The following is a 57,671-nucleotide window of genomic DNA, read 5'->3' as shown; positions in this document are numbered from 1 at the left end:
CGAGAACATGCTGCGCCGCGCCTTGGCCGGCACCGGTTCGTGTTCGTATTCCTCGCCGAGCGCGTGATCGACTTCTTCTTCGAGATGTTCGAGCCCTTCCGGCTCAAGATGCTTTTCCGTGGTGGACATGATGTACCTCGCTGTTGGGTTGCGGGAGTTCCGGTTTCTTGGAAGCGGCACGAGTCGATGGGTCGCCTGCCGGGAGGGCAGGCGGGCAGAAGACCGTTGCGGGTGGCGACGGGAATCGTGGTCGGGTGGCTGGCCGGTGTGGCGACATTGGGTCGCCGGGGGTCGTGGCCGGTGATTTGGGCCTAGCCGGGGTTCGTGCGCTTCAGGTGGTCAGGTTTCTCTGGTTGGAATCCCCCTGCAGGGCGAAAAACGCCCATTAGAAATAAGAAAAGCCCCTTACCAGCCGCCGAATAAGGGGCTGTGTAAGAGGCTTTCCTTGCCGAAAACGCGCTCATCGTTGAACGCGACGCAGCCGACGTTGGCGTGATTCGGAAATAATTGCAAATGTTTTGATTCGCGTTTTGAAATTGCCTGTCCTTCCGGTGCGGGGTAGGTAATTGCCCTCAAGCACGTCGCGTACCGGTCGTTTCCGCGGTCGCTTGCCCGGCAGTTTCTCATTTGCTATGCATGATACCTGTGACCGGTAACATTGAGCCTCCGCTGTGCGGTGGCTGTGAACAAGCAATGGAACCAGTTTTATGGCTTCTCTGAACGAGCCGGTCACAATCGGCCTCCTCTTTTCCCAGACCGGCGTCACCTCGGTGATCGAGCGCACCCAGCGTCAGGCTGCGATGTTGGCGGTGGACGAGGTGAACCGGGCGGGCGGCATCGACGGGCGCGAGTTGCTGATCGAGGACAGTGATCCGGCCTCGGACGCGGTGAAATTCCGCACCGAGGCGGAAAGGCTGCTCGACGCCGGCGTCGCGACGATTTTCGGCTGCTACATGTCCTCGACCCGCAAAGCGGTGCTGCCGGTGGTCGAGCAGCGGCGCAAATTGCTTTTTTACCCAACCCTTTACGAGGGGTTCGAGTTTTCCAGCTGCTGCGTCTATTCCGGGGCCGCGCCGAACCAGAATTCGCGCTGGCTGGCCGATTATCTGACCGAGACCTACGGCCTGCGGTATTTCTTCGTCGGTTCGAACTACGTGTTTCCCTATGAATCCAACCGGATCATGCGCGACCTGCTGCATCATCGCGGGGCGAAGGTCGTCGACGAGGTCTATATCCCGTTGCGGCCGCATGACGATGACATCGACCGGGTGATGGAGCGGATCAAGGCGGGCGGGCCGATGGTGATTTTCTCGACCGTCGTCGGTGAGGGCTCGGTCAAGTTCTACCAGGCCTATGACCGGGCCGGATTCGACCGGACGAAATACCCGATCGCGAGCCTGACTTCGGGAGAGCCGGAGCTGCTGGCGGTGGGCAAGGACGCTTCCATCGGAAATGTCACGGCCGCGCCCTATTTCAGCGTGCTGGAAACCGAGGCGAATCGCCGGTTCACCACCGCCTACAGAGAGCGCTTCGGAGCCGATATGCCGATCTCCGCCGGGACGGAGGCGGCCTATTTTCAGGTTCATCTCTTTGCAGAGGCGGTGCGCCGCTCTGGCGCCACGGACCGCGAAAGTCTGTTGCGGGTGCTGCCGACCTTCAGTTTCGAGGCGCCGCAAGGGCCGGTCCAGGTGGAGGAGAGCACCCATCACACCTATCTCTGGCCCCGGGTTGCGGTGGTCGGTGAAAGCGGCCGGTTCGAGATCGTCCGCGAGGCATCGGCCCAGGTCAAACCCGATCCCTACCTGATCGAGTATGATGACGAGTTCGAGATGAGTGCTTCCCGCGTCGCCAAAGGGGGAGGCACGGTCTGATGCCACGGCTCCGGCTCAAGGATCTGCGTGATCTGACCGTGGTGGTGGTCCACCCGCCGGACAGCGATGGCAAGGCCCTGATGGACCAGCTCAAACGGATCGGCTGCCGGGCGGAGCTGATGTGGCCCCCGGCCAAGGCCCTGCCGGCGGGCACCGATGTCATTTTCGCCGGTGTCTTCTTCGAAACCCATGAGGCGCTGCGGAACATGCTGCGACGCTCAGAGAAACCCGGCCCGACGGTGCTGGGCGTGGTCAGCTACGAGAACCCGGCGATGATCGAACTGGTGCTGGACATCGGTGTTTTCTCGGTCATCTCCAAGCCGGTGCGCACCTTCGGGATGCTGACCAATCTGGTGGTCGCGCGTTCGAACTGGCTGCAGTCTGCCGACCTGCAGGACAAGATCGGCAAGCTGGAAAAGAAGGTCTCTGGCCAGAAGAAAATCGCCAAGGCGAAGTCTATCCTCATGGAAATGCACCAGATTTCCGAGCGCGAGGCCTATGGCACGATCCGCGCCCAGGCGATGGTCAAGCGGATTTCGATCGAGGAAATGGCGGTCGCGATCATCAACGCAAACGAACTGTTGTCATCACGCCCGGGTGATGTATAGTCGAATCAGCCAAGCTGACAATGGCGTCTGCTAGGCTCGGCAAAGAAAGCCCGCTCTAGGCACCTATCGTGCCTCGGCGGGCTTTTTCTATTTCGGACTGACGCAAGGATGCGTCAGGGTCGCTCACCCCTCCGGGGTCGGGCTGCCTCGCCCCTCGGGGCGGCCCCGAACGGCAACGCAGCCATCCGGCCCTGCGCCCGCGCAGTGGCCTCCAGCCCGCGCGCTTCGGTCTTCTGACCGCTCCGCCCGGGCATCCGAACCATCGGTCACACACCCAATAATCAAAATACACACCGGCCACGGGGGCATTCCCGTGCCGACAGTCCAACAGCCAATCCAATCTGGAGGTTTCCCCATGACGACCAGTCGCCGCAATTTCCTCAAGCAGTCCTCGGCCTTCGGTGCCGCCGCCGCGCTGGGCCCGGGTCTTTATGCCGGCGCCGCGCAGGCGGCCAGCAGCATCGATGTCGGCGTGCTCTTCTCGCTGACCGGCGGTCTGTCGATCATCGAGAAGTCGCTCGCCGATGCCACCATGATGGCGATCGAAGAGATCAATGCCAGCGGCGGCGTCGACGGCATGATGATCAACCCGATCATGGAGGACGGGGCATCCGACCCGAAGACCTATAACGAGAAGGCCTCCAAACTGGTCATCCGCGACCGGATGCAGACCGTCTTCGGGTCCTATACCTCGGCCAGCCGCAAGGCGGTGCTGCCGGTCTTCGAAAAGCGCAACAGCCTGTATTTCTACCCGACCTATTACGAGGGCTTCGAGTGTTCGAAGAACGTGGTCTACACCGGCGCGGTTCCGAACCAGCAGCTGTCGAACTTCATCCCCTGGATCATCAACACGCTGGGCAAGAAGAAGTTCTTCATCGTTGGCTCGAACTACATCTACCCGCGTGAGATGGCCAAGGTCTCGAAAATCCTGATCGAGCAGCATGGCGGCGAATGGATCGCCGACGAATATCTCGAACTCGGCCATTCCGAATGGGGTGCGATGGTCAAGAAGATCAAGGACAGCGGCTGTGATGTGGTGCTGTCCAACGTCGTCGGCGACTCGGTCGTCGCCTTTTATCGCGAGTTCAAGAACCAGGGCCTGACCCACGACAAGCTGCCGATCTGCGCCACCGTGACCTCGGAGATCGAGATCGCCGCGATGGGCGCCGAATTTGCCCAGGGCAGCTTCACCTCCTTCCCCTATTTCCAGGCGATCGACACCGACCGCAACCATGCCTTCATCGAGCGCTATCGGAAATACGTCAACGATCCCAAGGCGGTGACCCACCACGCGCTGGAGAGCAGCTATTTCCAGGTCTACCTCTGGAAACAGGCGGTGGAGAAAGCGAAATCGACCAAGGCCGACGCCGTGCGAGAGGGCGTCAGGGGCCAGGTCTTCGAGGCCGCCAACGGCACGGTGACGGTCGATCCGGAGAACCTGCACACCTATCTGACCCCGCGCATCGCGCAATGGGGCGCGGACGGGCAGGGCACCATCATCGACGAATACAAGGCGCCGGTCGAGCCGCTGCCCTACGTCGCCTATGGCGAGACGGCAGAGAACCTCTTCTGCACCGCCAAGGGGCTTGATTCCAGCAAGCTGTAACGCGACCCGGGTGCCGGGCCGCAACGCCCGGTGCCCGCCTGAACAAGGCGGAGAGCCTTCATGTCGGACATCATCTTCATCGGACTTTCGCTGTCGTCGATCCTGTTGCTGATCGCGCTCGGCCTGTCGATCACCTACGGGGCGATGGGCGTGATCAACATGGCCCATGGCGAACTGGTCATGATCGGTGCCTACACCGCCGTGCTGGCCGGGCTGCACCTCAATCTCAATCTGTTTTTCGCGCTGCCGCTGGCCTTCGTCACCTCCGGCCTGGCCGGGTTGGTGATCGAGCGGCTGGTGATCCGAAGGCTCTATGGCCGGATCATCGACACGCTGCTGGCGACCTGGGGCGTGGCGATCCTGTTGCAGCAACTGGTGCGGCTGGAATTCGGGCTCAGCTTTCTCGGGATCCATGTCGAGGGGCTGGGGCCGGGGCTGCAGAACATGACCGTCCCGGGGTTCCTGACCCAGCCCTTCGATATCGCCGGGATCACCATCCAGCCCTATCGCAGCTTCATCATCGTGGTGACGCTGGCGCTGACCGCGCTGACCTGGTGGCTGATGTACCGTACACCGACGGGGGTGCAGGTGCGCGCCATCATGCGCAACCCGCAGATCGCCGCCGCCTGTGGCATCGACGTGCGCCGCGTCTCGGCGCTGACCTTCGCCTATGGCTCCGGTCTGGCCGGTGTCGCCGGTGTGCTGCTGGCGGGGTTCAAGACGGTGATGCCCGAGATGGGCGCTGCCGTGGTTATCGACGGTTTCCTCGTCGTCGTGGTCGGCGGTGTCGGCAGCCTGCTGGGCACTTTGCTCTCGGCGGCGGTGCTGGGGCAGATCAACGGCGTCTTCGCCATCCTCACCAATGACATCCTTGCGCGGGCCGTGGTCTTCGGCGTGGTCATCGCGCTGATCCTGTGGCGCCCGCGCGGGCTGTTCTCGTTCAAGTCGAGGTAACCCATGTCCGACACGACCGCGTCCTCCGCGACCCCGAACCGCCTGAACCGCATCGCCGACTGGGGCATCTATGCCCTGTTCATCGCGGTTGTCCTCGGCCTGCCGATGCTGATGGATGATGTCTTCTGGCTGAACCGGATCGCCAAATATCTGGTCTACGGCATGCTGGGCATCGCCATCGCCCTGTCCTGGGGCTACGCCGGCATCCTCAACCTTGGACAGGGGCTGTTCTTCGGCCTCGGCGCCTACATGACGGCGATGTCGCTCAAGCTGATGAGCAGTACCAGCCTGCAGCAGGGCTCGGACAAGCCGGTGCCGGACTTCATGCTGTGGAATGCCGAGCCGGGCGCGATGACTGATCTCTGTTGTATCAACAAGGGCTCGTTTCTGTGGATCCCGTTCCAGCACCAGTGGTTCGGCCTGGCCATGGCCATCGTCCTGCCGCTGATCGTCGCCTTCATCCTGTCTTCCTCGATCTTCCGGCTGCGGGTGTCGGGCGTCTATGTCGCCATCATCACGCTGGCGCTGGTGCTGCTGGTGCGGCTCTTGATCATCGATGCGCAGCCGGTGACCAACGGGTTCAACGGGCTGACCGATCTCGGTTGGCTGACCATCGGCGGCTTCGAATTCGACCCCTACATGGTGCAGACCTATTACGTCGTCGCCGGTTCTCTCTGCCTGGTGCTGCTGCTGGCGCGCTGGCTGGTCTCGACCCGCGCCGGGCTGATCCTGCAGTCGACCCGGGACGATCCGACGCGGGCGCGCTATCTCGGCTATGACGTGGCTGCGTTTCAGGTGTTCTTCTTCACCGTCTCCGCCGGGATCGCCGGGTTTGCCGGCATGCTCTACGTGGTTGCCGCCGAATTCGCCTCGCCCAGCTTCATGGATATCACCTTCTCGATCTCGATGGTGGTCTGGGCCGCGGTCGGCGGGCGCAATTCCCTGATCGGGGCATGCCTCGGCGCGATCCTGATCAACACGATCGAGGCGACGGTGAGCGAAACCGAGGTCTTCAAGGAGGCCTGGAAGCTGATCATCGGTCTGATCTTCGTCCTGGTGGTTCTTTACATGCCCCGCGGCCTGGCCGGGCTGGCGCGCGATCTGACGGGCTGGCTGGGTCAGCGCCGCCGCGGCGCCGACCCCATGCCCAAGGCGGCGGAATAGGAGGCGGCAATGGCAGTAGCACTCAGCATCGACGGGCTGACGGTGGATTTCGGCGGCTTCAGGGCGGTCGACGACTTCACCACCGTGGTGGAGGACGGCGAATTGCGGGTTATCCTTGGCCCGAACGGTGCCGGCAAGACCACTCTGATGGATCTGATCAGCGGCAAGACCGCCTCGACCGGTGGCCATGTTCACCTCTACGGCACCGAGATCACCAACCGGCCCGAGCATATCATCGCCCGGCACGGGGTGGGTCGGAAGTTCCAGATTCCCAGCGTTTTCCGTGACCTGACCGTGCGCCAGAACCTGGAGGTCGCGGCCTCGGGCGAACCGGGCGTGTTCCGCAACCTGCGCCTGCACATGGTGGCGCAGGACCGTGAGCGGATCGACCGGGTGATCGAACTGACCAACCTCGGCCCGGTGCTGGGGACCATCGCCGGCGAGCTGTCGCACGGGCAGATGCAATGGCTCGAACTGGGGATGCTGATCACCCAGCAGGCCAAGGTCGTGCTGCTGGACGAGCCGACCGCCGGCATGACCCAGGCCGAGACCTTCAAGACGGCCGAGATCATCAACGCGCTGAAGGGCAGTCACACCATCCTGGTGGTCGAACACGACATGGCCTTTGTGCGCGAGATCGCGGAACGGATTTCGGTCATGCACATGGGTCGGCTGCTGGCGGAAGGGCCGATGGCCCAGATCGAGGCCGATCCCGCGGTGCGCGAGGCCTATCTCGGCTCGGGAGGGATTCACTGATGCTGACGCTTTCCAAGGTCGACAGCTTCTACGGCCGCAGCCAGGCGCTGCACGGGGTTTCGGCGGCGGCCCGGGACGGCACGATCATGGCGGTGCTGGGGCGGAACGGCGTGGGCAAGACGACGCTGCTGCGCACCATTCTCGGGCTGACCGACCGGTCGCAGGGCGCCATCGCGCTGGATGGCGAGGAGATCGGCGGCCTGGCGACCCACGCCCGGGCGCGGGCCGGCATCGCCTATGTGCCGCAGGGCCGCATGATCATCCCGGATTTTACCATTCGCGAGAACATCCTGATGGGCGGTTTCGCGGCTGGCGGCGCACGCAGGATCCCCGAGATCGTGCCGGTGCTGTTTCCCTATCTGATGGAGAATCTCGACCGTCCCGGCGGTGTGCTGTCCGGGGGCCAGCAGCAGCAGCTTGCCATCGCCCGGGCGCTGGCCTGCGAGCCGAAGGTCCTGCTGATGGATGAGCCGACCGAGGGGATACAGCCCAATATCGTCGAGCAGATCGAGAACAGCATCATCCGGCTGAACACCGAACTGGGCCTGACCATCCTGCTGGTCGAGCAGAACGTCGGCTTTGCCCGGCGCGCCGCGCAGGACTTCGTCATGCTGGAAAACGGCCGCTCCGTCGCCAGCGGCCCGATCGACACCCTGACCGACGACACGGTCGCCAAGCATATGGCGATCTGACCCGAAGCAACCCCGCAACCATCCCTGAAAACTCAACCACCAACAGAGGTAACCCCATGTACCACGGAGATATTTCGAGCAGCAACGACACAGTCGGCGTTGCCGTCGTCAACTACAAGATGCCCCGGCTGCATACCAAGGCCGAGGTGATCGAGAACTGCCACAAGATCGCCGACATGCTGAAGGGCATGAAGAAGGGTCTGCCGGGCATGGATCTGGTGATCTTCCCGGAATACTCGACCCACGGCATCATGTACGACGAGACCGAGATGTACGAGACCGCCTCGTCCATCCCCGGGGCGGAGACCGAGATCTTCGCCGCCGCCTGCCGCGAGGCCAATGTCTGGGGGGTGTTCTCGCTGACCGGCGAACGTCATGAGGAACATCCGAACAAGGCGCCCTACAACACGTTGATCCTGATGAACAACGAGGGCGAGATCGTCCAGAAGTACCGCAAGATCATGCCCTGGGTGCCGATCGAGGGCTGGTATCCCGGCAACTGCACCTATGTGTCCGAAGGTCCCAAGGGCATGAAGATGAGCCTGATCATCTGCGATGACGGCAACTACCCCGAGATCTGGCGCGACTGCGCGATGAAGGGCGCAGAGCTGATCATCCGTTGCCAGGGCTACATGTACCCGGCCAAGGATCAGCAGGTGATCATGGCCAAGGCGATGGCCTGGGCCAACAACTCCTATGTTGCGGTGGCCAATGCCGCCGGTTTCGACGGCGTCTATTCCTATTTCGGTCACTCGGCCATTGTCGGCTTCGACGGCCGTACGCTGGGGGAATGCGGCGAAGAGGAATACGGCATCCAGTATGCTCAGCTCTCGGTCTCGGGGATCCGCGACGCGCGCAAGAACATGCAGAGCCAGAACCACCTCTTCAAGCTCGTCCACCGCGGCTATACCGGCAAGATCAACTCGGGCGAGGATGCCAAGGGCGTCGCCGAATGCCCCTATGAGTTCTACACCAAATGGGCCGAAGACCCGGAAGGCACCCGCGAGATGGTCGAGGCGATGACCCGCTCCACCGTGGGTACCGAGGAATGCCCGATGGACGGCATCCCCAACGAAAAGACCGAAGCGAGCCATCGCTGAACGGGCCAGCGGACCGGCGGGAGACCCTCCCGCCGGTCCCTGTTCTTGCGGGCTGACATTACCAGGGAACCAGGATGAAACTCGACCAGTACCGGCTGACGGAAGAGCCGGCCTATCACGCCAGCGGCAACGAAGTCGCATTCTACGAGGCCGCCTATGAGGCCAGGCTGCCGGTGATGCTGAAGGGCCCGACCGGTTGCGGCAAGACCCGTTTCGTCGAGCATATGGCCTGGAAGCTGGGCAAGCCGCTGATCACCGTGTCGTGCCATGAGGACATGACGGCCTCGGATCTCGTCGGCCGCTTCCTGCTGGGGCCCGAGGGCACCCATTGGCAGGACGGGCCGCTGACGCTGGCGGTGCGCTACGGGGCGATCTGCTATCTCGACGAGATCGTCGAGGCGCGACAGGACACCACGGTGGTGATCCACTCTCTCACCGACGATCGCCGGATCCTGCCACTGGAGAAGAAGGGCGAACTGGTGCACGCCCATCCCGACTTCCAGCTCGTGATCTCGTATAACCCGGGCTATCAGAGCGTGCTCAAGGACCTCAAGGAAAGCACCAAGCAACGCTTTTGCGCGATGGATTTCACCTATCCCGCCGCCGGGATAGAGACCGCGATCGTCGCCTCGGAATCCGGTGTCGCGCCGGATGTCGCCGGCCGCCTGGTCCGGATCGCCGAGAAGTCGCGCCATCTGCGCGGCCAGGGGCTGGAGGAGGGGGCCTCGACCCGGATGCTGATCCATGCCGGCCGGCTGATGCGGTCCGGCATGTCGCTGACCGATGCCTGCCGGCTGGCGCTGATCCTGCCGATCACCGACGATCCCGATATGCGCGACGCGCTGGAGGCGGCCGTGGATGCCTGTGCCTGAGACGATGGCCAGGGACAGGTCCGCAGATCTTCCGGCTGCGGTGCTTGCCGGGTTTCCGGGCGACGCCCTGACCGGCTGGCTGCGGGCCCGCGACCGGCTGCGCGGCGCGGGCTATGGCAGCGCCGTGCCGCGCGCCTTTGAGCGCAGCTCGGTCGCGCTCGCGCCCCTCACCGGGGCGGAGGCGGCGACGGCGTTGGCCGATGCCGTCTCAACCGTCGCGATCCGGGCGACACCGCGGATCGCCGAACGGCTGTGCGCCGTGGCCGAGATCGCCGGGCGGCGCATGCCCGAGGCGTTCGGCGACTGGCTGGCGCTGATCCGCCGTCTCGCGGCGCTGGCGCCGGAGTCGGTGGCGCCGTTGCTCGACAACATGGAGATGCTGACCGCGCGGCTCGATCTGCCGGGCCTCGAGGCCTGGATCATGACGGGGCTGCGTCTGGGGGGGCGCGATGCCGACAAGCGCCAAAGCTATTTCCGGCTCGAAACGCCCGAGGCGCTGCGCCTGCTGGAGCTGGAGGCGGGCGGCGACAGCTTTGTCAGTATGGAACGGCGGCTGCGCGCCTATCTCACCGCGCTCTACGATATCACGCCACCGCTGCGGATCGCCCCGCCGGCCGGGCGCCAGGGGGCGGCGCGGCGGACCAGTTTCGCCGGGGGCGTGTTATTGGTGCCGCCGAGCCTGCCGGGGTATCGCGGTGCCGCCGAACCGCTCTATCGCGCCGCGCTGGCGCATATCGGTGCCCATCTGCGCTACTCCGGCCGTTTCCCCGTCGGGCAGCTCAAACCGTTGCAGATCGCCGTCGTCTCGCTGATCGAAGATGCAAGGGTCGAGCTTCTGGCCGCCCGGGAGATGCCGGGTCTGCTGCGTCTGTGGCGCACGTTCCATGTCGCCCGGCCCGGCGGGCTCGCCACCGCGCCCAGCCTCTTTGCCCGTCTGGCGCGGGCGCTGATCGACCCGGACTTCGACGATCCGGACGGCTGGATCCGCAAGGGCCGGGCGATGTTTCTGGAACGGCGGGAGCGCTGGAGCGATCCGGCGATAAGCCGTGAAATCGGCAACCTGCTGGGCAACGATCTGGGCCAGTTGCGGGTCCAGTTCAATGCCAAGGACTATGTCGTCCAGCCCGCCTATCGCGACGACAATCTGGGCCTGTGGGACCTCGGGGAGGACCCGCCGCAGGATGCTGAGGCGCTGGAGGTGATGGTCGATACCGTGAAGCTGCGCCGCTCCGACCCCGCCCCGGGCGAGGCCGAGCGGCAGGAACAGCAGGCCCCGGCGGAGGAGACCGTCGAGAAGGTCGCGCCGATGGCGGGCGACACCGAGGAGGGGAGGGTATTGGCCTCCTACCCGGAATACGATTATGCCACCGGCCGCGAGCGCGCCGACTGGGCGACGGTGAAGGCCTATCCCGCCGCGCCCGGCAATCCGCGTTTCTGGGAGGAGCTGCGGGAGGCGCGCGGTCCGCTGCTGTCGCGTGTCGCGGGGCTGATCCGCTCGGCCGAGGTCGGTCAGGCCAGACGGCAGAAGCGCCAGGCCGAGGGAGAGGTGCTCGATCTCGATGCCTGTATCGATGCCGCGACGGCGCTGCGGTCGGGGCAGTTTCCCGACCACCGGGTCTATGAGCGGCAGGCGCCGCCGCAGCGCAACCTCGCCGTCAGCCTGCTGCTCGATATCTCGCAATCCACCGCCGACCCGGTGCCGGGAACGGATCGGACCGTGCTGGACATCGAGCGCGACGCGGCGGCGGTGCTGGCGCACGCAATGGACGAGATGGGCGATCCCTTTGCCATCAACGCCTTCAGTTCGGACGGGCGCGAAGAGGTGCGGCTGACGCCGATCAAGTCTTTCGACGCGCCTCTGGACGCGGCGGTCGGCGCGGCCCTGTCGGGGCTCAGGCCGGGCTATTCGACCCGACTGGGGGCGGCGCTGCGCCATGCCGGTGCGGAGCTGGCGCGGGTGCCGCGGCACCGGCGGTTGCTGCTGCTGATTACCGATGGCGAGCCGTCCGATATCGACTGCCCCGATCCGGTCTATCTGGTGCAGGATGCGCGCCGGGCCGTTCAGGGGCTGGCGGCGCTGGGGATCGATGTGTTCTGCGTCGGCCTCGGGCCGCGCAACAAGGAGCAGGAGGCGGCGATCTTCGGCGGCAACGGGTTCATCCAGATCGATCGGGTCAGCGCGCTGCCCGACAAGCTTCCGGCGCTCTATCTGCGGATGGTGCGCTAGCCGGGGGCGCCCCCCGGCGAGGGGGCGGCGTACGGTCGGTCAGTTCGACGACCCGGTTTCCGGAACCTCGTCGAAGGAGACCTTGCAGCGGTGGCCGGCCGGGATCTTCAGATCGGGGTTGTCGAGCTTGAGGTGCAGGCCGAAGGTGCCGCTGGCGACGTCGAACACCCGGTCGACGCGGAGCGTTTCGGCCGGGTAGACGCCGTCGACCGGCGCCGCCGGGCGCACCTGGGCCACGTCGCCCTCGTGCACTGAGCCGTATTTCTGTACTGGCAGGAAGGCGACCACCTCCAGCGGATCGAGCTGAACGATCGTGGCGATGCGGCCTTCGAGCGGCAGGTATTCGCCATCGTCGAAATACCGCTCCAGCACGATGCCGTCGATCGGGCTGCGGATTTCCAGCAGCGACAGCACCGCCTCGGCGCGCTTCAGCTCCGCCATCGCGACGCGGCGGGCAAGTTCCACCCGCACCAGCATGGAGCGGGCGGAGTCGACCGCCGTCTGGGCTTCTTCCAGCACCTCGCGGCTGGCGACGCCGCGGGACGACAGTTCCTGCGTCCGTTTCAGCCGGGCCTCGAGAAAGGTGAGCTGGGCTTTCTGTGCCTCGATCTCCGACATGTCGTCGGCGCGCAGGCGCAGCATCTCGACAGTGGCGCGCTGCACGGTCGAGTCGAGCTCGGCCAGCAGCTGCCCGCGTTTGACCTGATCGCCGGGCTCGGCGTGAATATGCGCCACAACGCCGCCCGAGGCCGCCGCAACGTCGACGGTCTCGGACGGGTCGATGACGCAGTCATAGACGTCGGCCCGGGCTGCGGCGGCGAACAGGGCCGCCGCAAGGATCGCTGCTGCGCGCATGGCCGGCGTCAGGCGTTTGCCATCGGCTCGGCGGCGTCTTCCGGTGCAGCGGCCGGGGTCGGCTCGACCGCGCTGGCGGCTTCGCTGTTGGCCCGGCCCAGCATGTCGCGGAAATGGCGCATCGACGACAGGTGGAGATAGATGCACTCCAGTTCGTCCTTGCGGCAGAGATCGGCCAGGGTCTCGCCAGAGAGCGCCTTCAGCCGTTCGCGGTCGACGACCTGGAAGCCGCCCAGCGTGCGCTTCTGCCCGGCGGCGAGCGAGAATTCGGCCTGCATCGGCACCAGCAGGTCCAGCTCCTTCATCCGTTTGCAGAAGGCCTGGGTGCGGGCGAAGCTGGCCTGATAGTCCTGCAGGAATTTCAGCACGGATTTCAGGTAGCCGGTCTGCTCGCCCTCGGAATCGAACAGCCGTTCGCCGCGGCCCTCGCGGTTGGCACCGTCGAATTCCTCGTCCACCAGCAGGGTGAAGCGGTTCTTCTCGTTATCCAGGGCGAAGATGAAGGGATAGCGGCGCACGAAGGCGGGAATATAGGTTTCGCGCCACTGACCCTCTGCGTCCACAGCGAGGTTCTCGTCATCGCGGGTACCGAGGATCACTGCCGGCACCACCTCATCGCCGGAGCCGGCGAAGACGATCGGATGATGGGCGGCGGCGGGGGCGAATTCAGCGGCGGTGACGGGAATCGAATTCGCGGTTTTCGCGAAGGCGTAGCTCTTCCCGGCGCTGACGGACAGGTCACCGTGTCGGTCTGCGCTTACGGGAACGGCGGTCTTGTAAAAGAGCTGTTGCACCGGCATGGACAATATTCTCCCATTGAAAGTGATTGTTTTTAGACACCGAGGATTCTTGCTGGATCGGCTTAAGGAAGTAGTAGCCAGAAGGTCCTTAACTGTCTAAGCTTTATATCCATAACGTGATTTATTCTTCCCGATATTTGGGAAAAGATTGTTGTCGTCAAGGGGGGCTAGCAAGTGTCATTCCCGTTCTTTCCGGGCCGAGGCGCCTCGCGAGTTCGCCGTTCTTTTTTCACCCGCAGATCGGGCGGAAGTGGCCGCAAGGTCCATATCGAGCCGCTTGAACCGAGGCTGCTGCTCGCCGCCGATTTCGCGGTCTCCATGGCTGATGCGATGCAGGGCGACGCGTCTTTCCTCCGGATCGAGGGGATCCAGTCCGAGGCCGGCTCGGCGCTGCGGGCGCTGAATTCGAGCGGGGCGCAGATCGCCCAGGCCTTCAGCGGCGCCGACACCGCGCCGCTCAGCGCGCAGATCCGGGTGAAGTCCTCGGAAAAGGACGACCGGATCGAAATCGACGCGGTTTCCTTCTTCGAGACCTCGAAGAATTCGGGCGATCTGCCGGTCTTCGAAATCTATGGCGGCGACGGAACCGATACGCTGCTGATCGAAGGCGGCGAACTGGCCGACGGCTTCAGCACCTCGACCGACTGGGGGATCGACGCGGTGACGGAGAAGGGCGCCAGGGGCGTCGCGACCGTCACGCTTCAGGATGCCGAGGGGGAGGATGTCGCGTCCTTCATCGTCTCCTACAGCGGTATGGAGACGCTGGCTGGCGGCGAGGGGGACGATACCTTCACCCTCTCGGCGAGTACGCTTGGAAAGTCGATCGAGATCGACGGCGGCGACGGGGTCTTCGACAGCCTGGTCATCGATGGCAGCTTCTCCAGCGTGTCCTACGAGGCGGAGAACGCCCACGACGGGCAGATCGTGCTGGATGGAACGGCGCTGGTCTACAAGGGACTGGAGCCGATCACCCAGAACAATGCCGCTGACGATCTGGTCATCGACCTGTCGGGCTTTGATGACGACGCGGTGCTGCACGCCGTGGGGACCGATACGATGTTTATCGGCACCACGGGCGGGCTGATCCCGACCTTCGAGAATATCACCTTTGTCAATCCGACCTCGTCGCTGACGATCAACCTGCGCTCCGGTTCGGACACCTTCGAGGTTCAGAGCCTGTCGGCGAACTGGGATGCGTCGCTCTATATCTACGGCGAGTACGAGGGCGCCGAGACCTTTGGCGCGGATGGCGGCGAGGACGATGTGATTTTCTCCGGCGACATCGACCTGGGGGCCAGCGGGTCGATGCAGGTCATCGCCGAGACCATCACGGTGAATGATAATGTCACCATCACCGGCGATACCTCGGACGACGGGTATATCGAGTTCCGCAGCCGGCGCATCGGAACGGCGGAGCTGGAGAACCTGGCGCCGGTGTTCCCGGGCGTCGCGAAATACGCTTCGGTCGACATCGGCGACAATGTGACGATGGAGGCGGGCGGAGTCTATCTGATCGCCCAGGCCGAGGAACGCACCTTTGCCGAACAGCTCGAAATCTCCTCGACGCTGAACAACAACCTGGTCGGGCCGCTGCTGGATCAGATCGGATCGGTCCTGACCTTCCCGTTCCAGGTGCTGGTCAAGAAGACCGATGCCAGCGTCACGGTGGGCGACAATACCAACATCACCGGCCATCTCGGCGTCGGCATCTATGCCAATGCAGTCACCGATGCCTCGGGCGCGGCGGGCTTTGCGATCGCCAGCCTGGGCTGGGCGGATTCCACCGCCAATGCCACCGTCGATATCGGCGCCGCGAATATCGAATCCGACGGTTTTGTCGTCATCACCTCGGATGCGTCCTCCACTGCCAACATGTCGGCGGAAACCGATACCGGCCTTGGCGATGTGCCCACCGATTCCGGGTCGCAGGTCTCGCTGTCGCTGGCGGTCGCACGCTCGACCCTGTCGTCGACCCTGACGCTGGCCGAAGACGCCGTGGTCGAGGCCGGTCTGACCGCCAACCTGCTGGCCAGCGGCGCGGTGGATTCGCAGGCCTCGGCCTCCTCCGGCCTGTTCTCCTCCGGTGCCGCCGGTGCCGCGCTTTCGATCGAGCTGTCCAACGCCGATGTCCACACCGATATCTACGGCACCGTGATCAGCCGGAACGAGCCTGGCGCCGTGGTCAAGCTGGAGTTCGATCCGCTGGCCGGGCCGGGAGAGCGTGGCTACGTCGACCTGGAAAACGACAAAATCTACGTCGGTCCCAACGCGCTGGTGACCGAGGACATGGTCACCTACACCTCCAGCCGCGGGCAGAACATCGGCGGTCTGGTCGATGGCGCCAGCTATTACGTCATCAAGGATCCGGCCGACCCGAATTACATCCAGCTGGCCGGGTTTGAAGACAGCGTGTTCCGCGGTGATGTGATCGATCTGGTCGCCTTCAACGGCACCCCCACCGATCCGCTCTACCCGCAGACCAACGACAAGACCTTTGGCGGCAGCGATGTCGACAGCGACAGCGACGAAATCAAGCTGCCGAACGGGGCGCTGACCGGGACGGGAACGGCCTTCACCCTGGTCGATCAGACCTACCCGCTGGGCCAGGCGGTGATCTACGAGGCCGCCCCAGGCTCCGAGATCGAGGGGCTGGTCGACGGTCAGACCTATTACGTCATCACCGGCACCAACGAATTCAACCTCGACGGCGGCGCGCGCTCCGGCTTTGGTGCGGACGGCCAGACAATCCAGCTCGCCGAGACCGAGAACGAGGCCTACGCGGGCATCGCGATCGACCTGGGCGATGTCACCGGCGACGACTTCACGCTGCGGGCGGCGCATATTCTCGATGCCGGTTTCGCCACCGGCGTCGGCATCGGCTCCAGCCTCTCGGTTGAAACCACCACCGAGGCGGGGGCGGGGCTCAGCTCTGCCGATTCCGACGGCTCGGATTCGCCGGACGGCTATAACGTCAATTCCTCGATTCTGGGCAATGCCTTCTCCGCCCTGATGGGGCGGCTGTCGAGCGCATCCTCGGGGAACTCGGCGATGCAGGCTGCCGGCGCCAGCCCCAACAGCCTCAACGCCGCCGTGGCGCTGGCCTTCGCCTACAACGACCATGACGTGACCACCGACGTGCATCCCACCGCAGTGGTGACTTCGGGCGAGGATCTCGAGGTCACCGCCGAGATCGAGCATCTGAACAAGGGCTTCGCGCAGTCCAGCACGGAGCCGCAGGAGGAAAACGAGACCGGCGAGAAGAGCGCCCCCAACACCGTCAGCGCCGCGGTCATCGTGACCATCACCGAAAACGACGCCGAGGCGACGATTCACAGCGGCGCCGAACTGAACGCCAAACGGGCGACGCGGGTGATCGCCGGTGTCACCTATCCCTTTGCCCAGACGCTGGACCAGTTCCTGCCGACCACGGCGGGCGAGGTCGTCGATCTGTTCAAGACCGAGGGCTACGGCGCGATCACGCAATATGTCGACAGCACCCTGGGTCTCTCTGGCTTCCTGAATTCCTGGGCGGCCTCGACCTCCAAGGGCAGCAACGTGTCGGTTGCCGGCTCGATCAACTTCCAGGTCCAGGATACCGTGTCCAAGGCGACGGTGCAGGACGGGGCGCTGATCAACCAGGACGAAAGCTTCAACGCTGACGAGATCGATCCCTACTACGGGCAGGAGACCGTCTCGGTCGAGGCGACCTCGTATATGCAGCAGATCGACATGGCCGGCATCTTCGGCTGGTCGCTCGGTTCGCTCGGGCTCAACGATCTCTATGTCTCGCGGGGCGGGGCCAGCTTCGACGGTGGCGCGGCCTTCGACATCGAAAAGCCCAGCGTCGCCGGCAACAGCGGCGGCAAGGGCGGCATTGGCGCCACGCTTTACGTCAAGCTGGTGGACAATACGACCCAGGCCATTGTCGAGGATAACGCGCGTATCTTCACAGGCCGGTCCGGCGGCTTCAACATGAAGGCCGAAGAGGCGCTGTTCAACCTGGGCTTCGCCCAGTCCGGCGCGTCCTCCTCCTCCGGCTTCGCGGTCGGTGGCACGGTTTCGGTGATCAAGCAGGACAGTGACACGCTGGTTCAACTGGGCAACCGCGCCCGGGTGACCGGTGAGGATGCGCGGCTTTACGCCGGGTCTCTCGATACTCATGTCGGCATCACCGGCGGCCTGTTCCTGGGCGAATCCCTCGGCGTCGGGGTCTCGGTCGCGGTCAATGACGTGACCCGCAACACCCGCGCCGTGATCGGTCCCGAGGATCCCGATCCCGAGGACACCTATACCGCCGCGGCGGACAGCTATCTCGATCTCGACGGCCAGCTTTCGGTTCGGGCGATCAACGATGGCGCGATCTGGGGCTTTTCGATCGCCGGGGCGATCCAGTCCAACGAACAGCATCCCGACCGCTCCGAAGAGGCGTTGGACGGCGAATCGCTCAACATCCTGTTCGGCGACACGCCGGTTGAAAATCCGGTCAAGACCGGCGTCGGCGTCTCCGGCTCGGTGGCGCTCAACTTCGTGGACGATACCACCCGTGCGGCGATCACCGACGCGGGCACGGTCAATGCCGGCTCGCTCGAAGTCACGTCGAACAACGAAACCCAGATCGTCTCCGTTTCCGGCGCCTTCGCGATTGCCGTGTCGCGCGGCCAGACCGGCGGATCCGGCACCCAGACCGGGGTCGGCGTGGCCGGTGCCGTCAGCGTCAACGATCTGTCCGGGGATACCGACGCGCTGGTTCTCGGCACCGATTTCTCCATCGCCGCCGATCCGGACCCGCTCGATCCCAGTGTCGAGGCCACGGGCGATGGCGGCATGATCATCGACGCCTATCGCGTCGGCGATATCTTCTCGCTCGCCGGCAGCCTGGGCGGCGCGGTCACCACCTCGCAGAGCAACTCGACGATCTCCGCCGGCGTGGCCATTTCGGTCGGCGTCAACCTGCTGTCGGGCAAGGTCCGGTCCTATGTCTCGGATTCCGATGCCACCGTCTACAAGGGTTCGTCCGAGGTGCTGGCCACCGCCGAGCCCGATATCCTGTCGATCTCCGGCGCGCTGGCTTTTTCCTATGCCGGCGGCATGCAGAGCAGCACCGCAGCCGCGGTCGGCGTGGCCATCAGCGTCAACGAGATCGGCACCGAGGATCACCCGTTCGAAGTGGTCGCCCGCGTGCGCGACGGCGCGATCGAGGTGATGGACGGAGATATCACGATCAAGGCCGACGATCTGTCGGAGATCGAGAATTACACCTATGGCGTCGCCCTCTCGGTGGCGAACAGCTCCGGCGGCAGCGGCTATGCCTTCAGCGGGGTCGGGTCGGTCTCGGTCAACAACCTGCACACGGTGGTCTATGCCGAGGCGACCGAGGACGACGGCGTGACCGAACTGACCGCGACGAAGGGCGCGGTCTCGGTCATTGCGCAGGAACATGCGACGATCGATGCCGATGCGGGTGGCTTTGCCCTGGCGCTGGCGCTCGCCGGTTCCAGCGGCGGCGGGTTCGCCGGCGGCCTGGGCCTCTCCCTCGCGATCAACAATCTCAGCTCCGACACCATGGCGGTCGTCAACGATGCCGAGATCACCGCCGGCACGGTCTCCAACGACGGCGATGACGATGTCGTCATCCTGGCGGATCTGACTCCGGAGATCGCTGCGCTGACCATCGCCGGCGCCGGCAGCGCCTCTCAGGGGGATGCGGCCATCGCGCTTGCGGGCACCGGTTCCGGCAACCGGATGCGGATCCGGGCGCTGGCCTCGGTCGACGGCGCCACAATCACCGGCGGCGACAAGGGGATCCGCATCGCGGGCGGCCTGGGCGAGGGGTCGAAGATCAAGGCCGATGCTGGCGGTGTCGCCATCGCGCTCGGTCTCAGCTCGACCGCCTCCGTCTCTCTCGGCATCGCCGTGGCGGTCAACGAGATCGAGGGGCTGGAGGGTGTCTCCACCCCCGCGGTCGGTGCGGTCGTCGCAGCCTCCGAGCTCGTGACCGGCGACGGTGCGTTGTCCATCGGGGCCATTTCCGGCGCCGATATCGACACCTTCGTCCTAGGCGTCGCGGTGACCGCGAACGTCGGCATGTCCGGCAGCAACGCCATCGGGTTCTCCGGGTCGGGCAGTGTCGCCATCAGCCGTATCGAGTTCGATACCGAAGCCTCGCTGACAGCCTCGTCCTTCTCCAGTTCGGGCGGCGGCGACGCGACGCTTCTGGCACAGGACGGCTCGACCATCGACACGTTTGCGCTGGCGGGCTCCTTCGTGCTGTCGCTGGCCAGCGGCGGCACCTCCGTCGCGGCGAGCCTTGGGGCCGCCGTCTCGGTCAACGAGATCGGCAATGGTATCATCGCCCGGGTCGAAGGCTCTGAAATCTACACTGGCGGCGACGTCACGGTCAGCGCCAGCACGCTGCCCTCGACCACGCAGAACGCGCAGGATCAGCTCGCCGGGATCGCCGATTTCGATTACACCGCGACCGAGGACGCGACGATCAACGCCATCGCCATCGGTGTCGCCGGAGCCGTGGCCTTCGGCGGCGACAGCACGGCCATCGCCGCGACCGTCGCCGGCGGTTTCGCCTTCAACGATATAGAGAACAGCGTCGTCGCGGAGATCACTTCGGACAGCATCGTCGCGGGTGTGGCAGATGGCGACAAGGCCGGCGCGGTCAGCGTCCTGGCCTACGATCAGGCGAATATCTTCGCCAGTGCCGACGGCGGCGCGATCAGCCTGTCCTTCGGCGATCCGGCGGTCTCGATCGCGCTGGCCGCCTTCGTGTCGATCAACGATATCGACAATGAGGTTACCGCGCGGATTTCCGATTCCACGGTTCAGGCCGAAGACACCATCAGCGTCTATGCCAACGGTACCGCGTCGATCGAGACGATCTCTGTCGGGGCTGCGCTGGCGCTGTCCATCGGCACCAATACCAGCGTGTCGATCAGCGGTGCGGGCGGCTATGTCGAAAACGCCATCGACAAGACCATCACCGCCGAAATCGTCGATTCCACCGACGGCACCGATATCCCGCGCATCTCCGGCGGGGCGGTCGATGTCTATGCCGAGGACAGCTCCAGCATGGAGGGAACCGCGGTCGCGGCCTCCATCGCCCTGAGCATCGCGCTGAACGTCAAGGACGGTGTTGCCATCGCCGGCTCCGGCGCCGGGGCAGGGGTCTATAATACCCTCGACACCACGCTGAACGCCAATATCCGCAATTCCTCGGTCGAGGCCACCGGCGCCGATGAGGACACCTCGATCACCGACAGGCTGTCCGGCGACGTGCGGGTAAGGGCGCATTCCGATGTCGATTTCAGCGACACCACCGTCGCGGTGTCGATCGCGAGCGCGGTGGCGCTGCTGTCGCTCACCGTCAATGCCGCCGTCGTCGTGGTGGAGAACCATGCGCTCGGCTCGGTCTCCGCGACGATCAGCGACAGCGATATCGAGGCCACCGGTGATGTGACCGTCGAGGCCAAGGATTTCACCTCGCTCGAGAGCGAGGCGGTCGGTGTGACCATTTCGGTCAGCATGGGCGGGCTTGCCGGGGCGGGCGTGGTGATCGAGAACAAGATCGACCGCGACGTGACCGCCGGGATCACCGGCGCCAGCAGCGTCACCGCCGCCGATGACGTGACGGTGAAGGCCTATGCCGATCAGGATGTGCTGAAGGCGACGGGCACCGCCGCCTCCATCGCCGTCGTGCCGCTGTCGATCTCCGGCGCGGGCGTCTCGGCCGAGGCGCTGGTGAACAGCGATGTCACCGCCAAGATCGTGGATGCCACCGTGACGGCGACCGGCGGCGATGTCGTCGTTGATGCGCAGATCGACTCGGTCGCCTATGCCACCGCGCAGGGTGGCGCCTTCGGGGCGATCTCGATCTCGGTCATGCTGGCCAGTGCCGAGATCACCGGCCGGGTGCGCGGGACCATCCACGGCAGCGCCATCGTCACCGGCCGCAATGTCCGGGTCATCTCGGAAAGCAACGCCACCGCCGACGGGCAGTTGATCTCCGTCGGGGTGGGGCTGCTGACCGGCGCCGGAATCGGCCCGGCACCCGACGCCGAGGAAGGTGCCAACGGCAACGTGCTGATCAGCCGCGATGTCGAGGCGCGGATCGGTCGTGAGCAGAACAGCGACCGCCAGACCGTCACCGCCACCGGCAGCACGGACGGCTCCGGCGAGGTCGAGGTCGCTGCCGATGCGACCCATTACGCCACCGTCGATGCGACCGCCGTCACCGTTGGCGGCGGCGCGATTTCCGCCTCGGTCTCCGGCGTGCAGATTTCCGGCGATATCCTCGCCCTGGTGGACGAGGGCGCGATCATCGACGCCCGCGCCCTGATCGTTGATGCCGATTCCTATCTGGACGCCTATGCCGAGATCACCGGCGCGGCGGTCGGCCTGCTGGCCGGCGCCGGGTCCAACGCGGTGGCCACGATCACCGGCACCACCCGCGCCACCGTGGGTTCGGATCGTGACCGCGGTGCCTCCACCCTTCCGACCAGCCTGACCATCGGCGCCGGCGGCACCACCGTGCGCGCCCAGTCGGAGGCCATTGCGGAAAGCCTGTCGGACGGCGGTTCGGGGGGCGGGCTGTCGATCACCGCGCTGCTCGCCAGCACGACCATCGACACCGATGTCATCGCCAACCTGGGGCAGAGCACCCAGATCGACGGCGGCGATCTGACCGTGACCGCAGACGCCTATCGCGACGCCGACAGCGAAGTGCTCGCCGCCGGGGTGGCCGCGATCACCGGGACCGGCGGCTCCGCCGAAAGTTCGATCTCCGGCGAAACCTCGGCCAGCTTCGGCCTGGGCGCCGGCACCGCGCTGGACAGCGGCGCGGCGGCGACCTCCATGGTCAATGGCGGCGATGTGACCATCACGGCGATCGAGGACAGCGACAGCTATGCCTATACCCACGGCGGTTCGGGCGGGGCCATCGCCATCGCGGCGCTGATCCCCACCGCCTCCGTCACCACCACGATGGAGGCCTATGTCGGCGCCGGCACCGAGATCGGGGCCGACAACGTCACGGTCTGGGCCGACGCGCAGCAGCGGACCGCCTCGGTCGATCTTCTGGTCGTCGCCGTCAGCATCGCCGGCGGCGCCGGCAGCACCGGCACGGCCTATGTGGGCTCGTCCGACAATTCCACCTATGCAACGGCCGACGCCTGGATCGGCGACGGTGCGGTGATCACCCTGTCCGGCGATCTCGTGGTCAAGAGCACGACCGCCTATGACTATGCTTCGGTCGATGGCGACGTGGGCTCGGGCGGCGGTCTGGCGATTTCGGTCCTGCTTTCGGATTCCGATCTCAGCGCCACCTCCTTCGCCTGGATCGGCGATGGGGTCGAGGTCACCGGGCGCAATGTGACCGTCGAGGCGACCAGCCAGGCCGGAACCTTCTCCGACGTGCTGGTCGGTACCGGCGCGCTGATCGCCGGCGGCGGCTCGGAAAGCAGCTCCTATACCTATACTAAGACGGCCGCCTATACCGGCGACGGCGCGTCCCTGGACCTGACCGGGGATGTCAACGTCACCGCCTCCAACATCGTCGGCGAGGCCAAGAGCAAGGCCAGCGCCTATGGCGGCGGCGGCATCTCGGTGGGGGCATCGGTGTCGGACGCCTATGCCAAGAACAATGTCGAGGCCTTCCTGGGCGACAACGGCGAGGTGATCGCCGATGATGTCACCGTCGGGGCGGTGGTCGATGATGGCGACACCACGCCGCCATCGGACACGCTGACGATGGACGGCAGCGACGACACCATCAATTTCGAACGCCATGGCCTGCAGGAGGGCGATGGCGTCGTCCTGACCGGCGCGGGATCGGCGAACGGCACCTATACGGTGATGGAGATCGCCGGCAATTCGCCCGATCCCACCGATAATTTCCGCTTTGGCGCGGCGCTGTCGGTGGATGCGTCGCAGAGCTTCTCCGGCGCCGCGGCAGAGCTGCCGCTGATCGGTGTCGCGGCGGGGATCGCCGGGATCGACAGCACCACGGATCAGATCAGCTTCACCTCGGCCCACGGGCTGGCGACGGGGGATGCGGTCTCCAGCGATGCGGCCAGCGGCGGCACCGCCTATGTCCGTGCCATCAACGATTTCGTCATCGAGCTTTACGAAACCGCGGCGCAGGCTGCGGATACCGCCTCTCAGAACGGGCTGCTCGACGTGTCCGCCCCGGTGGGCGTCGATGCCAGCGCCGACCGCATCTATCTGGACGATGCGTCGGATCTCTACACCGGCCAGCTGGTGGGCTACGATCCGGGCGCAGAGACGCCGATCCTGTCGGCGGGCCAGCTCTATTACGTCCGCGTCGTCGATGCGAACCTGAATGCGATCGAGCTTTATGCCGAACTGTCCCATGCCGAGGACGGCAGCGGCACGCCTGTCGATCTGACCGCCTCCTCCGGGACGCATCTGATCTACCAGGCCGCACCCGACGGGGCGGCGCAGGTGGACGCGATCAGCGACACCATCCGCTTTGCCTATGCGCATAATTTCCAGGACGACATGGAGGTCGTCTATCAGCCCAGTGGCACGCCGATTTCGGGGCTGACCGCCGGGGCCACCTACAAGGTGCGCGTGGTGGACGATTTCACCATCCGTCTTGCCACCTCGGACTTCAGCGCCAGCACCGACCGGCTGACCTTCTCGGGCAATGCGGTCTCTTCGGGCGGGGTGATCGATCCCGCCACCATGCCGTTTGCCGCCGGCGATCTGGTGACCTATTCGAACACCGGCTCGGCGCGCACCTTCGAGGCCTCTTTCGTCGATCTGCGTGGCAGCGGCGCCACCCCTGATACCGACTCCAGCGGCGATCTCATCGTCGAGGACAACGACACGATCTACCTGGGCACCGATGTCGATCAGGATGGCGTGTTCGAAGGGCATGGCTTCCAGTCCGGGGATCTTGTCCTTTATGAAGTCGAGCCGGATGGCACCGCCGTCGGCGGGCTGACCTCGGGCCGCGGCTATTACGTCATCAAGGTCGACGATTACCGCATCAAGCTGGCCCGGACCTATTACGAGGCGGTCGGCTACACCGATCCGGATGACGCCAGCAACAACATCCCGATCACGCCGATCGCGCTGACCCGTTCGAGCAGCAATGACTCGCTGCAGTCGCTGACCAAGGCGGCGGATCTGCCGATCATCGGGCTGGAGCAGGGGCCGACCTATACCGTGACCAGCACCGGCGGCGCGCTGGCCGATGGTTTCACGCTGACCGATGGCTCGGGCAATACGGCCAGCTTCTCGGGCACCGTGGCGATCGTCCTGTCGGACGGCACCGTCGTGAACCAGACCCTGTCCAATGCGCAGCGTCTTGAGCGGGTCGAGGTGAACCTGGGCGCCCCGGCAGAGGGCCGGCATGAGTTCCGCGTGAACCTGGAGGCGCTGCCCGGCGATCCGACCGATGCCGCCGGCATGGGGCTGGAGACCACCGAGGGCCGGGATATCCGCGATGCGGTCTTCGTGGCGCTGGACGGGCAGACCAAATCCGAGGCCCGTGGCGGCGGCGGCGGTCTGGGGTCGTTCCAGTTCCCCAATGCCGATTCCGCGGCCGATGTGAAGGCGCAGGCCTATATCAACGCCGATCTGGTGCGGGCCGGCGGCGATGTCACGCTCTATTCGCTGACCGATACCAATCTCGACCTCGTCGTCAACAACGTGTCGGGCGGCGTGCTGAGCGTGCAGAACTCCAACGGCGACCAGGATGTCACCAGCTTCTCGACCACCGCGATCGGCAAGCTCAGCAGCATCACCGGCGTCACCACCGGCGGCACTGCGGCGACGGCGCTGACCCAGTCCAGCAGCGGCAGCGAATCCGTCGAACCCGCGACCGAAGTGCAGGCCGGCAATGTCACCATCGAGGCGGCCGGCAACTTCCGCCAGTATTCGCAGCTCGATTTCCGGCACACGGCCGAGGCGATTGCCGATGGCGGCGGCCTGATCGCCGGCGCCGGCGCCTATGTCGACAACAACAACACCGCGCGTTCCAACTCGGTGATCGGCGATGGCGCCGAGATCGATGCCGAGACCGTGGATGTCAGCGCCAACCTGGGGATTCTGGGCGGACGCACCTCCAGCACGCTGTCGGGCGATCTCTACATGGACACCTATGCCCGCGCCGAGGCGGGTGGGCTGTTTGGGGGCACCCGTGCCGAGGTCGACAGTGAGTTCGATTTCGATGCCGCGGTCCTGATCGAGGGGCATCTCTCCGGCAGCGAGGATCCGCTGGTCGACGGCACCCTGATCCGCGCCCGTCGCGGCGCCGATTTCGAGGTCGACATGAAGACCTTCGATTACGACGTGAAGACGCGCGCCGTGTTCTGGGGGATCGGGGCCGGGACCTCTGACATCGACGACGATATCGACGTCAACACCCTGGTGGACGGCGATGCCGGCGCCACCGTCTTTGCCGCGCCGCGGCTGATCGGCGGGGTCAACGTGAATGCGGCCGATCTGCCGCCGAGCGCGCTGGACACCTATTCCGGCTATGACGATCTCGCGGTCTATGCCTACGTCGACGAGGGCGACGACGTCGACGGGAAATCGATGAGCAATGTGTCCACCATCGAATGGGATACGGATATCGAGCTCAGCGCCGGCCCGTCGCCGGAGCTGGTCGTCGATGCCGACGGGCTGGTGCAACGGGCCTATAACGTCAAGCTGATGGACGACAGCGGCAGCTTCGTGCTGCCGGCCTTCGGGACCGACGCCTTCACCGATTACTACGGCACCGACGAGATCGTGGTGGACGATATCATCGCCGGCAACCTCGGGTCGGTCGTCTTCGATATTCCGCGGGGCCGGATCGAGCAGGAGACGAGCTACTCGGGCGGCAAGCACTGGACCGAACTGCGGGTTCTGCGCGGCTTCGGCGAGGTGCGGCTGACCAACCTGTCCGATTACGATCTGGTGGTGAAGCGCATCGACATGATCGCCGAGACCGGCAAGGCGCGGGTCAAGCTGGTCGATGCCGACAGCAGCGACAGCGCCATGAAGTTCTCGATCAAGGAGAGCTATGGCGACGCGCTGATCGACATCCGCAATCTCGGGGCGGGCGATATCGTCCTCGCCGGCAGCAACGTCAACGGCGCGTCGATCTAGAACCCGCTGGGCGAGACCCGGATCCTCAACACCGGTGGCGACATCCTGACCGAGGGCGCGGTGATCCGCACCAACACCATGGGCGATGCCGACCGGCTGCGGAGCTATCGCGATACCGAATTCATGCCCGATGCGGTGGCCGAGCTTGAGGTGACCGCGCAGACCGGCGCCTCCGGCGCGGTGGAACTGCTGCGCACCGATGGCGGCGACTGGGCCGATCTGGGGATCGCCGAACGCGGTCTGATCCGGGTTGGCGATACCGTGCATCAGGTGGCCGAGGTGGATGGCGATACGCTGACGCTGACCCGGGCCTCTTCGATCGCAGCCGGCACCGCCACCCGCGTGGTGTCGCTGTTCCACGGCATCGAGGCCACCTCGGGCGATGTCGGCAGCGGTGCCGCACCGATCCGGGTCGACCTGACCCGCGTGACCAGCGAAGACGAGGCGCTCTATGCGATCTCGGGCGATGGCATCTGGATGGATCTGGGCCTGCGGCTTCGCACCGGCACCACCTCGCAGACCACCGCGACGGTGGCGGTCGGTGTCGTGGCGGCGGCGACCGAGGCGACGCTGTCGCTCCGCTCGGCGGTGCGCGAGGATGTCGACGGGCTCAGCCGTGGTGTCCTGGTCGATGGCGATTCCGGCGACGACGGCACCTATTACGAGTTCTTCTATGACGACCCGAGTTCGCCCGACCGCGATCTGGGGCCGGGCGCGGGATATTCCGCCAGCGCCACCGAACTGACCACCACCACCTGGGATTTCGACCTGATCGAGGCCGGCAGCCGGATCACCGTCAATGGCACCGATCCGGACGGGTCGACCGTGCGCAGCCCGGGTGACAATACCGTTCGCCTGGTGTCGAACACCAATGTCCGTCTGGGCGACGCCGACGGCAGCGGGGCGCATTACATCGATGTCGCCACCAACGGCGATATCGTCCTGACCGAGATCGATGCCGTGCTTTCCGGCGATCTGGACGATCTGCGGGTCGGCCGCATCGACAGCTCTGCCGGCGACGTGACCCTGGAGGCCCCGCGGCATATCCTCGATTCCGATCCGACCGACGGCAGCCCCGATCCCTGGGACGTCGGCGGCGTCAACATCACGATGACCGCCCTGACCGGTGGCATCGGCACCGATGCAGACTTCCTTGAGACCAACCTTGTCGACAGCGTGTCGGGCGTGACCCAGTCGGGCGTGCTGACCGCCGCGTCCGAGCGCAGCGCGCGGATCACCGAGACGGCGGGCAACATGCGCGTCAACACGGTGGATTCCACCCTGGGCGATGTCACCCTGACCACCCGCGCCGGCTCGATCCTCGATGCCAATTCCGGCGCCGGCGAGGACGACAACGTCACCGGCCGCAATGTCGACCTGCTGGCCGACGGCGGCACCATCGGTCTGGCCTCCGACGATTTCGACATCGATTCCGGTATCCTGGGCGATTTCTCCGGCGTGGTGTCGCTGGATGCCGATAACGGCATCTACCTGACCGAGACCGCGAATGAGCTCAACCTGCTCTATGCTCTGTCGACTGGCGGGGCGATCCGCCTGACCGTGCCGGACACCTCCGCCACGCCGGTGTTGCCGGCGTCGCCCTACAGCCATGCCGAGGTGCCGCGGATCCTGCCGCGCGACATCGCCGCGCCGGCTGAGGATCTCTACATGCTGCCCGACGGCACCCGGCTGGTGGTGCAGGGCGCGGTTCAGTCCTTCGACAGCGCCACGATCGACGCGGCGACCACCGTCAGCCTGTGGGTCGGCGACAACCTGTCGATGGAGGCCGACAGCCTGGTCATCGCCGGCAGCATGGTGACGATGCAGCTCGATACCACGCGCACGGGCACCGCCCGCTCGGCCACCGATGCGGATGAGGATTACGGCAGCTCGGTCGAACTGGCCGGCCGGATCGCGACCCGTGGCACCGAGAATGGTGATCGCTTCTTGCTGCAGACCGGCGATGACGTCGACATCATCACCGTCAACGCGCTGCAGCTCGATACCCAGGGCTATATCCGCACCGCCGGGCAGGAGGATGAGATCACCGTTAACACGCTGATGACGATGGATACCTATCGCAGCAGCGGTGCGCGCGACACGCTCGATCTCGACGGTGCGGAGGGCACCGATGTCTATGTCATCAACACCACCGGCACCTACGGCGAAGAGCGTGACTATGTGATCAACGTGCTCGACACCGGCGCGCGGGACGATGGCACCGACACGCTGGCGATCACCGGCTCCGACGGCGCCGATGTCTTCCTGATGCGGGAGATCACTTCGGTCGAGAACCGGACCACCGACCGGCCGTCCTTCGTGACGCTGCTGCATGCGGATGCGACGGGCGGCGACAGCTCTCTCGACAACGCCATCGCCCAGTCGCAGACCAGTGCCGACCGGCCGATGGGGGTGCAGCGGGTCAACTACGACCGGGCGATCAATGGCCGGCTGACCGTTTTCGGTCTGGAAGGCGACGACATGTTCGCCGTCGACGGCAACAGCACCATCACCACGCTGGACGGCGGCGCAGGCGCCGACCGGTTCCAGATCGGCCAGTTCCACGGCGTGCTCGACGCCGATCATCCCGAAGGCGCCACCTTCCACCTGAACGCGGCGCCGGGGGACGAACCGGCCGAGGTCATCCGCACCACCCGCGGCTATATCACCGCGGGCCCGTCCCAGGCGTTGGTGGCCAAGGGCGGCACCGGTGGCGACACCTTCACCGTCTATTCGAACAAGGCCGAAATCCGGTTGGAAGGCGATGCCGGCAACGACCTCTTCGTGGTGCGCGCCTTCGCGTTGGCGGATGAGAATTTCGATCCGATCATCGACCAGTATTCGGTCGAGGGCCGCAACATCATCAACACCGGCGCAGGCGAGGACCAGGTGTCCTACAACCTCAATGCTCCGGTCTCGATCGACGGCGGCAGCGGCTATGACAAGGTCGTCGTGCTCGGCACCGAGTTCGGCGATGACTTCGTGATCCGCGAGGACGGCGTCTTCGGCGGCGGCCTTCACGTCAGTTTCGAGAATATCGAAGTGCTCGAGGTCGACGGTCTGGAAGGCGACGACAACTTCTTCGTGCTGTCCACCCCCATCGGCGTCGCCGTGCGGGTCATCGGCAACCTTGGCAGCGACGTGATCAACATCGCCGGCGATGTGACCGAGCAGATCAGCAGCGCCGGTCTGGAGGGACAGAGCTCGGTCATCAATCACGACGTGCTGAGCGACGGCCGCTACGAGGGGCTCTCTGTCGAGGGGGTCGAGATGACGGTCGCCGACGATGGCAGCGGCCCGGTGCGCATCCGCGAGGTCGCCGCTGACGGCACTGAGGATGGCTACTCCGTCGTGCGCGAAGGCGACTTCGGCGACCGCTACGAGATTTCGCTGAACGAGGCGATCGCGGCCGGAACCCGGGTCTATATCACGGTGTCCGTCGCCCGTTCCTCGGACGACGAGGACGCCTGGGACGCCACCGATGCGCCGCGCATCCTGCTCGACCGCAATAACGACGGTGTGCCGGATGGCGGCGACACGGTCCTGATCGGCACTGCGGCGGGCGATTTCTTCGATACCGTTCCGGTGAACGGCGTCGACGAGAGCGTTCCGACCCGCGACGTGGTGCTGGTCTTCGACGAGACCAATTGGTCCGATGCCCAGACCATCTGGCTCTCCGCCTCCGACGACAGCCTGGCCGAGGGCGAGCGCAAGGTCGTCATCAGCCACAGCGTGCAGGCGGTGAACGACAGCGGCGCGGATCAGGCGGCGGTCGATCTCTATGACGGTCTCGCGGTGCGCAATGTCGAGGTCACGGTGCTGGATAACGATCAGGCCGATGTGATCCTGTCGCACGAGGGCACCGACACCCGCGTGCTGGAAGGCCCCGAGGGCTTCACTGACCGGGTGGGGGTGACTCTGAGCCGGGCGCCCGACGCCGGAGAGACGGTGACGGTTTCGCTGGCCGAGCTGCTGGCGCCGGATACCGATGCGCAGCTGTCCTTCGACCTGCCGGTGCTGACCTTCGATGCCTCCGACTGGGATACCGTCAAATACGTGACCCTGACGGCCATCGACGACAGCACGCCGGAGGATCCGCGTGGTCTGCAGATCGAGGCGACGGTCACCTCGACCGGCGGCGCCTTCGCAGGGGCGTCGAGCCAGCTGCTGCCGGTCAAGGTGCTGGACAACGACACCCCCGGCGTGGTCCTGACCGAGAGCGCCGGCGATACTCTTGTCACGCCGCTCTCGACCGACGATTACACCATCCGCCTGACCTCTGCCCCCGACGCGGGCGAGGTGGTGACGATCCCGCTGCTGACCGATGGGCAGGCCTCCATCGTCAGCGCCATCGACACCTCCGACAACAGCGACCGGCTGGTCGAGAATGTCGACGTCGGCACCTTCGAGGTGGCTTCCTTCTTCGAGGGGCCGGTCACCTTCGCCGGCAACACCATCACCCGCACCGATCTGGGCTCCTTCCTCGATGCCAATGTCTATGTCGGCGACCGGATCGCGATCTCGGGCAGCGGTGCGAACGACACCGGGACCGAGGAATATTACGAGGTCACCGGCGTCACCGACAGTTCGATCACCCTTGCCGGTGCCAGCTTCGCCGCCGGGTCCGATGCCACCGTCTCGCTCGGCCAGGTGTCGATCGATGCGCTCTTCAACGGGCAGGTGATCTTCGGCGATGACACCATTGTCGAGGACGGCGTCACCATCGACGGCGATACCATCACTCGTACGGACGGTGGCAGCTGGCTGGCCGACGGCTTCCTGCCCGGCCACGAGATCCGCATCAGTGGCGGCCCGAATGCCGGGCTCTACCAGATCGCGCTGCTGGAGCTGGACGGGCTGAACCGCGAATTCCTGCGGCTGACCCCCTCGGCCTCGCTGACCGCCGCCACCGGCGATGTCCGCGTGGTCCGTGTCGCCGATGCGATCCGCTTCGACGGGACCAACTGGGCGACAGAGGTGCGCATCACCGTCGAGGCCAACGACGATTACGTTCTGCCGCCCGATCTGCAGAACAAGATGTCCTTCTCCTCGGTGCACCGGCTAACCAACATCCAGGGTCCGGTCTCGGTCGAGGGCGGCATGAGCGGCGCCGACCGCACCCTGATCCAGGCGATCATCCTGCCGGGCGAGACCCCGGGCGAAGCCGTTGGCATCGGGCCGCAACCCGATGAGGCGGCGCAGATCGACGTGCTGAACATCTATGATGATGCCTCGCAGGAAGACAAAAGCGGTGTGCTGACCGCGACCGGTCTGACCGGCTTCGGCATGGCGACCGATCTGGTCTTCCCGGATGCCGATTTCGGTGAACCCAGCATTGTGCCCGGGGGGATTTCCTTCGGCACGCAGCGGGTCGACAGCGACGGCAATTTCACCACCGATCCGCTGCTCTCCAGCATCGAGATCCTCAACATCATGATGGGCCGCGGCAACGATACGCTGCGCATCGACGGCACCTTGCAGCCCACCACATCCGGCCAGGACGGGGAGACCGCGATCTATGGCGGGCTTACCCTGATCCACGGCGGCGGCAACCGCACTGCGGAGGATGGCGACCTGATCATGGTCGATGGCGGCGGCGGCGCGGAATCGCTGCTGGCCATCTATGGCGATACCTCGCAGGATGGGGTGTTCTACTCCGGCTCCGGCGACGACGCCGTCGGCTACGACTTCGGCGAACGGCCGTTCCCGCCGTTCACCACTGCGGCGCTGGCCGATATCCGGTCGAAATTCGTGCTGCCGCTGGCCGATCCCTTCCTGATCGCGGGCAAGGACGAAATCCTGGTCTATGCCGAGCTGTCCGGCGACCTGACCTTCGACGCGGCGGCGCTGACCCTTGCCGCCACCACCAGCTGGACCGACGCCGGGTTCCGTGCCGGGCGCGCGATCGAGGTGGATCTGGCCGATGGCAGCACCGCAAGCTACCGCATCGCCTCGATTTCGGAGGACGGCCTGACGCTGACGCTGGAAGAGGGGGCGGTTCTGACCGATGGCACCTTTGCCGGCACGGTCACCGCCGGCGGCGCCGCGGGCCGGGTCACCGCCTATGGCGGGGCCAATGACGACCTGATCATGGGTAGTCTCGAAGGCGATCACCTGGCCGGTGGTGGCGGCGACGACCGGATCTTCGGCCAGGCCGGCATCGACCAGATCTGGGGCGACAGCGGCTTCAATATCGACATCTTCGGCGATCTGACCGTCTACAACGACGACACGCTGAGCCTGGCGCAGAAACGCCTGCTGGCGGGGCCGCGGCTGACGGTGCCGGTGGCCGGTGCGCTGTTGTCGGATGCGGGCGATGCGCTGATCGTGGGCGACGACACCATTCACGCCGGTCTGGGCGCCGATATCGTCTTCGGCGATCATGGCCGCATCGACGTGACCGAGCCGCCGCTGCGGATCCGGACCACCGAGTATGTCTATATCGTCGAGATCGCCAGTTCCGAGATCGACAAGGGCGGCGACGACGTGATCTTCGGCGATGCCGGCCAGGATATCCTGATCGGCGGTGCCAACCGGGTCGTTCAGGACACCCCCAACGGCGACCGGATCGACGGCGGCGCGGATCAGGATCTGATCTTCGGCGACAATGTCACCCTGGTGCAGCGTCCGGTGGGGCCGGATCAGGACCAGGACGCGCGGATCGTGCAGCTGACCGATCCGACGATCTACAATCGCGATGGCACCGCCAACGTCGATACCACGACGCTCTTCGTCGATCCGCGCCACGCGGGGGCGCCCTGGACCGCCTTCGAGATCACCGAACTCTATCACGACGTCACCTATCAGGCGCGCAACGATGGCCAGTTCGGCAATGACGACATCGCCGGCGGCGCCTCGCACGACAAGATCTTCGCCCAGCTCGGGGACGATACCATCCAGGGCGACGGCGCGATCCTGCCCGTGCCGGTTTCGGCGACCCGCGATGCGGCGGGCCGTTTGGTCCATGTGCCGTCTTTCGAGGCGGAGACCGACGGCGACGACTATGTCGAAGGTGGCGGCGGCAACGACGTGATCTTCGGCGGCCTCGGTCAGGACGACCTGATCGGCGGCAGCTCCTCGCTCTATACGCTGACCACGCCGGAGCAGCGTCCCGACGGCTCCGATATCATCTTCGGCGGTGCCGGGACCCAGATCGCCATGGATATCCTTGGCACCGATGCGGACAGCACGCTGGGCGCGCCGTCTGAACATGGTCGCGACGCGGATTTGATCCTGGGCGACAACGGCAATATCTTCGATCTGGTGGACAGCGCCAACGCCTGGCTCAGCTATGTCTATGACAGCTCGGCCGATATCGGCAACGATACCACCGATCCGTCGCTGCCGCATCCGCGCGGTGCCATCAGGCTGATCCCGCGCGCCACCGTGCTGCTGGATTACACGCCGGGCACCGACGTCGGCAGCCTGGGGGCCAGCGACCTTGTTTATGGCGAGGATGGCGACGATATCATCCATCTGATGACCGGCAACGACGTGGGCTATGGCAACGGCCATGACGACCAGATCATAGGCGGCACCGGCGACGACCGGATCTTCGGCGGCACCGGCGAGGATGGCCTGCTGGGCGACGATGGTGTGATCCGCGTCAGCCGCAACGGGCTGGCTGAACCGCTGAACGGCATCGCGGCCGAGGCACAGCAGACCATCTCGATCCCCGGACCGTGGATCGGGGCCGAGGTCGATCTGGAGGGCTTCCTGAAGATCACCGTCGACGCGATCCTGCCCGAGGAGGGCGGCAGCGACATCATCTACGGCGGACTGGGTGACGACTTCATCCACACTGGCGCCGGCGATGACGCGGCATCGGGCGCGGAGGCGCTGGCGATCTTCCACGACGACACCCGGGCGATCGCCAATACGCCGATGATCTACGATGCCGCCACCGGCATCCTCACCGACTTCTACGATCGCACCACCGGCACCTACCGGACCTTCTACGATCCCGACAATCCGCGTCAGATCATCGAGAACTACTATCTCAACTTCCTGACCTTCGATGCGAGCGGGGAGCTGATCGAGGACGGCAAGGATTCGATCTTCGGCGGCTATGGCAATGACGTGCTGTTCGGCGGCACCGGGCACGACCGGCTGTTCGGCGGCTGGGGCGACGATTACCACCAGCTGGACGACAACCTGGGCACCAACGGCGGCCTGAACGACACGTCGGACAACGCGGCAACCCCGGAAACCACCGGCGGCGCGGCCGACTTCGCCTTTGGCGGCGGCGGACGTGACGTGCTGATCGGCAACAGCGGCACCGACCGCATGTTCGACTGGACCGGCGAGTACAACAGCTTCATCGTGCCGTTCTCGCGCTTCGGGGCGCCCACGGTGAACCGGCTGCCGTCGCCGCATACGGTCGAGTTCCTGCTGGATCTGGCCGAAGCCACCGGTGCGGCCACCAGCCGGGTCGAGGCCTATGACGTGATCGCCATGGTCACGCCGCAGGACCCGGCCTGGAACGATCAGCACGGGGCGCCGCGCGACCCGCAGCCGGGCAACGGCCATGGCGCCTATGACAGCGCCGGCGGTCCCGAGGACGATACGCTGCGTGTGCCGCTGCAGACCAGCGCCGGCTCCACTCCCACGGGTCCGGCCGATCCCGGCCACGGCACCCCGGGCAGGGAGACTGCGGCGATCCGGGTCGAAAAGGCGATCAACGCCGCCGATCCGTGGAACCCGACGGCCTTCGAGGACGCCGATTCCGAGCTCGACGCCATTACCCTGGCGGTCGGCACGGATGTCACCTGGACCTATCTGGTCTTCAATCCCGGAGATGTGGCGCTCAGCCGTGTGTCGCTCAGCGATACGGGCTCTGACGGCAGCCGGTTCGCGCCGGTCTATGTCGAGGGTGATTACAACGGCAACGACCTGCTCGATCCGGGCGAGGTCTGGCTCTACACCTCCGAGGGGGTTGGGGAGCATACCGTCATCGCCGGCGCCTATTCCAACGTCGTCACCGCCAGCGGCCGCGGGTCGCGCGGCCCGGCGGTGAGCGATACCGACGAGAACTATCACATCGGCAGGGTGATCACCGATCCGGCCCCCTCTGTCACGGTCGAAAAGGCGATCAACGCCGCCGATCCGTTCACCCCCACGACGGCGGAGGACGCCGATACCGGACCGGGCCCGGTTCTGGAAACCGGCAGCGCGGTGCTCTGGACCTATCTGATCAGCAACGACGGCACCGTGTCCGTCACGCTTGACAGCATCGTCGACGACTGGGGCACCCCGGGCGACACCTCCGACGACCGCACGCCGGTCTATATCTCGGGGGACAATGGCAACGGGCTGCTGGATCCGGGTGAGACCTGGCTGGCGGCGCTGGGGGGCACTGCCGCCGATGGCGCCTATGTCAACGAGGTCACCGTGACTGTCAGCGACATCTATGGCCGCATCGCCACCGACAGCGACCTGAACCATCACAGCGGGTCGTCCATTCCCGGCGGCTCGTCGGTGACGCTGGTCAAGGCGGTCAACGCCGTCGATCCGCTGAACCCGACCACGGCCGAGGACGCCAACACGCCCGGAGGTCCGGAACTGACCGAAGGCGACACGGTGGTCTGGACCTATCTGGTCGACAATACCGGCGGCGGCGCGCTGTCGGTCTCCGGTCTGGTCGACGACGCCGGCACGCCGGCGGATGCCTCCGACGATTTCGCCCCGGTCTATGTTTCCGGCGACCGCAACGGCAATGGCCTGCTCGACACCGATGAGACCTGGCTGTTCCGGGCCACCGGCACCGCCGTCCTGGGCGGCTATGTCAACGCCGCGATCGTGACCGCGGTCGACAGCGAGGGGCAGCAGGTGACCGGCAGCGATGTCGCGCATTACACCGGCACGCCGCAACCCGGCACCCTGAGCGTGATGCTGGAGAAGGCGGTCAATGCCGCCGATCCGCTGGCCCCCACGGTGGCCGAGGATGCGGATGTGAACCCGGTTCTGGTGCGGTCGGGCGATACGGTGACCTGGACCTATCTGCTGACCAACACCGGAGGCGAGGCGGTCTCGGTGGCATTCCTGACCGATGACGCCGGCACCCCGGGCGATGCGAGCGACGACTTCGCCCCGATCTATGTGTCGGGTGACGATGGCAACGGGCTGCTCGACCCGGGCGAGACCTGGCTCTACGCCGCGACCGGCACCGCGCCGGAGGGCGATTACGAGAACATCGCCACCGCCACCGTCTTCGATGCGACGAACCGCCAGGCGTCTGCCAGCGACAATGCGCGGATGACCGGCGTTGCCGACGGGGTCACGCTGGTCAAGGCGGTCAATGCTGTCGACGTCTATGCGCCGACCGATCTGGAGGACGCCAATGACGCGCCGGGGCCGCTCTTTGTCGAGGGGACACCGCTGATCTGGACCTATCTGGTCACCAACGACGGTCTGGGTGAGGTCGCGCTCGACAAGGCCACCGGGGTGATCGACGACGCCGGCACTCCGGACGACACCAGCGACGATTTCGCCGCCATCTATGTGGAGGGCGACACGGACAACGATGGCATGCTCGATGTCGGCGAAACCTGGCTCTTCACCTCGGAAGGGGCTGTCGATGCCACGGTCACCCAGGGGGCTTATGGCAATGCCGCCGCGGTCTTCGCCGGTGCGGACCGGTCGATCACCGATACCGACCTTGCGCATCACCATGGGGTGGCGGCGGGTGAGGCCGCGGGTCTGACCCCGGGCTTCTGGAAGAACAACGCCATCCAGCATGAGGCCTCGGCCTGGCCGGCGACCTCGGATGGCGAGCTGATCTATGCGCCTGACCAGACGCTGGACACGGTGTTCGACATTCCCGCGGGCTATGGCGATCTGGCCGGGGTGACCCTGGTCGATGCGCTGGGGCTGCAGGGCGGTGGTGTGAACGCACTGATGCGCCACGCCGTCGCGGCGCTTCTGAACGCCACCAGCGCAGTGGTCGCCTATCCCGCTAGCGCGCCGCAGGTCATCGCCTGGACCAACACCGCGCTCGCGGATGGGGCGAAACCGGTTCTGAACGCCCAGAAGGATATCTTTGCCGGCTGGAACGAACTGGAGGCCGATCTGGATCAGCATGGCCGCAGCCAGAGCTATCTCGACATTGTCGCGAACTCCGAGATCTACGTGCCCTGGCTGCTGGATGATCCGTCGACCCCGGATGCGGGGGATTATCTGGTCTATGACGAGGTCAGCGGAAATTTCGTGGCACCGTCGGCCGCTCGGAATGATCACTTCGCACTCTGACCGGCGGAATGGTCCTGGCAGAGATCACCGGCCCCCCGCCTGTCGCGGGGGGCTTTCCAACGCCGGGGCCGGCGTGCTTGCCGCGCCCTCATGGTGGCGTCGTCCGGGAGGCGCTCACAAGTGGCGTGGCAGCGGTGACAAATGGCTTAAATTCATTGACGTGGCACGATAACGGCGGGATCGTTCCGGCAGGAGGCAGCATTGGATACACGCGCTAATCTGGAGGAGACGGCCGGCTCGGCAGAGGTCGCGGCGGAGCCTGCGCCGGGCGCTGCCATCGAGGCCGAGGAGCGGTCGGCGCTGACTGCCTGGGCGGATCAGTTGGTCAGGCGGCTCGGGGCAGACATGGTGGTGCTGGCGCTTGGTCCGCGCGACACCGGGCCCTACAGGCTCGCGGCGCGGGCGCCGGCGACCGCAGAGCCGGGCGAGGGGCTGGCCGCGGCTGTCGATCTCGCCATCGCGCAGCGCAAGCCCATCGTCAAAAGCGGCTATCAGGAACGCGGCGCCACCTGCTGCGCGGTGGGGGTGCCGGTGCTGCGCGACGGCGCGCTTTACGGCGTGGTGGCGGTGCAGCTGCCGGTGCGCGCCGATCTGGACCTGCGCCGGGTGGTGGATGAGGTGAAATGGGCGCTGCCGGCCATTGAGCTCCGGCTGGTGGTGCGCGAGCTGAGCGACGGTGCACTGAGCCAGGCCAGGGCCCGCGCCGCGGTCGAGCTTCTGGCCAACACGCTGGACGAGCCGCGCTGGTCGGTCGCCGTCGCCACCTGCGTCACCGATTTCTGCGACCGGCTGGCCTGCGACCGGGTGTCGATCGGGCGCCGGCGGCTGCGCCGGTCGAAGGTCGTGTCGCTGTCGCACAGCGGCGGCTTCTCGCGGTCGTCAGAACTGGTGCAGCGGATCGCCGATGCCATGGACGAGGCGATCGATCAGGGCGGCCGCATCCGCATGCCGGAGGATGACGACGACAGCCTGACGCTGACCGCCGCGCACCAGGAGCTGATCCACTCCGGGACGCCGCGTGCCGTGCTCACCGTGCCGCTGCGGCATAATGGCCGGGTGACCGGTGCCATGGTGCTGGAGCGCGGTGGCAACAACCCGTTTCGCGACGAGGAAGTCGATCTGGTCGAGGCGGTGACCGGCATCCTCGGGCCGGTTCTGGAGGAAAAACGGCTGAACGACCGGGCATTGCCGGTCAAGGCCGCCGCCGAAATCGGACGCCTCGGCGCCGCCGTTCTCGGCCCGCGCAAGGCCGGGCTCAAGGCGGTGATCCTGCTGGCGGGCGCGGCGCTCTGGTTCACCTGGCACACTGTTGCGCCCTTCCACATCACCGCCAATGCTCGGGTCGAGGGCGAGATCCGGCGTGTCGTCGCCTCGCCGCTCGATGGCTATGTTGCCTCCGCCGCGGCGATCCCCGGCGACATCGTGGCCGAGGGCGATATCCTCGCCACCCTTGACGACCGCGATCTGCGGCTGGAAATCGCCCGCTGGAACACGGTGCGGGCGCAGCGGCAGCGCGAATATGAAACCGCCCTGGCCGAGCGGGACCGCGCCGCCATCGGTATCGCCGCGACCCAGATCAGCCAGGCCGATGCCGAGATCGCGTTGCTGGACGAACGGCTGGCCCGGACCCGGCTGCGGGCGCCCTTCGACGGCGTGGTGCTGTCCGGCGATCTGGATCAGTCGGTCGGCGCCCCGGTGTCACGGGGCCAGGTGCTTTATGAAATTGCGCCGCTCGATGCCTACCGGATCGTGCTGTCGGTGGATGAACGCGACCTCGCGCTCGTCGAAGAGGGGCTTGAGGGCAGGGTGATCCTGACGGCGCTGCCGGGCCGGACCTTCGGAATGGAGACCGGCCGGGTCACCTCGGTCGCCGGGGTCGAGGATGGCCGCAACGTGTTCCGCGTCGACGCCGAGCTGACCGAACAGACCGATCTGCTGCGCCCGGGGATGGAGGGGATCGCCAAGATCACCGTGGACGAACGGCCGCTGCTGATGATCTGGACGCATGGGCTCAGGAACTGGGCGCGGATGGCGTTCTGGCGCTGGCTGCCGTGACCGGGTCCCTGCATAGCGCCACCTGGTATCGCGTCGCCGAGCTGACGCCGCGCCTGCGCAGCCATGCTGAGGCGCATCGCTCGGTGTTTCGCGGCGCGGTCTGGTATGTGATCGAGGATCACGCCAGCGGCGCCTATCTGCGTGTCTCAGAGGCGGCCTGGCGCATCATCGGTCTGATGAACGGTCGCCGCACGATGGAGGAGATCTGGCGTGCCGCCGCCGAGGCGCTGGGGGACGATCTGCCGACCCAGGACGAGGTGATCCAGCTGCTGATCCGGCTGCACCGGTCCGACGTGCTGCATGCCGCGATCCCGCCGGACATGGAACAGGTGGTGCAGCGCGGCCGTCAGGACGACCGCAAGAAACGTCTGGCCAGCCTGCGCAACCCGCTGGCGATCCGGGTGCCGGTGCTCGACCCCGACAATTTCGTGCGCGCCACCGGCTGGCTGGTGCGGCCGTTCTTCTCCTGGTTCGGGGTGCTGCTGTGGCTGGCGGTGGTCGGCGGCGGGCTTTTCGCCGGGCTGCAGAACATCGATGCGCTGCATGCCAATATCGCCGACCGGGCGCTGACCGCCGGCAACCTGTTGCTGGTTCTGGCGGTCTACCCGCTGGTCAAGGCAGTGCATGAGATGGGCCATGCCTATGCCGTGCGCCACTGGGGCGGCGAGGTGCATGAAATCGGGATCATGTTCCTGGTGTTCATGCCGGTGCCCTATGTCGATGCCTCCGCCTCCTCGGCCTTCCGGTCGAAATGGCAGCGCGCCGGCGTCGCGGCTGCGGGTATCGTGGTGGAGCTGTTCCTGGCCGGGGCCGCGGCGATGCTCTGGGGGTTGATGGAGCCGGGGCTGATGCGCGCCGCGGTGATGAACGTGATGCTGCTGGCCGGTATCTCGACGCTGTTCTTCAACGGCAACCCGCTGCTGCGCTTCGATGGCTATTACGTATTCGCCGATCTGATCGAGATCCCGAACCTGGGCACCCGGTCGACGCAGCACCTGCAGTATCTCGCCCAGCGGTATCTGTTCGGGATCAAGACCGCCGTTTCGCCGGCGATGGCGCCGGGAGAGGCGACATGGTTCACCGTCTACGGCACCCTGTCGCTGGTCTACCGTTACATGATCATGCTGACGATCATGCTGCTGGTGGCGGGCATGTTCTTCGAGGTCGGCCTGCTGCTGGCGTTCTGGGCCGGGATCCTGTTGCTGATCGTGCCGGCGGCGCGCGGCCTGCGGTTCGTACTGGCCAGTCCGAGGCTGGAAGGCCACCGTCTGCGCGCGCTCGTGGTCAGCGGCGGGCTGGCGGCCGTGGTGGCCTGGGCGCTGTTCGTGCAGCCAGTGCCTTCGGCCACCATCGTGCGCGGCGTGATCCGGGCGCCTGAGACCGCGCGCGCGGTCAGCGGCGCCGACGGTTTCGTCGAGGAGCTTCTGGCGCAGCCGGGGGAGACACTGGCGGCCGGCACCCCGATCCTGCGCGTTACCGACCCGCTGCTGGATTTCCGGGTGCGGCAGATGGATGCCCGGATCGAGGAGCTGCGCCTGCGCCGGTTCAACGCGCTGGCCAGCGACCGGGTGCAGGCCGATCTGGTCGCGCAGGAGCTGTCCCTGGCCGAGGAGGAGCGCGCGCTCGCCATCGAGCGGCGCGGGGAGCAGATCGTGACCGCCCCGGTCGCCGGCCGCCTGCTGTTGCCGGCGGGAGACGATCTGGTCGGCCGCTTCGTGCGCAAGGGCGAGGCGCTGGCCTGGGTCATCGGCTCCGAGCCGGGGGTGGTCCGCGTCGTCATCCCGGAGGCCAAGATCGATCTGGTCCGCCGCCATATCGACGCGGTGCAGATGCGCCTGGCCAGCACGCCGCTGGAGCCTGTTCCGGCGCGTCTGACCCGCGGCACGCCGGCCGCCGTGCCGGTGCTTCCCAGCGCCGCGCTGGCCACCGAGGCCGGCGGCCCGATCCCGGTCGATCCCACCGCCGAGACGCCGCTGACGCCGGTCGGCACCGTCTTTGTCATGGATGTCGCGCCTGCTGACGGCCGCCCGCTCACCGCGCTGGGAGAGCGGGTCTCGGTGCGGTTCGATCACGGGCCGACGCCGCTGGGGGCGCAGCTTCTGCGCGCGCTGCGCCAGATCTTCCTGCGTGATCTCAATGTCTGACAGCTTTCCCGCGCCGGCCGCCGGGTCCTTCTATCCACGCGCTCCGGCGGTGCCGAAGAAGTCGAAGCTGGATCATTGGGTGGAGCGGTTCACAACGCTGCCGCGCCGCCGGTTGCAGGCTCGTCCGACCCGGATGTTCGCCCGCCGCGTGCTGCGCCACGGGCGGCGGCTGACCGGGCTGTCAGACGCGGAACTCCAGGAGGAGGTGCGCGCCACCGCCCATGCGCTGCGCGCCGCAGACGGCCGTCCGCGTGAGGCGTTGCTGGTGCGCAGCTTTGCGGTGATCCGGGAATGCGCGGGCCGCGAGCTGGGGCTGCGCCATTATGCGACCCAGATCCTCGGCGCCCGCGCGGTCCTGAACGGCGCGGTGGCAGAGATGCAAACCGGCGAGGGCAAGACCCTGGCGATCACCCTGGCCGCCGGGGCCGCCGCGCTGGCCGGCCGCCGGGTGCATGTGATCACCGCCAACGATTACCTGGCCGGGCGCGACGCCGAAACCATGCGCGGGCTCTATGCCCGGCTGGGGCTGAGCTGCGCCGCGGTCGTGCCAGATTGTTCGCCGGAGGAGCGCCGCGCCGCCTTCGCCGCCGATATCGTCTACGCCTCCGGCAAGGAGGTCGCCTTCACCTTTCTGCGCGATCGTGTCGCCATGGGCGGTCGCGCCGGCGATATCGGCCTGCGCACCCGCGCCTATTTCGAAGGCAGCGCGCTGCTGTTGCCGGGGCTGCAATTCGCCATCGTCGACGAGATCGACAGCGTGATGATCGACGAGGCGCGGACGCCGCTGATCCTTTCGGTGCCGCCCGCCGATGCCGAGGTGGAGGCCGATGCCGCCCGCGCCGCCCATGCCATCGCCTCGGAGATGAAGGAGGGGCGCGATTACCGGCTGGACCGGCTGCGGCGGCAGGTCGATCTGACGGCGAAAGGCTGCGACCGGCTGGAGGAGCGCGCGGCGCAGCTGCCACCGGCCTGGCGGCCAGCGCCAATCCGCGAGGACGCGCTGCGCACCGCGATCAGCGCCATTCACCTGCACCGGCGTGACGAGCATTATATCTTGCGCGACGGCAAGGTTGAGATTGTTGATGAGTACACCGGGCGGGTGATGCCGGACCGGTCCTGGTCTGCGGGGTTGCATCAGGCGGTCGAGGCCAAGGAGGGGGTGGAGATCACCTCGCGTCGTATCACCCTGGCGCAGATCACGTTTCAGCGGTTCTTCCGGCGCTACATCCATCTGGGCGGCATGACCGGGACGGCGACCGAGGCGGCGGATGAATTCTGGTCGGTCTACGATCTGCCGGTCGTCCGCATCCCCACCCATAAGCCGCCCCGGCGCCGGACCTGGCGGCCCCGGGTGTCGGTTCGGGCGGCGGCTAAATGGGCGCGTGTCGCGGCGCGGGCCAGGGCGCTCTCGGCCCAGGGTCGGCCGGTGCTGATCGGTACGCGCACCGTCGCCGCCTCCGAGGCGGCGAGCGCCGCGCTGACCGCGTTGGGGGTGGCGCATCGGGTGCTGAGTGCGGCCCAGGACGCGGACGAGGCCGCCGTGATCGCCGCGGCGGGCCGGGCCGGGGCGGTGACCGTCGCCACCAATATGGCCGGGCGCGGCACCGATATCCTGCTGGACGAGGCGGCGCGCGCGGCGGGGGGGTTGCACGTGATCATGACCGAGCGCCACAGCGCCAGCCGCATCGACCGACAGCTGGCGGGCCGCGCCGGCCGTCAGGGCGACCCCGGCAGCACCGAGGCGATCCTGTCGGCCGAGGATTCCCTGCTGGCCGAATTCGGTGGTCGCTATGGCCGTTTCATGGCGCGGCTGGGCGGGCCGGCGACGCTGTCGGCGCTGTCGGATGCGCAGCGCCGGGCGGAACGGTCGCACATCCGCGCCCGCCGCCGCCTGCTGGAGCTGGATGAGCAGATGGCCGAGAACCTCGCTTTCACCGGAACGCCGGAATAGCTCTTCGACGCGCAGGGCGACTCTCGGGGTGCTTTCTCCTTTCGGACGCGTCCGACACTCCGTCCCTTGCCGGGGCGGGGCCTGCAGGTCTGCCGCTCTCAATCCCGTGAGGGCGGAATTTCCTCTGCTCTGCCCCCTTGACGTGCGATCGAATAATGTTACCTAGATAATCGTTATCAAGGTAATGAAATGTGTGGCGCGATGGAACCTGTCTACAATGTCTTTCTGCGAGAGGTGATCGGACTGGTGCGGGGCATCCGCAAACGGTTCGATGCGGGCGCCGCTGTGATGGGGCTGACCTATGCCCGCGCGCAGGCGTTGCTGCATATCGCCGAGAACGAAGGTCTGACCCAGGCCGAGCTGGCGGAGATGCTGGACATCCGCACGCCACCGATGAACCGGACGCTGGACCAGCTGGAGCAATCCGGCCTGATCGAGCGCCGCAGCGATCCGACGGACAAGCGCGTCCGGAGGCTGTTCCTGACGCCGGAGGCGCGGGCGCAGGCAGCCGAGCTGCTTGGCTTTATCGGTGATCTGCGGCGCGATGCCTATCAGGACATTCCGCCGGAAGAGCTGGCCCAGGCGCTGGCGACACTGCGGCGGATTCAGCAGAACATCGACCGGAGGGACGGCGATGTCTGAGCCCGCTGCGGCGCCGTCGCGGCCGCCCTTCGTGCCGAAGCCACCGCATCTGGCGGCCGCTTATATGTTCGCCTCGGTGTTTATCGCGCTATCGCAATCGCTGGGGCAGGGGTTTCTCTCGGCCAATCTCACCACTTTGGGCGGAGAGATCGGTGCGACCCAGTCCGAGACCCTGTGGCTGATGGTGGCCTTCATGGCGCCGCGCGCGGTTCTGCCGCTGATGCTGATCAAGATCCGGGTGCAGTTCGGCCTGCGCCGCTTCGCCGAGATCTCCATCCTGGTCTATGTCGCGGTGGCGCTGCTGAGCCTGCTGGCCAGCGATCTGCGCTCTGCCCTGGTGACCGAGCTGCTGTCGGGCATCTCTGCGGCGCCGCTCTCGACGCTGGCCTTTCTCTATATGCTGGAACCGTTGCCGCCGGAGCGGAAGCTGACCGTCGGCCTGCCGCTGGCGCTGACGATGATCTCGCTCGGGCCGCCGCTGGCGCGGGCGATCAACCCGCTGCTGCAGACCGATGGCAGCTGGACCAATGTGCTGATGCTGAAACTGGGCATGTCGATGATCTGCCTGTTTCTGGTCTACCGTCTGCCCCTGGTCAGCGCCCCGACGATGAAGGTGATCCGCAGCCTAGATCTGACGAGCTTCGCACTGATCGCCGCGGCCTTCGGCGGGCTGGTCGCCTGTTTCACCACCGGTGCCACCTATTGGTGGCTGCAGGCCCCGTGGCTGGGCGGTCTGCTGGCCGCCAGCATCGCCGCGCTGGTGCTGGCGCTGGTGATCGAGCTGCACCGCAAGGCACCGCTGCTGGACGTGCGCTGGCTGACCTCGCCCGCGATGCTGCATCTGACCGCGGCGCTACTGATCTTCCGGATCATCCTGTCGGAACAGAGCGCCGGGGCGCCGGGGCTGTTTCGCACCCTGGGGTTCGCGCAGGAGCAGACCGCGCCGCTCTACTGGGCGATCACGCTGGCGACCTTCGCCGGTGGCGTGGCCTGTGCGCTGGTGCTGCGGTTGGACCGGGTGCCCTATATCCATATCGGGGCGCTGCTGCTGATCGCGGCGGGGGCGGGGATGGATGCCCATGCCAACAGCCAGGTGGCGCCGCGCGACATGATGCTGAGCCAGAGCCTGATCGGCTTCGCCTCGCTTTTGTTCCTGCCCTCGGCGATGGCGACGGGGCTGGCGGCGGCGATGCGCAAGGGGCCGCAGTATCTGCTGAGCTTCATCATCGTCTTTCTGTCCAGCCAGGTGCTGGGCGGCACCATCGGATCGGGGCTGTTCCAGACCTTCACCGCCGCGCGGGCCACGGCGCACGCGGGCTGGATCAAGGCGCAGCTGGCCGCCGGCGATCCGCTGGTGACGGCGCAGATCGCCGCGACCATGCGGCAGCTGTCGGCACGGCTGACTGACGCGGGCACCCTGAAGGCCCAGGCCGCCGCCCAGCTTGCCGCCACCGTCACGCGGGAGGCCACCGTGGCCGCCTATAACGACGTCTTCACGCTGATCTCCGCCCTGGCGCTGGCCGCGCTGGCGGCGCTGCTCGGCCATCTTCTTCTGAACACGCTGCGCGCGCGGATGACGGCTGCGGCCGCCGTGGCGCAATAGGGCCACCGCCGCCCTGAGGGTTAAGTCATGAACGTCCTGAAACATCATATCCCCACCGTCCTGATCGCGCTGATCGGTGTGCTGGGCATTGGCCTCGTGCTCTGGGCCTGGCACCTGCCGCCGTTCGACGGCGGCGAAATCCGCACCTCCAACGCCTATGTCCGGGGCAGTGTCACCACGATTTCCGCCCAGGCCGCCGGCGAGGTGACCGAGGTGCCGATGCAGGATTTTGCCACCGTGAAACGCGGCGACGTTCTGGTCCGGCTGGATGACCGCAGCGCGCGCGAGGCGCTGGCCCAGGCGACCGCGCAGCTCGATGCCGCACAGTCGGCGCTGAAGGCGAATACCCAGGCGATCCGCTCGGCCCAGGCGACGCTGGCCGCGCGTCAGGCGACGGCGCAGGCGGCGCAGGCGGCGCTCGACACCTCGCGCGCGTCCTGGACCCGGCTGCACAAGCTGCAGGACAAGGGCGTCGTTACCACCAGCAATGTCGAAGAGGCCGACCTGGCGCTGCGCCAGGCCGAGGCGGCGCTGACCCAGGCGCAGAGCAATGTCGATGTGGCGCGCGAATCCGTGGTCTCCGCCAAGGTGCAGACCGAGACGCTGAACGCCCAGATCGCCAGTGCCCAGGCGGCGGTGGCGCTGGCCGGTATCGATCTGGACCGCCGGGTGATCCGGGCGCCGGTGGACGGGCGGCTGGGTCAGATCGGGGTGCGGCCCGGGCAATATGTCAGCGCCGGCACCGCGCTGGTGTCGCTGGTGCCGCCGCAGGTCTGGGTGATCGCCAATGTGAAGGAGACCGAACTGGCCGATCTGCATCCGGGCCAGCCGGTGACCTTCACCGTCGACGCGCGGCACGACCGGGCCTTTGCCGGCCATATCGCCGAGTTTTCGCCGGCGACGGCCTCGGAATTCAGTGTGCTGGGCAATTCCACCGCCACCGGCAATTTCACCAAGATCGCGCAGCGCCTGCCTGTGCGGATCGAGATCGACCCGGATCAGCCGGGCGCCGGCGATCTGGCGCCGGGGATGTCGGTGGTGCTCTACGCGCCGCGCACGGCCTCCTGAGCTGGGGTCGCGGCAGCGTCGGAACGAGAAACGCGCACCGCTGTGAAGCGATGCGCGGGAATGGCCGGGCCGCCTGCGGCCCGGTCGTGACGGGTCAGTTGGTGATATGGACCTGCGGTTTGCGACCGTCGAACCAATCGCCGTTCAGCGAGCGTTCGACCTGGGCGGCCAGCTGCAGCAGCAACCCGTCGTTGCCCTGTTTGGTGGTCGCATGCATCCCCAGCGGCAGGCCGTTCGGCAGCCGGCCCATCGGCAGCGAGATGCCCGGCGTGCCGGCGAGGTTGCAGATCGGGGTGAAGGCGAAGAAGGCCCAGAGGTTTTCGAACCAGTCCATCACCGAGGGGTTGTCGGAGGAGGTCAGATATTCCTGGGTGTCCAGCCGCGGTGTCGGATGGGCGATGATCGGGGTCAGGATGATATCCCAGTCCTCGAAGAAGTTGCCCAACTGGCGCGACACGGTGTTGAAAGCCAGCTGCATGTTGGCGCGATCTGTGTAGCTGCCGTTGATGCCTGCTTCCCAGATCTTGATGTTGATCGGTTCGATCAGCCCCTCCGGCGGACGGTCGTAGCCGCGCGGGATCAGCAGGTTGTTCACGGTCTGCGCGAAGTTGGTGATATAGCAGGCGGTCTGCGCTTCGTAGGACAGCTGGAAATCGACCTCGGGCACCTTCCATTCCACATGGTGGCCGAGAGCGGCGAACTGCTGGGCGACGCGCTCGAGATCGGCGGCGATTTCCGGATCGGCCTTGTAGGGACCCCATTCGTGCGATACCGCGATCTTCAGCGGTTTCGGATCGCGTTTGATCAGCTCCAGATAGGGTTCGTCCGGGAACCAGTAGGGCATGAATTCGCCCGGGGCACCACCGCGGCAGGCATCGACGAAGGCGGCGCTGTCGCGCACCGTCCGGGTCAGCGCGCCCTGGGTCGAAACGACCGAGCTGAAGTCGGAGGCGAAGGGCGCCTGCGAGAACACCCCGCGCGACGTCTTGATCGAGATCGCGCCGTTCACCCCGGCCGGGATACGCAGCGAGCCGCCGCCGTCCGAACCGCTGGCCATCGGCACGGCGCCGGCGCCGACCATGACCGCCGAGCCGGCGGAGGAGCCGCAGCTGGTGAACTCGGTATCCCAGGGGTTCCTGGTGGTGTGCAGCGCCGGGTTTTCACAGGAGCTGCAGGTGGCGAATTCCGGCGCCGTGGTGCGGCCGATCAGGTTCAGCCCGGCCTTGCGGAACTGGGTGGTCAGAAACCCGTCTGCGGCGGCACGGTTGCCCTGCAGCATCATCGAGCCCATTTCCTGCAGCCGCCCCTTCATGGTGGTGCAGCCGGTGTCCTTCACCAGAAACGGCAGGCCGGCGAAGATGCCCTCGGGGTTGGTGCCTTCGGCGAAGGGGTCCTTCACCGTGTCCTCGAAGATCTCGAGAACACCGTCGATCTCGGGGTTGACCTTGGCGACGGCGGCGGTGGCCTGCTCGGCCAGCTCCGCGGCGGTCACCTTGCCGCTGCGGATCAGCTCGGCCAGGCCCAGGCCGTCGTGCGAATACCATTCATCCCAGCTCATTACTGTGGGCATCACGTGCTTCCTTTCGATTTCTCAGGTGGCAGCCGGCAGATCGCTGCCGCGGGTGCGGCTGCTGCTGTGCGTGCTGTGCCACCCGGCGCGGGGGGAGAAAAACCGAGAACGCGCCCGAGCGCAAACATTCGGTGGATTTTTTGCCTCAGGGCGTCCGGTTGCCCGATTATTGGGTGCGCCGATACAGATTGCCGGGCTGGCTGCGGGTCGGTTCCACCGCCCGGGGCCGGGAGCGGGCCGATTCTCGGCCGGTTCCGGCCGGATCCATCGGCTGGCCATGTCAGTATGCATTATCATGTATATTCACAGCCCCCTCGCGGCATACGGAAAGGACCGGTTTTCCCCGGGAGTCCTGGGCGATACTGCACGTAATAGTTGGATGCCCGATATTTGTGCATTGCCGGATGCGACATTCCGGAGCACCTGAAGCGACTCGGGGTTGGCCGTTTTGCGTGAAAAATCATGTTTTGACGCGCGGCGGTTTTGAGGCTCAGATGGCGTATCGCCCGGTGAATATGCCCTGTTTTTAAGCGAATTTGGTGATTTTCAGAAGGTCAGGGCAGGCCGTATCGGAAACCCATTGGAGTTCTGTGAAAATTCACTTTTCATGTAAGGCGGGACTGTCGGGGCTCGGAACGACCCCGGCACAGCCTTGAGCCAAAGGGCGCAGCGAGCCCGCGGCGAATTTTGTTTTACATGCGAAATATTGCCATGATAGCCTCGCTGCAACGACAAAACGAACAAGATACCAACACAGACGGAGGTAACTCATGTTTTCCAAAGCATCCGCATTCGCAGCGGCCCTGGCGCTGTCGGCGGCGACGCTCGCACCGGTTGCTGCCAGCGCCGAAAAGACCATGCGCATGGCCATCTGGCTGCCGACCCAGCTGGTCTTCGCCGAACCCACGGTGATGTTTGTCGACCATGTCAACGAGGTCGGCAAGGGCGTGCTGCAGATCAATCTGGTGGGGCCGGATGCGATCCCCGGGCCGGAGCAGTCGAACGCGCTGCGCACCGGGTTGCTGGACATGGCAACGCTGCCGCCGGGGCTCTATAAGCAGCAGGTGCCGCTGGGCAACGCGCAGGATATCTCGGACATGACCGTGGCCGAGCAGAAGGCAAATGGCGCTTACGACTATATGCGCGAGATGACCAAGGAACAGCTGGGCGCCTATATCCTGACGACCTATGGCGACGGTGTGCCGTTCCACATCTACGCCGACAAGGAAATCAGCTCGCTCGAGGATCTGAAGGGCCTGCGCCTGCGCGGCTCGCCGATCTACAACGCCTTCTTCAGCTCGCTCGGCATCAGCTCGACCAGCACCTCCGCCTCGGAAACCTACACCGCGCTGGAACGGGGCGTGGTCAACGGTGTCGGCTGGCCGCTCTGGGGGGTGCATGACCTCGGCTGGGAGAAATTCATCAAGACCCGCGTCGATCCGGGCTTCTACAACGTGACCATCAACATCCTGGTCAACGAGAAGGTCTGGGAAGGCCTGACCGACGAGGAGCGCAAGGTTCTGGAAGACGCGGCCGCCTGGCTCGACGCCGAGATGCCGGCCTTCAACGCCGACAAGAACGAGATGAACCTGAAGATCCAGGCCGACGCCGGGATCGTCTCCTTCGATGCGGGTCCGGATCTGCCGAAGCAGGCCGCCGACATCTATTGGGGCGAGATGGCCAAGATCGACGCGGAAGGCACCGCCAAACTGCGCGCGCTGTTCCAGAAGTGACCGGAGCAGCCCCCTTGCGGGTGGGACTTTCGAAATGAAGCAAGTGCTGAAATTGTGTGAGACCGGCTATGTCGGTCTCATCAACCTCCTGGCGATGTTCTCGATCGGATTGTTCATGATCATCACCGGGTGGATCACCTACGAGGTCTTCTCGCGCAGCCTCGGCTTTGGCTCGACCCTCGGGATCGTCGATTTCGCCGAGAATGCGCTCTATGCGATGACCCTGCTGTCGGCGCCGTGGGTGCTGTACAAGAAGGCGCATGTGCGGGTTCTGGTGCTGCCCGAGCGGCTGCCGCCGGTGGCCCATTACATGCTGGAACTGCTCACGCTGGCGATCTGCGTCGCCGTCTGTCTGGTTCTGTCCTACTACGCCTGGATCAACTTCACCACGTCGCTGCAACGCAACGAGCTGATCTTCGGCGAACTGATTTTCCCGGAATGGTACGTGCAGTGGCAGGCGCCCCTGGCGCTGTTCCTGCTGGCGGTCGGTTTCATCCGGGAGATGTTCCTGGCCCGTGAAACGATCTTCTCCGCCCCCCCGATTGTGAAGGAGTGAGCCGATGGAATGGGTTCAGGCACTGGCTGTCATGCTGGGCGGGGTGATCGTGCTGATCATGCTGGGGCTCCCGGTGGTGATGGCCTTCATGACGGCGAACCTGATTGGGGCGCTGCTCTACTTCGGGGGCGAGATCGGCATCATGCAGATGATCCGCAACCTGCGGCCCTCGGTTGCGAATTACAACATGGCGCCGATCCCGCTGTTCGTGCTGATGGGCGAGATCATGCTGCAGACAGGTATGGCGAAACGGTCGATCGAGGCGATCGACAAGCTGATCGCGCGGGTGCCGGGGCGTCTGTCGATCGTGGCGGTGCTGGGCGGCACCAGCTTTGCCGCGCTCTCCGGCTCCTCGGTGGCGAATGCCGCCATCGTCGGCCGCACGCTGCTACCGGAAATGAAATCGCTGGGCTATGCCAACACCATGTCGATCGGTCCGGCCACGGCGGTCGGCGGTATCGCGGTGCTGATCCCGCCCTCGGCGCTGGCGGTGATCCTGGGTAGCCTCGCACATATCTCGATCAACGAGCTGCTGCTGTCGGGCATCATTCCCGGGGTGATGATGATGGTGGCCTTCCTGGCCTACATCATGATCCGCTGTACCCTTAACCCGGCGCTGGCACCGATGGAGACCGAGCGGGAAGAGCTGAGCTTTGGCGAGCGGGTGATGCCGGTGGTCAAGAACGTGCTGCCGCTGATGCTGATCTTCGTCGCGGTGGTGGGGGCGATCCTGGGTGGCTTCGCCACGCCGACCGAATCCGCTGCAATCGGGGCCGTTGCCTCCTTCATCGCGGGTCTCGTCTATCGCCGACTGACGGTGACGAACTTCCTGGCCGCGTTCCGCGAGTCGCTGAAGTTCTCGGCGATGATCCTCTTCATCATCTGCTGCTCGGGCACCTTCTCTCAGATCCTCGCCTTTACCGGCGCGACCGAGAAGCTGACCCGCGCGGTGATCGAGGGGTCCAACCTGACGCCCTTCGTCATCGTGGTGCTGATGCTGGCGCTCTTGATCGTGCTGGGGTTCTTCATGGAATCGGCCTCGATCATCATGCTGACCGTGCCGATCTTCTTCCCGATCCTCAGCGCGGTTCAGGTCGACCTGCTGTGGTTCGGTCTGATGATGATGGTGGCGCTGGAGATCGGCCTGTGTACGCCGCCCTTCGGGATCCTGCTCTTTGTGGTGCAGGGGGTGTTGAACGGGCGCGTCTCGATGGGGGCGATCTATCACGCGGTGTTCCCCTTCATCACCTTGCAGCTTCTGGTGCTGGCGATCATCCTGCTGTTCCCGGGCACGATCTCCTGGTTGCCGGCGTTGTTGCAGCAATGATCTGACATCCGCTCTGTCCTGGGGCAGCGGCACTGAGACGGGCCCGGCGATCCTGCGCCGGGCCCTTTTTCGTGCGCTGGCCGGCAGGGCGGTGCGGGTCGGCAGGGCCATGGCTGCCTGCCGATGCGCATCGCTGCCCCTGTGGTCGGGCTCCCTGCCAAAAAAGATGCGACTTGCACAAATATTTTCTCAAGAGCCAATACCGAAGCATATTCGATATTGACCGATGTCGGGTTTGCGGTACTGTTTTATCCATAAAGTAAGTCGGCCCGGGCGCGCCCGGCCTCATCCAAGACCGCCCCGCCATGAGAAGGAGAGAGCCATGGGAAAGATCAGACATATCGCCATTCAGGTGCCGGACCTGGAAAAGGCTGCGGCATTTTATGAGAACGTCTTCGACCTGAAACGGGTCGGTGAGGCGCAAAGCCCGATCGGCAATGCCATCTCGCTGTCCGACGGGCTGGTGAACCTGACTCTGCTGCACTTCCCCGAAGGCACCAAGGGTGGCAAGGGCGGCCCGGACTGGGCCGGGTTGCACCACATCGGCTTTGTCGTCGACGACGAGGCGGAGGCCGACGCGCGCATCAAGAAATACGGCGGCGAATTCTTCATGCAGCTCGAAGCCCATCCGGGCGTGGATGCCGAGAAGAAATACAAGGACGTCAACGGTATCGTCTTCGACATGGCGGCCCACAACTGGGTGCAGGCCGTGGACGAGTAATGCGCATCACCGCCATCCACGAGGCGACGGTGCCGCTGTCGGTCGCGGCCCGAAGCGCCAATATCAGCTTCGACGCCATGACCGCCAGCGCCGTGGCGCTGGTCACCGATGTGATGCACGACGGCCGCCCGGTGATCGGGCTCGCCTTCGACACCATCGGACGCTACGGCCACGGCGGGTTGCTGCGGGAACGGTTCATGCCGCGTCTGCTCGCGGCGGATCCGGACAGCTACGCGGCGGGCAGCAGCATCGATCCGCAGGCGGTCTGGGACATCGTCATGCGTAACGAGAAATTCGGCGGCCATGGCGAACGCTCCGGCGCGGTGGGGCTGATCGACGCGGCTGTCTGGGACCTGGCGGCGAAGCTGGAGGGGGTGCCGCTCTGGCGTTTCCTGGCCGCGTGGGAAGACCGGGAGACGGCGTCCGGTCAGGTCGCGGTCTATGCCAGCGGTGGCCACTATGCGGCCCGGGACGATCTGGCGGTGCTGCGAGCGGAGCTGCAACGTGGCCGCGACGCGGGCCATACCCGGATGAAGATCAAGATCGGAGGGGCGCCGCTGGCCGAGGATATCGCCCGGATCGAGGTCGCGCTGGACACGATCGGGGCAGGCGGCAGCCTGGCGCTCGACGCCAACGGTACGTTCGATCTCGACACCGCCGCTGCCTATCTCCGGGCGCTGGAGGGCTATCCGATCGCCTGGCTGGAAGAGCCGGGCACCGCGCTCGATTACCAGTTGAACGCGCAGATCGCAGATATCGCGACGTTGCCCCTGGCGGTGGGGGAGAACCTGTTCTCCTTCGACGATACCCGCAACCTGCTGCGCTATGGCGGGCTGCGCCCCGAACGCGATCTGCTGCAGATGGATATCTCTGCAAGCTACGGGCTGGTGGAATATGGCCGCATCCTGCGCCTGGCCGAGGCCGATGGCTGGGCGCGCGACCGGTTCGCGCCGCATGCCGGCCAGCTCTTCGCGATGCAATGCGCCGCCGGGCTGGGGCTCGGGCTGGCGGAGGTGGCGATCTCGACCGCCTCGCTGTTCGGCCGGATCACGGCGGAGGTGCCGGTGGCCGATGGCATCGCGACCCTGCCCGAGACGCCCGGCGTCGGTTTCGAACGGCTGGCGGTCTTCAATCAACTCTTCGGGGACGTGCTGCCGCACTGACCCCGGACTTCGAGAAACAGGAACAGAGGTGATCCAGCGATGGAACAGCAAGAGGCTATCACTGTCGACGACATCCGCGATCTGGTGCGGCCGCATCAGGTGCACCGGCGCGCCTATGCCGACCCGGAGGTCTTCCAGCTTGAGATGGAGCGGATTTTCGGCCGGATGTGGATTTATCTCGCCCATGAAAGCCAGCTGAGGAAACCCGGGGCCTTCTTCCGCACCCGCTTGGCCGGAACGGAGGTGCTGGTCACCCGCCACACCGATGGCGAGGTCTATGTGCTGCACAACCGCTGCCCGCATCGCGGCGCCCGCATGTGCATGGTCGATCGCGGTAACAGCCGGCTGCTGAACTGCCCTTACCACGCCTGGTCGTTCCGCCCCGACGGCACGCTGTCGACGGTGCCGCACAAGCAGAGCTATCCGGAAAGCTTCGACATGGAGGCGCCGGAGAACCAGATGCAGCGGGTTCGCAACGTAGAGAGCTATCGCGGCTTCATCTTCGCCACGCTGAACGAGACCCCCGTGCCGCTGACCGAGCAGCTGGGCGAGATGACCGACATCATCGACAACCTGCTGGCCCGTGCGCCGGAGGGAGAGGTTGAGATCTCCGAGTCCTATTTCACCCTGGAATATAAGGGAAACTGGAAGCTGCATCTGGAAAACGCGGCGGATATCTTCCATCCGACCTTCGTGCACAGCTCTTCGGTCGGGGCGGCGAAACGGGCGCCGCAGAACGCCTCTCGGCTGGACAGCGACCAGACCCGCACCATGCTGGAGGCCAATGGCTTCGGCATCGACCAGTGGGAAGGCATCCGGCTGAACGGCCTGCCGAATGGGCATTCCTACATGTCGAATTTCTACAGCAAGGGGGTGCTGGTCGATCAGACCGAAGATCCGGTGATGACCGAATACAAGAAACGGATGGTCGCCGCCTATGGCGAGGAGAAGGCCGCCGACATCCTCAGCGTCGACCGGTTCAACAACATCATTTACCCCAACATGATCCTGAACGCACAGCATCAGCAGATGCGGATCACCATCCCGCTGGCGCATGACCGCACCCTGATCCGAGTGCAGTGTTTCCGGCTGAAGGGCGCCCCGGACGAGATGTTCGAACGCGCCATCCGCTTCCTGTCGACGCTGGCCTCTCCGGCCTCGATGATCTTTTCCGACGATGTGGAGATGCTGGAGCGCTGCCAGGCGGGGCTCGACCGCGACGACACGCCCTGGCTGGATTTCTCCCGCGGGCTGGATATCGATCGCACCGACGAGACCGGCAGCGTCTCGGGCGTGGCCAGCGAAATGCCGATGCGGGTCCAGTTCAAGGCCTGGGTCGAGATGATGACGCAGGAGGTCGCGTGATGGACGACGCCACTCTTCAGAACAAGGTCGAGAAATTCCTGTTCACCGAGGCCCGCCTGCTCGACAGCGGCGATTTCTCCGCCTGGCTGGAGCTCTATGCCCCTGATGGCATCTACTGGATGCCGAGCCAGCCGGGCCAGACCGATGCCAAGACGGTCGCCTCGATCATCTATGAGGATCACCCGATCCTGTCGATCCGGGTGCAGCGGCTGTTCGAGGCCCGGGCGCTGGTGCTGACGCCGATGCCCGAGACGGTTCATATGCTCAGCAATATCGAGGTCGAGGATGCGGGCGAGGACGGGCTGGTTCGGGCCGAGGCGACCTTCATCTGCATCCAGTATCAGGCCAATGAGCAGAAGATCTTCTCCGGCCGGCAGAGGTTCGACCTGCTGCCCGAGGGCGACAGTTTTCGCATCCGGCTGAAGCGGGTTGACCTGCTCAATGCCGGCGGAACGCTGCCGCTGATCACCATCCCGTTCTGAGCCTGCGGCGGGGAGATCGTTTGTACACAAATTATTTTAGTCATAAAATTATCTTGTGCCCGCGATCCTCTCCTGCAAGGTTGTAACCCGGGGCGATGCGCTGCGGTGCTCTTCCCAAGACAAAGGACCTGAAACCGATGCGATTTGCCTATTTCCTCTCTTTCTTCGACCGCGAGGACCCCACGCGGGAGCTCGGCGCGGCCGAACTGGAGGGGGTCGCAGACATCATCGCCACCACGCCCGGGCTCAGCCGCGGGCTGCTGTTTGCCGGGGTGCAGGAGGTGGCGAAATACTACCCCAACGACGATACGCCGCCGCAGCTGGGTATGGAGCTCTATTTCGATACCATCGAGGCGCTGGAGGCGGCGCTGGCCCGCGACGGCCATCTGCAGGCGCTGGTCGGCTGCGAGGCTGTCCGGGCGCTGGCGGGCGCGGAGGCGCAGCAGCAGGCGATGGTGGTACGCAGGTTCAAGGACACGCCGCCCCGAAGCGCGGAAGATCGCAGCTTCTGCAGCTATCTGGTGCATTATCCCGGCACCGCCGAGGATCTGAACGAATGGCTGGATTACTACGTGCGCAATCACCCGCAGGTGATGCAGCTCTTTCCCGGCATTCGCGAGATCGAGGTCTGTTCACGGCTCGACTGGTGCGGCTTCCTGCCCTGGCCACGGGTGAATTACATGCAGCGCAACAAGATCGCCTTCGCCGACGTGGCGGGGCTGGTGGCGGCCATCAATTCCCCGGTCCGGGCCGAGATGACTGCCGATTTCAACAAGTTCCCGCCGTTCGAAGGCGGTAACTGCCACTATGCCCTGCAGACCCGCGAGCTTGAGCTGCGCCGGGACGGCTGATCTGCGGGCCCGATCCGATTCCGGGCGGTGCCTCCGCCCGGCCGAAACACTCCCCACTCCCCGCAGGTGACGCCACCTGCGGGGCTTTTTGTTGATCGAAAAGGAACCGTTCGATTTTATCGATCATAAGGAGATATATAATACGTTGGATTGATTGATTGTGCGGGTCTATCCGGAGGTCTCAGACGACAGCAAAGGACAGACAGATGGCACGCGCGGAAACGGATATGCAGACAGGGCCCCTTGAAACTGGCGGCTGGCTCGGGTCTCCGGTCGGGCGGGTGCTGCCGGGGCTGGGGCTGGCGATGCTGATCGCGGTGGCGGCCTTCGCGCTTAGGCAGCTGCCGGGCGTCGGGATGCTGAGCCCGCTGATTTTGGCGATCCTGATCGGCATGGGGTTTCACAATCTGGTCGGCACCCCGGCGATCGCCCGACCGGGGGTGGCCTTCAGCCTGCGCCGGGTGCTGCGGGCGGGGATCGTCCTGCTGGGTCTGCAGCTGACGGTGCAGCAGGTACTGGCGGTGGGCGGGATCGGCGTGGCGCTGATCGTGGTGACGCTG

The 57,671-nt window shown here is 65.9% G+C and carries 31 protein-coding genes (2 of these 31 running past the window's edge); 27 read left to right on the top strand and 4 right to left on the bottom strand.

The window, feature by feature from the left end; genetic code table 11:
* A protein-coding gene (locus QO033_RS10230) for a purine-cytosine permease family protein (protein ID WP_284480867.1) crosses the window boundary here: on the bottom strand, positions 1–129 show its beginning. The gene continues 1,203 nt to the left of window position 1, outside the view; the window shows 129 of its 1,332 coding nt (coding positions 1–129); the start codon lies at positions 127–129; the stop codon falls past the left edge of the window.
* Between the two features lie 578 nt (positions 130–707).
* Here QO033_RS10230 and QO033_RS10225 point away from each other — a divergent pair.
* From QO033_RS10225 to QO033_RS10180, 10 genes are all read left to right on the top strand, one after another.
* Positions 708–1,871 carry a transporter substrate-binding domain-containing protein gene (locus QO033_RS10225; RefSeq protein ID WP_284480866.1) on the top strand — a complete coding sequence of 388 codons (1,164 nt, stop codon included), beginning with the start codon at positions 708–710 and terminating at the stop codon, positions 1,869–1,871.
* Positions 1,871–2,479: an ANTAR domain-containing response regulator gene (locus tag QO033_RS10220; RefSeq protein ID WP_284480865.1), complete on the top strand. Its 609-nt coding sequence runs from the start codon at positions 1,871–1,873 to the stop codon at positions 2,477–2,479. Before QO033_RS10225 ends, QO033_RS10220 begins: the two co-directional genes overlap by 1 nt.
* Positions 2,480–2,834: 355 nt before the next feature.
* Positions 2,835–4,085 (top strand): transporter substrate-binding domain-containing protein, encoded by a 1,251-nt coding sequence (locus QO033_RS10215; protein WP_284480864.1) that lies wholly within the window; start codon positions 2,835–2,837, stop codon positions 4,083–4,085.
* Positions 4,086–4,145: 60 nt separating this feature from the next.
* On the top strand, positions 4,146–5,039 hold the full coding sequence (gene urtB / locus QO033_RS10210; RefSeq protein WP_284480863.1) for an urea ABC transporter permease subunit UrtB: 894 nt from the start codon (positions 4,146–4,148) through the stop codon (positions 5,037–5,039).
* Positions 5,040–5,042: 3 nt separating this feature from the next.
* Entirely contained in the window at positions 5,043–6,203 is a 1,161-nt protein-coding gene (gene urtC / locus QO033_RS10205) for an urea ABC transporter permease subunit UrtC (protein ID WP_284480862.1), read from the top strand.
* A 9-nt stretch (positions 6,204–6,212) separates the two neighbouring features.
* Positions 6,213–6,959, top strand: a complete 747-nt coding sequence (gene urtD / locus QO033_RS10200) for an urea ABC transporter ATP-binding protein UrtD (protein ID WP_284480861.1) — start codon at positions 6,213–6,215, stop codon at positions 6,957–6,959.
* Positions 6,959–7,651 carry an urea ABC transporter ATP-binding subunit UrtE gene (gene urtE, locus QO033_RS10195; RefSeq protein ID WP_284480860.1) on the top strand — a complete coding sequence of 231 codons (693 nt, stop codon included), beginning with the start codon at positions 6,959–6,961 and terminating at the stop codon, positions 7,649–7,651. Before urtD ends, urtE begins: the two co-directional genes overlap by 1 nt.
* 56 nt (positions 7,652–7,707) lie before the next feature.
* On the top strand, positions 7,708–8,751 hold the full coding sequence (locus QO033_RS10190) for an aliphatic amidase (protein WP_284480859.1): 1,044 nt from the start codon (positions 7,708–7,710) through the stop codon (positions 8,749–8,751).
* A gap of 74 nt (positions 8,752–8,825) precedes the next feature.
* A complete protein-coding gene (locus QO033_RS10185; RefSeq protein ID WP_284480858.1) occupies positions 8,826–9,623 on the top strand; it encodes a CbbQ/NirQ/NorQ/GpvN family protein in 798 nt (265 codons plus the stop codon).
* A complete protein-coding gene (locus QO033_RS10180) occupies positions 9,610–11,850 on the top strand; it encodes a nitric oxide reductase activation protein NorD (RefSeq protein WP_284480857.1) in 2,241 nt (746 codons plus the stop codon). Before QO033_RS10185 ends, QO033_RS10180 begins: the two co-directional genes overlap by 14 nt.
* A gap of 39 nt (positions 11,851–11,889) precedes the next feature.
* Here QO033_RS10180 and QO033_RS10175 read toward each other — a convergent pair whose 3' ends face one another.
* Positions 11,890–12,705 carry an efflux RND transporter periplasmic adaptor subunit gene (locus tag QO033_RS10175; RefSeq protein WP_284480856.1) on the bottom strand — a complete coding sequence of 272 codons (816 nt, stop codon included), beginning with the start codon at positions 12,703–12,705 and terminating at the stop codon, positions 11,890–11,892.
* 8 nt (positions 12,706–12,713) lie between these two features.
* Positions 12,714–13,505 (bottom strand): SapC family protein, encoded by a 792-nt coding sequence (locus QO033_RS10170; RefSeq protein ID WP_284480855.1) that lies wholly within the window; start codon positions 13,503–13,505, stop codon positions 12,714–12,716.
* Positions 13,506–13,679: 174 nt separating this feature from the next.
* Between QO033_RS10170 and QO033_RS10165 the strand changes: the two genes are divergently transcribed.
* From QO033_RS10165 to QO033_RS10130, 8 genes are all read left to right on the top strand, one after another.
* On the top strand, positions 13,680–26,633 hold the full coding sequence (locus QO033_RS10165; protein WP_284480854.1) for an LEPR-XLL domain-containing protein: 12,954 nt from the start codon (positions 13,680–13,682) through the stop codon (positions 26,631–26,633).
* A gap of 60 nt (positions 26,634–26,693) precedes the next feature.
* Entirely contained in the window at positions 26,694–37,880 is an 11,187-nt protein-coding gene (locus tag QO033_RS10160; RefSeq protein WP_284480853.1) for a DUF7507 domain-containing protein, read from the top strand.
* 201 nt (positions 37,881–38,081) lie between these two features.
* The gene (locus tag QO033_RS10155) at positions 38,082–39,935 is read left to right on the top strand and encodes an HlyD family efflux transporter periplasmic adaptor subunit (RefSeq protein WP_284480852.1); all 1,854 of its coding nucleotides are present in this window, start codon (positions 38,082–38,084) and stop codon (positions 39,933–39,935) included.
* A complete protein-coding gene (locus QO033_RS10150) occupies positions 39,932–42,079 on the top strand; it encodes a peptidase M50 (protein WP_284480851.1) in 2,148 nt (715 codons plus the stop codon). Before QO033_RS10155 ends, QO033_RS10150 begins: the two co-directional genes overlap by 4 nt.
* Complete coding sequence (locus QO033_RS10145) at positions 42,072–44,030, top strand: preprotein translocase subunit SecA (protein ID WP_284480850.1); 1,959 nt, start codon at positions 42,072–42,074, stop codon at positions 44,028–44,030. The genes QO033_RS10150 and QO033_RS10145 overlap by 8 nt, the downstream gene beginning before the upstream one ends.
* 201 nt (positions 44,031–44,231) lie before the next feature.
* Positions 44,232–44,672, top strand: a complete 441-nt coding sequence (locus QO033_RS10140; RefSeq protein WP_284480849.1) for a MarR family winged helix-turn-helix transcriptional regulator — start codon at positions 44,232–44,234, stop codon at positions 44,670–44,672.
* The gene (locus QO033_RS10135; RefSeq protein ID WP_284480848.1) at positions 44,665–46,275 is read left to right on the top strand and encodes an MFS transporter; all 1,611 of its coding nucleotides are present in this window, start codon (positions 44,665–44,667) and stop codon (positions 46,273–46,275) included. Before QO033_RS10140 ends, QO033_RS10135 begins: the two co-directional genes overlap by 8 nt.
* Positions 46,276–46,302: 27 nt before the next feature.
* Entirely contained in the window at positions 46,303–47,343 is a 1,041-nt protein-coding gene (locus tag QO033_RS10130; RefSeq protein ID WP_284480847.1) for an HlyD family secretion protein, read from the top strand.
* Positions 47,344–47,437: 94 nt separating this feature from the next.
* On the opposite strand, the gene QO033_RS10125 is transcribed toward QO033_RS10130, so the two are convergent.
* Complete coding sequence (locus QO033_RS10125; protein ID WP_284480846.1) at positions 47,438–48,913, bottom strand: amidase; 1,476 nt, start codon at positions 48,911–48,913, stop codon at positions 47,438–47,440.
* 770 nt (positions 48,914–49,683) lie between these two features.
* Between QO033_RS10125 and dctP the strand changes: the two genes are divergently transcribed.
* The 9 genes from dctP to QO033_RS10080 form a co-directional block, all read left to right on the top strand.
* Complete coding sequence (gene dctP, locus QO033_RS10120) at positions 49,684–50,646, top strand: TRAP transporter substrate-binding protein DctP (protein WP_284480845.1); 963 nt, start codon at positions 49,684–49,686, stop codon at positions 50,644–50,646.
* A gap of 34 nt (positions 50,647–50,680) precedes the next feature.
* Positions 50,681–51,202, top strand: coding sequence for a TRAP transporter small permease (locus QO033_RS10115; protein WP_284480844.1), 522 nt, complete (start codon positions 50,681–50,683; stop codon positions 51,200–51,202).
* A 4-nt stretch (positions 51,203–51,206) separates the two neighbouring features.
* The gene (locus tag QO033_RS10110; protein WP_284480843.1) at positions 51,207–52,529 is read left to right on the top strand and encodes a TRAP transporter large permease; all 1,323 of its coding nucleotides are present in this window, start codon (positions 51,207–51,209) and stop codon (positions 52,527–52,529) included.
* A 322-nt stretch (positions 52,530–52,851) separates the two neighbouring features.
* On the top strand, positions 52,852–53,250 hold the full coding sequence (locus QO033_RS10105) for a VOC family protein (RefSeq protein WP_284480842.1): 399 nt from the start codon (positions 52,852–52,854) through the stop codon (positions 53,248–53,250).
* Positions 53,250–54,413 (top strand): enolase C-terminal domain-like protein, encoded by a 1,164-nt coding sequence (locus tag QO033_RS10100; RefSeq protein ID WP_284480841.1) that lies wholly within the window; start codon positions 53,250–53,252, stop codon positions 54,411–54,413. Before QO033_RS10105 ends, QO033_RS10100 begins: the two co-directional genes overlap by 1 nt.
* Before the next feature lie 39 nt (positions 54,414–54,452).
* Positions 54,453–55,778 (top strand): aromatic ring-hydroxylating oxygenase subunit alpha, encoded by a 1,326-nt coding sequence (locus tag QO033_RS10095; RefSeq protein ID WP_284480840.1) that lies wholly within the window; start codon positions 54,453–54,455, stop codon positions 55,776–55,778.
* The gene (locus QO033_RS10090; protein ID WP_284480839.1) at positions 55,778–56,260 is read left to right on the top strand and encodes an aromatic-ring-hydroxylating dioxygenase subunit beta; all 483 of its coding nucleotides are present in this window, start codon (positions 55,778–55,780) and stop codon (positions 56,258–56,260) included. The genes QO033_RS10095 and QO033_RS10090 overlap by 1 nt, the downstream gene beginning before the upstream one ends.
* Before the next feature lie 137 nt (positions 56,261–56,397).
* The gene (locus QO033_RS10085) at positions 56,398–57,111 is read left to right on the top strand and encodes a hypothetical protein (RefSeq protein WP_284480838.1); all 714 of its coding nucleotides are present in this window, start codon (positions 56,398–56,400) and stop codon (positions 57,109–57,111) included.
* Between the two features lie 206 nt (positions 57,112–57,317).
* A protein-coding gene (locus QO033_RS10080) for a YeiH family protein (RefSeq protein WP_407682108.1) crosses the window boundary here: on the top strand, positions 57,318–57,671 show its 5' portion. Its footprint extends 699 nt past the window's final position; the window shows 354 of its 1,053 coding nt (coding positions 1–354); it begins with the start codon at positions 57,318–57,320; its stop codon lies beyond the right edge, outside the window.

This window comes from Pseudodonghicola flavimaris (genome assembly GCF_030164425.1).
Classification (GTDB): Bacteria; Pseudomonadota; Alphaproteobacteria; order Rhodobacterales; family Rhodobacteraceae; genus Pseudodonghicola; species Pseudodonghicola flavimaris.
Note: the sequence above shows the minus strand (reverse complement) of the source record. Positions and strands in the feature narration are given on the sequence as shown.

Bases quoted from the DNA above. Each gene is read 5' to 3' on its own strand.
- QO033_RS10225 (WP_284480866.1), top strand. From the start codon at position 708: ATGGCTTCTCTGAACGAGCCGGTCACAATCGGCCTCCTCTTTTCCCAG.
- QO033_RS10220 (WP_284480865.1), top strand. From the start codon at position 1,871: ATGCCACGGCTCCGGCTCAAGGATCTGCGTGATCTGACCGTGGTGGTG.
- QO033_RS10215 (WP_284480864.1), top strand. From the start codon at position 2,835: ATGACGACCAGTCGCCGCAATTTCCTCAAGCAGTCCTCGGCCTTCGGT.
- urtB (WP_284480863.1), top strand. From the start codon at position 4,146: ATGTCGGACATCATCTTCATCGGACTTTCGCTGTCGTCGATCCTGTTG.
- urtC (WP_284480862.1), top strand. From the start codon at position 5,043: ATGTCCGACACGACCGCGTCCTCCGCGACCCCGAACCGCCTGAACCGC.
- urtD (WP_284480861.1), top strand. From the start codon at position 6,213: ATGGCAGTAGCACTCAGCATCGACGGGCTGACGGTGGATTTCGGCGGC.
- urtE (WP_284480860.1), top strand. From the start codon at position 6,959: ATGCTGACGCTTTCCAAGGTCGACAGCTTCTACGGCCGCAGCCAGGCG.
- QO033_RS10190 (WP_284480859.1), top strand. From the start codon at position 7,708: ATGTACCACGGAGATATTTCGAGCAGCAACGACACAGTCGGCGTTGCC.
- QO033_RS10185 (WP_284480858.1), top strand. From the start codon at position 8,826: ATGAAACTCGACCAGTACCGGCTGACGGAAGAGCCGGCCTATCACGCC.
- QO033_RS10180 (WP_284480857.1), top strand. From the start codon at position 9,610: ATGCCTGTGCCTGAGACGATGGCCAGGGACAGGTCCGCAGATCTTCCG.
- QO033_RS10175 (WP_284480856.1), bottom strand. From the start codon at position 12,705: ATGCGCGCAGCAGCGATCCTTGCGGCGGCCCTGTTCGCCGCCGCAGCC.
- QO033_RS10170 (WP_284480855.1), bottom strand. From the start codon at position 13,505: ATGCCGGTGCAACAGCTCTTTTACAAGACCGCCGTTCCCGTAAGCGCA.
- QO033_RS10145 (WP_284480850.1), top strand. From the start codon at position 42,072: ATGTCTGACAGCTTTCCCGCGCCGGCCGCCGGGTCCTTCTATCCACGC.
- QO033_RS10140 (WP_284480849.1), top strand. From the start codon at position 44,232: ATGGAACCTGTCTACAATGTCTTTCTGCGAGAGGTGATCGGACTGGTG.
- QO033_RS10135 (WP_284480848.1), top strand. From the start codon at position 44,665: ATGTCTGAGCCCGCTGCGGCGCCGTCGCGGCCGCCCTTCGTGCCGAAG.
- QO033_RS10130 (WP_284480847.1), top strand. From the start codon at position 46,303: ATGAACGTCCTGAAACATCATATCCCCACCGTCCTGATCGCGCTGATC.
- QO033_RS10125 (WP_284480846.1), bottom strand. From the start codon at position 48,913: ATGCCCACAGTAATGAGCTGGGATGAATGGTATTCGCACGACGGCCTG.
- dctP (WP_284480845.1), top strand. From the start codon at position 49,684: ATGTTTTCCAAAGCATCCGCATTCGCAGCGGCCCTGGCGCTGTCGGCG.
- QO033_RS10115 (WP_284480844.1), top strand. From the start codon at position 50,681: ATGAAGCAAGTGCTGAAATTGTGTGAGACCGGCTATGTCGGTCTCATC.
- QO033_RS10110 (WP_284480843.1), top strand. From the start codon at position 51,207: ATGGAATGGGTTCAGGCACTGGCTGTCATGCTGGGCGGGGTGATCGTG.
- QO033_RS10105 (WP_284480842.1), top strand. From the start codon at position 52,852: ATGGGAAAGATCAGACATATCGCCATTCAGGTGCCGGACCTGGAAAAG.
- QO033_RS10100 (WP_284480841.1), top strand. From the start codon at position 53,250: ATGCGCATCACCGCCATCCACGAGGCGACGGTGCCGCTGTCGGTCGCG.
- QO033_RS10095 (WP_284480840.1), top strand. From the start codon at position 54,453: ATGGAACAGCAAGAGGCTATCACTGTCGACGACATCCGCGATCTGGTG.
- QO033_RS10090 (WP_284480839.1), top strand. From the start codon at position 55,778: ATGGACGACGCCACTCTTCAGAACAAGGTCGAGAAATTCCTGTTCACC.
- QO033_RS10085 (WP_284480838.1), top strand. From the start codon at position 56,398: ATGCGATTTGCCTATTTCCTCTCTTTCTTCGACCGCGAGGACCCCACG.